General features: G+C 60.8%; 51 protein-coding genes (2 of these 51 cut by a window edge). 34 read left to right on the top strand and 17 right to left on the bottom strand.

Features of this window, described 5'->3' with window-relative positions; translation table 11 throughout:
- Window positions 1–128 carry the 5' end (the start) of a LysE family translocator gene (locus LVE68_RS00290; RefSeq protein ID WP_232942050.1) on the bottom strand. It extends 490 nt beyond the left edge of the window, so 128 of the gene's 618 nt are visible here — the first part of the coding sequence; the start codon lies at window positions 126–128; the stop codon falls past the left edge of the window.
- On the bottom strand, window positions 128–730 hold the full coding sequence (locus tag LVE68_RS00295) for a DUF924 family protein (protein ID WP_232942052.1): 603 nt from the start codon (window positions 728–730) through the stop codon (window positions 128–130). Before LVE68_RS00295 ends, LVE68_RS00290 begins: the two co-directional genes overlap by 1 nt.
- Window positions 731–847: 117 nt before the next feature.
- On the opposite strand from LVE68_RS00295, the gene LVE68_RS00300 reads away from it, so the two are divergent.
- The 4 genes from LVE68_RS00300 (at window position 848) to LVE68_RS00315 (ending at window position 3014) form a co-directional block, all read left to right on the top strand.
- The gene (locus LVE68_RS00300) at window positions 848–1111 is read left to right on the top strand and encodes a hypothetical protein (RefSeq protein WP_232942054.1); all 264 of its coding nucleotides are present in this window, start codon (window positions 848–850) and stop codon (window positions 1109–1111) included.
- A 66-nt stretch (window positions 1112–1177) separates the two neighbouring features.
- Window positions 1178–2068 (top strand): DUF6249 domain-containing protein, encoded by an 891-nt coding sequence (locus tag LVE68_RS00305; RefSeq protein ID WP_232942056.1) that lies wholly within the window; start codon window positions 1178–1180, stop codon window positions 2066–2068.
- A gap of 12 nt (window positions 2069–2080) precedes the next feature.
- On the top strand, window positions 2081–2635 hold the full coding sequence (locus LVE68_RS00310) for a sigma-70 family RNA polymerase sigma factor (RefSeq protein WP_232942058.1): 555 nt from the start codon (window positions 2081–2083) through the stop codon (window positions 2633–2635).
- Between the two features lie 43 nt (window positions 2636–2678).
- Entirely contained in the window at window positions 2679–3014 is a 336-nt protein-coding gene (locus tag LVE68_RS00315; RefSeq protein WP_232942060.1) for a hypothetical protein, read from the top strand.
- 165 nt (window positions 3015–3179) lie between these two features.
- Here LVE68_RS00315 and LVE68_RS00320 read toward each other — a convergent pair whose 3' ends face one another.
- Window positions 3180–3656, bottom strand: coding sequence for an LEA type 2 family protein (locus tag LVE68_RS00320; protein WP_232942062.1), 477 nt, complete (start codon window positions 3654–3656; stop codon window positions 3180–3182).
- Between the two features lie 101 nt (window positions 3657–3757).
- On the opposite strand from LVE68_RS00320, the gene LVE68_RS00325 reads away from it, so the two are divergent.
- Both LVE68_RS00325 and LVE68_RS00330 read left to right on the top strand, forming a co-directional pair.
- Window positions 3758–4927: a dipeptidase gene (locus LVE68_RS00325; protein WP_232942064.1), complete on the top strand. Its 1170-nt coding sequence runs from the start codon at window positions 3758–3760 to the stop codon at window positions 4925–4927.
- A gap of 138 nt (window positions 4928–5065) precedes the next feature.
- A complete protein-coding gene (locus LVE68_RS00330; RefSeq protein WP_232942066.1) occupies window positions 5066–6073 on the top strand; it encodes a mechanosensitive ion channel family protein in 1008 nt (335 codons plus the stop codon).
- Window positions 6074–6097: 24 nt separating this feature from the next.
- Here the strand turns inward: LVE68_RS00330 and LVE68_RS00335 are convergent, their stop codons facing one another.
- From LVE68_RS00335 to LVE68_RS00345, 3 genes are all read right to left on the bottom strand, one after another.
- A complete protein-coding gene (locus LVE68_RS00335) occupies window positions 6098–7201 on the bottom strand; it encodes an NADH:flavin oxidoreductase/NADH oxidase (RefSeq protein WP_232942068.1) in 1104 nt (367 codons plus the stop codon).
- A 240-nt stretch (window positions 7202–7441) separates the two neighbouring features.
- Entirely contained in the window at window positions 7442–8071 is a 630-nt protein-coding gene (gene maiA, locus LVE68_RS00340) for a maleylacetoacetate isomerase (RefSeq protein ID WP_232942070.1), read from the bottom strand.
- A gap of 323 nt (window positions 8072–8394) precedes the next feature.
- Entirely contained in the window at window positions 8395–8829 is a 435-nt protein-coding gene (locus tag LVE68_RS00345) for a hypothetical protein (RefSeq protein ID WP_232942072.1), read from the bottom strand.
- A gap of 160 nt (window positions 8830–8989) precedes the next feature.
- On the opposite strand from LVE68_RS00345, the gene LVE68_RS00350 reads away from it, so the two are divergent.
- The 8 genes from LVE68_RS00350 to LVE68_RS00385 all read left to right on the top strand — a co-directional run bounded on the left by LVE68_RS00350 (window position 8990) and on the right by LVE68_RS00385 (window position 18714).
- Window positions 8990–9484, top strand: a complete 495-nt coding sequence (locus LVE68_RS00350; RefSeq protein WP_232942074.1) for a MarR family winged helix-turn-helix transcriptional regulator — start codon at window positions 8990–8992, stop codon at window positions 9482–9484.
- A gap of 81 nt (window positions 9485–9565) precedes the next feature.
- Entirely contained in the window at window positions 9566–10756 is a 1191-nt protein-coding gene (locus tag LVE68_RS00355) for an amino acid aminotransferase (RefSeq protein WP_232942076.1), read from the top strand.
- 109 nt (window positions 10757–10865) lie between these two features.
- The gene (locus LVE68_RS00360; RefSeq protein WP_232942078.1) at window positions 10866–12257 is read left to right on the top strand and encodes a class II 3-deoxy-7-phosphoheptulonate synthase; all 1392 of its coding nucleotides are present in this window, start codon (window positions 10866–10868) and stop codon (window positions 12255–12257) included.
- A gap of 33 nt (window positions 12258–12290) precedes the next feature.
- Complete coding sequence (locus LVE68_RS00365) at window positions 12291–12980, top strand: glutathione S-transferase family protein (protein ID WP_232942080.1); 690 nt, start codon at window positions 12291–12293, stop codon at window positions 12978–12980.
- A gap of 302 nt (window positions 12981–13282) precedes the next feature.
- A complete protein-coding gene (locus tag LVE68_RS00370; protein WP_232942082.1) occupies window positions 13283–14323 on the top strand; it encodes a glycosyltransferase family protein in 1041 nt (346 codons plus the stop codon).
- Window positions 14320–15012 (top strand): YrbL family protein, encoded by a 693-nt coding sequence (locus tag LVE68_RS00375; protein ID WP_232942084.1) that lies wholly within the window; start codon window positions 14320–14322, stop codon window positions 15010–15012. Before LVE68_RS00370 ends, LVE68_RS00375 begins: the two co-directional genes overlap by 4 nt.
- Before the next feature lie 13 nt (window positions 15013–15025).
- Window positions 15026–16078, top strand: coding sequence for a glycosyltransferase (locus tag LVE68_RS00380; RefSeq protein WP_232942086.1), 1053 nt, complete (start codon window positions 15026–15028; stop codon window positions 16076–16078).
- Between the two features lie 398 nt (window positions 16079–16476).
- Window positions 16477–18714: a M3 family metallopeptidase gene (locus tag LVE68_RS00385; protein WP_232942088.1), complete on the top strand. Its 2238-nt coding sequence runs from the start codon at window positions 16477–16479 to the stop codon at window positions 18712–18714.
- Between the two features lie 233 nt (window positions 18715–18947).
- On the opposite strand, the gene LVE68_RS00390 is transcribed toward LVE68_RS00385, so the two are convergent.
- Window positions 18948–20612, bottom strand: a complete 1665-nt coding sequence (locus LVE68_RS00390; protein ID WP_232942090.1) for an amidohydrolase — start codon at window positions 20610–20612, stop codon at window positions 18948–18950.
- A 129-nt stretch (window positions 20613–20741) separates the two neighbouring features.
- Here LVE68_RS00390 and LVE68_RS00395 point away from each other — a divergent pair, with 129 nt between their 5' ends.
- Window positions 20742–20948, top strand: coding sequence for a DUF2905 domain-containing protein (locus LVE68_RS00395; protein WP_232942092.1), 207 nt, complete (start codon window positions 20742–20744; stop codon window positions 20946–20948).
- A 68-nt stretch (window positions 20949–21016) separates the two neighbouring features.
- On the opposite strand, the gene LVE68_RS00400 is transcribed toward LVE68_RS00395, so the two are convergent.
- Window positions 21017–21502 (bottom strand): Lrp/AsnC family transcriptional regulator, encoded by a 486-nt coding sequence (locus tag LVE68_RS00400; RefSeq protein WP_232942094.1) that lies wholly within the window; start codon window positions 21500–21502, stop codon window positions 21017–21019.
- Window positions 21503–21722: 220 nt separating this feature from the next.
- Between LVE68_RS00400 and LVE68_RS00405 the strand changes: the two genes are divergently transcribed.
- Window positions 21723–25271 carry an indolepyruvate ferredoxin oxidoreductase family protein gene (locus tag LVE68_RS00405; RefSeq protein WP_232942096.1) on the top strand — a complete coding sequence of 1183 codons (3549 nt, stop codon included), beginning with the start codon at window positions 21723–21725 and terminating at the stop codon, window positions 25269–25271.
- Window positions 25272–25385: 114 nt separating this feature from the next.
- Here the strand turns inward: LVE68_RS00405 and LVE68_RS00410 are convergent, their stop codons facing one another.
- Complete coding sequence (locus LVE68_RS00410; protein ID WP_232942098.1) at window positions 25386–26093, bottom strand: ChrR family anti-sigma-E factor; 708 nt, start codon at window positions 26091–26093, stop codon at window positions 25386–25388.
- Window positions 26090–26683 (bottom strand): sigma-70 family RNA polymerase sigma factor, encoded by a 594-nt coding sequence (locus tag LVE68_RS00415; RefSeq protein ID WP_232942100.1) that lies wholly within the window; start codon window positions 26681–26683, stop codon window positions 26090–26092. The genes LVE68_RS00410 and LVE68_RS00415 overlap by 4 nt, the downstream gene beginning before the upstream one ends.
- 201 nt (window positions 26684–26884) lie before the next feature.
- Here LVE68_RS00415 and LVE68_RS00420 point away from each other — a divergent pair, with 201 nt between their 5' ends.
- The 8 genes from LVE68_RS00420 to LVE68_RS00455 all read left to right on the top strand — a co-directional run bounded on the left by LVE68_RS00420 (window position 26885) and on the right by LVE68_RS00455 (window position 33510).
- Window positions 26885–27316, top strand: coding sequence for a nuclear transport factor 2 family protein (locus tag LVE68_RS00420; RefSeq protein ID WP_232942102.1), 432 nt, complete (start codon window positions 26885–26887; stop codon window positions 27314–27316).
- A 25-nt stretch (window positions 27317–27341) separates the two neighbouring features.
- On the top strand, window positions 27342–28121 hold the full coding sequence (locus LVE68_RS00425) for an SDR family NAD(P)-dependent oxidoreductase (protein WP_232942104.1): 780 nt from the start codon (window positions 27342–27344) through the stop codon (window positions 28119–28121).
- Window positions 28122–28270: 149 nt separating this feature from the next.
- A complete protein-coding gene (locus LVE68_RS00430; protein ID WP_232942106.1) occupies window positions 28271–29521 on the top strand; it encodes an NAD(P)/FAD-dependent oxidoreductase in 1251 nt (416 codons plus the stop codon).
- Window positions 29521–30321 (top strand): DUF1365 domain-containing protein, encoded by an 801-nt coding sequence (locus LVE68_RS00435; RefSeq protein ID WP_232942108.1) that lies wholly within the window; start codon window positions 29521–29523, stop codon window positions 30319–30321. Before LVE68_RS00430 ends, LVE68_RS00435 begins: the two co-directional genes overlap by 1 nt.
- Window positions 30318–31583, top strand: a complete 1266-nt coding sequence (locus LVE68_RS00440; protein ID WP_232942110.1) for an SAM-dependent methyltransferase — start codon at window positions 30318–30320, stop codon at window positions 31581–31583. The genes LVE68_RS00435 and LVE68_RS00440 overlap by 4 nt, the downstream gene beginning before the upstream one ends.
- 23 nt (window positions 31584–31606) lie before the next feature.
- Window positions 31607–32122 (top strand): DUF2878 domain-containing protein, encoded by a 516-nt coding sequence (locus tag LVE68_RS00445; RefSeq protein WP_232942112.1) that lies wholly within the window; start codon window positions 31607–31609, stop codon window positions 32120–32122.
- Window positions 32115–32819 carry a hypothetical protein gene (locus LVE68_RS00450; protein ID WP_232942114.1) on the top strand — a complete coding sequence of 235 codons (705 nt, stop codon included), beginning with the start codon at window positions 32115–32117 and terminating at the stop codon, window positions 32817–32819. The genes LVE68_RS00445 and LVE68_RS00450 overlap by 8 nt, the downstream gene beginning before the upstream one ends.
- 298 nt (window positions 32820–33117) lie before the next feature.
- Window positions 33118–33510 (top strand): glycine zipper family protein, encoded by a 393-nt coding sequence (locus tag LVE68_RS00455; protein ID WP_232942116.1) that lies wholly within the window; start codon window positions 33118–33120, stop codon window positions 33508–33510.
- A 419-nt stretch (window positions 33511–33929) separates the two neighbouring features.
- On the opposite strand, the gene putA is transcribed toward LVE68_RS00455, so the two are convergent.
- Complete coding sequence (putA, locus tag LVE68_RS00460; RefSeq protein WP_232942118.1) at window positions 33930–37076, bottom strand: bifunctional proline dehydrogenase/L-glutamate gamma-semialdehyde dehydrogenase PutA; 3147 nt, start codon at window positions 37074–37076, stop codon at window positions 33930–33932.
- A 138-nt stretch (window positions 37077–37214) separates the two neighbouring features.
- On the opposite strand from putA, the gene LVE68_RS00465 reads away from it, so the two are divergent.
- The 7 genes from LVE68_RS00465 to LVE68_RS00495 all read left to right on the top strand — a co-directional run bounded on the left by LVE68_RS00465 (window position 37215) and on the right by LVE68_RS00495 (window position 43095).
- A complete protein-coding gene (locus LVE68_RS00465) occupies window positions 37215–37730 on the top strand; it encodes an Lrp/AsnC ligand binding domain-containing protein (protein ID WP_232942120.1) in 516 nt (171 codons plus the stop codon).
- Between the two features lie 77 nt (window positions 37731–37807).
- The gene (locus tag LVE68_RS00470; RefSeq protein WP_232942122.1) at window positions 37808–38719 is read left to right on the top strand and encodes a DMT family transporter; all 912 of its coding nucleotides are present in this window, start codon (window positions 37808–37810) and stop codon (window positions 38717–38719) included.
- Between the two features lie 282 nt (window positions 38720–39001).
- Complete coding sequence (locus LVE68_RS00475; RefSeq protein ID WP_232942124.1) at window positions 39002–40159, top strand: acyl-CoA dehydrogenase family protein; 1158 nt, start codon at window positions 39002–39004, stop codon at window positions 40157–40159.
- Between the two features lie 290 nt (window positions 40160–40449).
- Window positions 40450–41052, top strand: coding sequence for a hypothetical protein (locus LVE68_RS00480; RefSeq protein ID WP_232942126.1), 603 nt, complete (start codon window positions 40450–40452; stop codon window positions 41050–41052).
- A gap of 39 nt (window positions 41053–41091) precedes the next feature.
- Window positions 41092–41253: a hypothetical protein gene (locus LVE68_RS00485; RefSeq protein ID WP_232942128.1), complete on the top strand. Its 162-nt coding sequence runs from the start codon at window positions 41092–41094 to the stop codon at window positions 41251–41253.
- 57 nt (window positions 41254–41310) lie between these two features.
- The gene (locus LVE68_RS00490) at window positions 41311–42573 is read left to right on the top strand and encodes an OmpP1/FadL family transporter (RefSeq protein ID WP_232942130.1); all 1263 of its coding nucleotides are present in this window, start codon (window positions 41311–41313) and stop codon (window positions 42571–42573) included.
- Window positions 42574–42648: 75 nt separating this feature from the next.
- Entirely contained in the window at window positions 42649–43095 is a 447-nt protein-coding gene (locus tag LVE68_RS00495; protein WP_232942132.1) for an OsmC family protein, read from the top strand.
- A gap of 69 nt (window positions 43096–43164) precedes the next feature.
- Here LVE68_RS00495 and LVE68_RS00500 read toward each other — a convergent pair whose 3' ends face one another.
- The 4 genes from LVE68_RS00500 to LVE68_RS00515 all read right to left on the bottom strand — a co-directional run bounded on the left by LVE68_RS00500 (window position 43165) and on the right by LVE68_RS00515 (window position 48562).
- Complete coding sequence (locus tag LVE68_RS00500) at window positions 43165–44799, bottom strand: phospholipase D family protein (RefSeq protein WP_232942134.1); 1635 nt, start codon at window positions 44797–44799, stop codon at window positions 43165–43167.
- A 227-nt stretch (window positions 44800–45026) separates the two neighbouring features.
- The gene (locus LVE68_RS00505; protein WP_232942136.1) at window positions 45027–45596 is read right to left on the bottom strand and encodes a hypothetical protein; all 570 of its coding nucleotides are present in this window, start codon (window positions 45594–45596) and stop codon (window positions 45027–45029) included.
- 264 nt (window positions 45597–45860) lie between these two features.
- Entirely contained in the window at window positions 45861–47372 is a 1512-nt protein-coding gene (locus LVE68_RS00510) for a flavin-containing monooxygenase (RefSeq protein WP_232942138.1), read from the bottom strand.
- A 146-nt stretch (window positions 47373–47518) separates the two neighbouring features.
- A complete protein-coding gene (locus LVE68_RS00515) occupies window positions 47519–48562 on the bottom strand; it encodes an NAD-dependent epimerase/dehydratase family protein (RefSeq protein WP_232942140.1) in 1044 nt (347 codons plus the stop codon).
- A 265-nt stretch (window positions 48563–48827) separates the two neighbouring features.
- On the opposite strand from LVE68_RS00515, the gene LVE68_RS00520 reads away from it, so the two are divergent.
- Complete coding sequence (locus LVE68_RS00520) at window positions 48828–49832, top strand: helix-turn-helix transcriptional regulator (protein WP_232942142.1); 1005 nt, start codon at window positions 48828–48830, stop codon at window positions 49830–49832.
- Window positions 49833–49874: 42 nt separating this feature from the next.
- Here the strand turns inward: LVE68_RS00520 and LVE68_RS00525 are convergent, their stop codons facing one another.
- Window positions 49875–51896, bottom strand: a complete 2022-nt coding sequence (locus LVE68_RS00525) for a tetratricopeptide repeat protein (RefSeq protein ID WP_232942144.1) — start codon at window positions 51894–51896, stop codon at window positions 49875–49877.
- A 640-nt stretch (window positions 51897–52536) separates the two neighbouring features.
- On the opposite strand from LVE68_RS00525, the gene LVE68_RS00530 reads away from it, so the two are divergent.
- Both LVE68_RS00530 and LVE68_RS00535 read left to right on the top strand, forming a co-directional pair.
- Complete coding sequence (locus LVE68_RS00530; RefSeq protein ID WP_232942146.1) at window positions 52537–53529, top strand: HAD family hydrolase; 993 nt, start codon at window positions 52537–52539, stop codon at window positions 53527–53529.
- A gap of 105 nt (window positions 53530–53634) precedes the next feature.
- Window positions 53635–55182 carry an arylsulfatase gene (locus LVE68_RS00535; RefSeq protein WP_370636703.1) on the top strand — a complete coding sequence of 516 codons (1548 nt, stop codon included), beginning with the start codon at window positions 53635–53637 and terminating at the stop codon, window positions 55180–55182.
- Between the two features lie 70 nt (window positions 55183–55252).
- On the opposite strand, the gene LVE68_RS00540 is transcribed toward LVE68_RS00535, so the two are convergent.
- Window positions 55253–56756, bottom strand: the 3' portion of a protein-coding gene (locus tag LVE68_RS00540) for a DUF3604 domain-containing protein (protein WP_232942148.1). Its footprint extends 536 nt past the window's final position; only the last 1504 of its 2040 coding nucleotides appear in the window; its start codon lies beyond the right edge, outside the window; it ends in the stop codon at window positions 55253–55255.

Consider the following 56756-nt stretch of genomic DNA (forward strand, 5'->3'; position numbering starts at 1 on the left):
AGTGCAGCGGCGATGCCGGGGCGTACGCCGGCAGCGGCGCCCCGCAGGATAATCAGCAGACTGGGACCGGGTGACATGGCCCCCAGGGCACAGATACCGGCCAGGGACAGCCAGGCGACAATATCCATCAGAAGCCACCCCCTTTTTCCAGCCAGGCCTGCTCGGCCGGTGTCGAGGCCCGGCCCAGGGCCTCATTGCGGTGTGGGTAGCGGCCGAATTCCTCGATCACCTCCCGGTGCGCCAGGGCGTACTGGTAGAAGTTCTCGGCCTGGGCCGCACCCTCGGCGCCATCGAGGTGGCTCTTGCGCAGGCGGTCGAAGAACTCGATCGAGCGCTGCTGCATCTCCAGGCTCTCGCCGTGCTCCAGGGGCATCCCCAGGAAAGCCCGCTGGTAGAGGCCCAGCAGGTTGTCGTCGCCGCGCCCTATCACCGCCATGGCCACCTCCCGCGCAAGGGGGTCCCCGGCGAAGGCCCGCGGGGTGCCGCGGTAGATATTGCGGGTGAACTGGTCACAGAGCAGCACCAGGGCCAGCTCCCCGGCCAGGCTGGTGCGCCAGTCCCCCAGTTCCCCGGCCAGGGCCGCCTCGACGGCGGGGCCAAATTCTTCCTCGATCTTCTGGTCCAGTGTCTCGTCGCGGGTAAACCAGAGCTGCCGGTGGCTGTCCGCCACCGGCGCATCCAGGTGTTCGCTGCCAAACCAGAAACGCAGTACGTCGGCGGGCTGGGTCATCGGGCTCCCCTGAATTTTTTTTGCAGCCGGTGCATCCATAGGGCCTCCCGGCGGCATCTTAAGGCTGTAAACGGAAATTATATGGAGGCTACCATGGTAACCCCTGAGACAGGATGTGTGAAAAAGGTTAAATTTTACGTCGCGCTGGTTGCATTCCTGGCAGCGGCCCCGGCCATGTCGACCCCGGTTGTGTCGGCAGAGTCGCTGGAGCTGCCCATTGCCAAGGTCCAGCAGGAACTGGCCGAGAAAGCCGAGCAGGCGGTCTCGGATAAGCTCCGCGAGTGCCGGGAGCGGGAGGCCCGGGAGGAGGAGAGAGAGGTGCGCTACCCAGTGCGTATCGCTGGCCCCTCGCTGACCGGCTCCCCGCTGGCGGCCTTCTGAGGAGTGCCACCGGCAGTTACAGCAACGCGACTTAAAAGAATACTGACAGCAAGCAGAGAGTCACTAATGAGAGCGAGAAACCTGATATCCCCACTGGTCCTGGGACTGGCGACGGTGCTGGGCACCGGCTTCGCCTGGGCCCAGGAGACACCGGCGGAACAGCCGGCTGCGGCACCGGAGGTGCGCAGTGAGCAGCCACCGGAGCCGCCCGAGCCACCCCGGGCGGACATCGAGGACTACGAGGACCGTGTCGAGAAGCAGGTGCGGATCATCCGCGGCGAGGATGGCACCCTGAAAATCAGGACCCGAGATGCCGACGGCCAGCGGTCCGAGGTCGAGGTAGACCTGGGCGAGGAGTTCGGCGGGGCCCTGTCCCGGCGAATCTACGAGAAACTGGAGAAAAAGGGCATCCTCGATGAGTCCGGCCTGGTGATCGAGGAGGCCATGGAGGGAGTGCCGGATAACATCAAGATCGGTATGTCCCGCAATATCTCCAGGGAGATATCCCGGGATATCTCCCGCGATATGGCGCGGGAGTTCGGGAATCGCGGTGACCACCACTGGGAGCACCGGAGTGGCGGTGACGACGACTCCATGGAGCTGACCATCGGGCTCATCGCGGTGCTCGGCGTTTTCGGCATGCCCATCCTGATTGTGTGGCTGGTGACCCGCAACAGCTATCGCAAGAAGCAGCTGATGATGGACAACATCAACCGCATGGTGGCCGAGGGCCGGGATATCCCGCCGGAGCTGCTGGATGCCATGCAGGGTGAGTCTCCCAGTAACCTGAAAGACCGCGGTTTCACCCTGATTGCTGTAGGCTTGGCGCTCTTTATCTGGCTTACCCTCTCCGTGGACGTGGGAGTTGGCAGCCTGGGTCTGATTCCGCTGTTCATCGGTATCGCCCGCTTTATCAACTGGAGACTGGAACACCAGGAAGGCAACCGGGCAGGCTAGGGACAGCGGTTTATGGACCTCAATGACGGGGAATTGATCCGGCGTATCGTCGAAGACGGGGACCAGCGGGCATACGCCCAGCTGGTTCGGCGCTATCAGTCACAGTTGCGTTTCTCGCTCCGCAATCTGTGCGATGGTGACCAGGCCCTGGCCGACGATATGGCGCAGGAGGCCTTTATCAAGGCCTACAAGGCGCTGCCGGCATTTCGTGGGGATGCGCGTTTCAGCACCTGGCTGTACCGGATCGCCTACAATCTCGTCATGAGTTACCGGCGCAAGAACGCGCCGGAGGTGGACCAGGAGGCGGTGGACCGGGCCCAGGCCCAGGAGACGGTCGAAGAGGCCCAGCAGCTGGGCATGGCCCGCGACCTGGATGCCGCCTTGCAGGAGCTCAGCGAGCCGCAACGACAGGCGATTCACCTGTGCATGCAACGCGGCTTTTCACACGAGGAGGCTGCGAGTATCATGAAGCTGCCCCTCGGTACGGTTAAATCCCACGTTAACCGCGCGCGGGCCAGGTTGCAGACATTGCTGCAGGCGTGGCGTGAGGAGGTGGTCAGTGGATAAGTTTGAATGGTATTCCCGCAACGGGGAACAGGGGTCTGGAACCTTGAGTGAAGCCCAGTTACGCAACAGCGACCCGGATTTCGATACCTGGCTGGGGCAGCAGCTGCAGTTCAGCGAGCCCTACCTGGACGATGACGGCTTCTGTGACGGTGTCATGGAGCGACTGCCTGCGCCCACACGGCGTTCCGATCGCCGGGTGACCCGCACCCAATATGGGGCGGTGGTGTTGGCCTCGGCCATTGTCGCCTGGCAGTTCCCCCTGGATGAGGTGCTCGCCGAAGCCGCGCGCCAGTCAATCAGCCTCTACAGCCTGCTGGGCCTCGGGGTGTTGTCCTCCGTGGCCGCCATGTTCGGCGGTATTGTCGCAGCACGTCGCTGAACAACCCTGCACCGGGGGCCATCCGGTCCCCGGCCCAGTGTCTTTTCTTTTCCTTAAATCCCTTTAGCTACCCCGCTTTCGCCCCGTGCGAGTGCTGGCCCCTGCGCGGCTGTCCGGACCGGCGTCTGCGTCCCCGGCAGGGTGCCGGCCGGGCGATGCGGAGAATCAGCGGTTCAGGCTGATCTCGCCGTCCTTGCGAACGCGGATGGAGGGCGGGAATGTGCGTTCCAGGCCCAGCTTGGCCTCCAGGGAATAGGGCACAGTGTCGCCGCGCAGGGACATCAGTTCGGCGGCGGCCATGAATGAGCCCATCAGGTTGGCGGAGGCCTCTACCGCGATATCGTTGCTGCCGTAGGCGGGGATCTGTGGCAGGTCACGGGCGGTGCCGGTCACCACCTCGTGCCCGGCCAGGTCCAGGGTGTAGTAGAGTCCCGACAGGGACAGGGCCACGGAGTTGGGGTTGTCCACCCGCAGGCGAATGCGAAATCGCAGGTCGCCGGCACGATTGGCCGGCAGCGGCTCCAGGCCGGTGACCTGGACCGACGGTTCCTCGAAGTCGGGCGTGAGTACCGTGCACCCCTGGAACAGGGCCGCGAACAATAACAAAACAACAATCCGGTTGAATGACTGCACTAACTGCACGTAAAGCTCCTCAGTAATGTCCCCGCGGGACGATGATGCCCATCCGCAATAGTGGAATAATCCGCGGACAGGAATAATAACGTGGAATGCCAGGAATCCTCATGAAGAAGTTTCTCATTATCCTGACCCCGGTGGCGCTGGTTTTGTTCACAGCGTGGAAGTGGCTGCTGCTGCCCGGGGTGGAGAAAAGGATGAACACCCGCACCGGCGAGGCGCTGCCCGCGCTGTCGGTGCGGGCGCGGGCGCTGCACGAGTCACTGGTGGTGGGCGACCTGCACGCCGACAGCTTCCTCTGGGCCAGGGATATCGGGGATCGTGCCGACTATGGCCATGTGGACCTGCCTCGCGCCCGCGACGGCAACCTGGCGATACAGGTGTTTACCGCGGTGACCAAGTCGCCGCGCGGCCAGAACTACGCCAGCAACGCCAGTGATGCGCCCGACAATATCACCCTGCTGGCAGTGGCCCAGGGCTGGCCGCCCCGCACCTGGGGCAGCCTGCTGGAGCGGGCGCTCTACCATGCCGGGCGAGTGCGGGCGCTGGCGTCCGAAGCGCCGGGACAGATGCGGGTAATCCACAGTGCCGAAGACCTGCGCCAGGCCCTGGCCTCCAGGGCGCAGGGCGGCAAGCAGTTGGCCGCCATCCTGGGAATCGAGGGCGCCCACCCGCTCGAGGGCGAACTGGCCAATATCGGCCGGCTCCATGATGCCGGCTACCGGGTAATGGGATTGCAGCACTTTTTCGATAACGAACTGGGAGGCTCACTGCACGGCCAGAGTGGGGCCGGCCTGACGGAGTTCGGTCGTGCCGCGGTACAGGAAATGGCCGAGCGCTCGATTGTCATCGATGTGGCGCATTCCTCGGAGGCGGTGGTGCGGGATGTCCTGGCCCTGGTGGAGCGGCCGCTGATTGTGTCCCACACGGGCCTCCGGGGAATGTGTGACACGCCCCGTAATATCAGTGATGGGCTGATGAAGGCAGTGGCCGCCGCTGGCGGCCTGGTGGGTATCGGCTACTGGGACGGCGCGGTCTGCGATCCCAGCCCGGAAAATATCGTGCGCACCATGCGTTATGCCATCGACCTGCTGGGGGTTGAACATGTAGCGCTGGGCTCGGATTACGACGGCACGGTGGAGGTGGCCTTCGATGTCGGGGAGCTGGGGGTGTTGACCCAGGAAATGCTGCGACAGGGATTCAGTGAATACGAGATCCGCCGGATTATGGGGGAGAACCTGCGGGATTTCTTCCTGGAACAGCTTCCTGCCTCCTGACGCCATTTGCCGCTCTCGCCGGCGGCATGGTTGAGGCGCATGCCTTTCGCTGGCACATGCCACCGGCAGGCCCCGGCACATCAAGCCTTTCAGCTATAAAAAGGGATGGTGTACTGAAACCGGAGCAGCGTGTTACCCGTGAGCGGCCTCGCATTTTTTCTCAGCCAACTACTGAACTTGCCGGCCCGGCTCCTGGTGCAGGAGGAGGGTGGGGGCAAGGAAGAGAAACCCGCCCTGCAGGAAAACCTGGAGGAAATCACGCCGGAACCGGTTTCCGAGGCGGCAGAGACCGTGGTCAGTTCGCTGGACTCGGTCTGGGGCAACTTCCTCAACCACACGCCGTTTGTAATCGCCAGTTTCATGGTGTTGTTCGTCACCTGGCTGATTGTCCTGACGGTCCGCCATTTCGGCAGTCGTATCTTCCGCCGGTTTGCCTCGAAAAAATCCCTGCAGGACCTGATGGTCCGCCTGCTCACCATTGTGATATGGATGCTGGGGTTGCTGTTTGCCGCCATGGTGCTGTTCCCCGGGCTGACCCCGGCCCGGGCGCTGGGCGCGGTCGGCCTGCTGTCGGTGGCGATTGGCCTGGCGTTCAAGGATATTTTTGAGAATTTCTTCGCAGGCATCCTGATCCTGTGGCGCTTCCCGTTCGAGGAGGGCGATGTAATCGAGTGCGAGGGCGTATGTGGTCGCGTGGAGTCGGTGGAGGTGCGCAATACGACGATTCGCAAGCTCACCGGCGAACTGGTGATCGTGCCGAACCTGTTCCTGTTCCAGAACCCCTGCGAGATCCTGACCAGCCGGGTCAAGCGGCGTGTGACTATCACTGTGGGTATCGCCTATGGCGAGGATGTGCGGGAGGGGGTGAAGGTGATTGCAGAGGCCATGAAGCCCCTGAAGACAGTGCGACAGGAAGATCCGGTGCAGGTATTTCCCGCCGGTTTCGGCGAGAGCAGTATCGATATCGAGGTCACCTGGTGGACCGGCTCTGTGCCCTTCGATATCCGCCAGTCCAAGGGTGAGGTGGTTACCGCGATCAAGCTGGCCCTGGATGAGGCAGGCATAGAGATTCCATTCCCTTACCGCACGCTGACCTTCAAGGAGCCCCTCCGCATAGACGGGGAAGGGGAGGGGAAAGAGGCCTGAGGCCCCGGGGCCGGAAAGGCCGGCTCACTCCCCGAACAGGCCCGGGTAATTGTGTGGCTGGGAGCGCAGGTACTGGTTGGGTGCCGAGACGGTGGCCCCCAGGTGTGCAGCGGCATGCCAGGGCCAGCGGGGGTTGTAGAGCATTCCCCGGGCCAGGGCGACCATATCGGCATCGCCAGTGGCGATGATCGACTCCGCATGCTCGAACTCTGTGATCAGTCCGACCGCGATGACCGGCATCGAAACCGCCTGTTTCACGCCCCGGGCCAGGGGTACCTGGTAACCGGGTCCAACAGGAATCTGCTGGGTGGGATCCAGCCCACCACTGGAGACATGTATCGCCCCGCAACCGCGCTGCTCGAGGGCCCGCGCAAAGGCGATGGTCTGTTCCAGGTCCCAGCCGTTCTCCACCCAGTCGGTACCCGACACCCGCATGGAAAGAGGGTAAGCATCCGGCACGGCATCGCGTACGGCCTCGAACACTTCCAGCGGGAAGCGCATCCGGTTCTCCAGTGAGCCACCGTATTCATCATCGCGCCGGTTGGACAGGGGGGAGAGAAACTCGTGTAACAGGTAGCCGTGGGCGGCGTGGATCTGGATGGCGTCGAGCCCCAGGCGAACCGAGCGCCGGGCCGATACCGCGAAGGCATCCCGCACCCGCTCCATGGCAGCCCGATCCATTTCCAGCGGCGCATGCTCGCCCGGGTCATATGGGAGGGGGGAGGGCGCCAGCGTCTGCCAGCCGTTGGTATCCCCGGGTGCAATCTGCCGGCCGCCCATCCACGGCAGGTCCGTGGACGCCTTGCGGCCGGCGTGGGCGAGCTGGATGGCGATGGGCATGTCGGACCATTGCCTGATCGACTCCAGGGTACGGGCCATTGCGGCCTCGGTGTTATCGTCCCACAGGCCAACATCGCCGTAACTGATCCTGCCCTCTGGCACCACAGCGGTGGCCTCAATGGTGAGCAGCCCCGCCCCGGATAACGCCAGTTGCCCCAGGTGGATCAGGTGCCAGTCGGTCATGCAGCCATCAACCGCGGAGTACTGGCACATAGGCGCAATAACAATCCGGTTGGGGAGTGTCAGCGAGCCGACAGTCAGAGGTTCAAACAGCTTGGGTGCGCCCATGGCCGGTTTCCTGTTGAATGCCCAGCAATTACCACAAAGCTTAAGGGCCGGGGGAGCATCCCGCCATAGTGAAACCTGCAGGGCAGTTGCCTGAAGCTGTCGTATTTCGCCGGGGAGGGGCCGATGGTATACCAGCTGGTGCCAGGTACCGGGCAAGACCATGACGGCCCACGACCGGCTCCGGATGCACGCGGTGGCGCGCTTCCGGGGTGCCGGCCGATCAGGGAAAAGTCCGGGGTGTCAGAGGGTGCTGTCCGGCTGGTTCTCCGGGCGGGCCTCGATAAAGGCGGGGATCTCGTTACAAGCCAGCGTAATCCGGTGGATGGCCGGGTACTCGGCAATATCCAGCCCGAACCTTTCGGCGCTGTACACCTGTGGCAACAGGCAGCACTCGAACATCCCCGGTGTCTCGCCAGCGGCGAAGGGCGCAGGCTTGAGCTGCTGTTCCAGGGCGCTGAATCCCTCGTGAATCCAGTGGCGGATCCAGCCGGTTTTCTGTTCATCCGACAGACCGTACTGTCCCTGCAGGTAGCGCAGCACGCGCAGGTTGTGCAGTGGCTGGATATCGCTGGCACTGGTATGGCAGAGCGCGCGTATATGGGCGCGCTGCACCGGGTCCGAGGGCAGCAGTGGAGGTTCCGGGTGCGTCTCCTCGAGCCACTCCAGGATTGCCAGTGACTGGGTGAGTACCGTGTCACCATCCACCAGTGCCGGGACCAGGCCCTGGGGGTTCAGTTTCCGGTATTCCTCTTCGCCTTGTTCACTTTTCAGCAGGTTCACCGGGTGGTAATCGTACGGTAGGCCCTTGAGGTTGAGGCCAATACGCACGCGATAGCTGGCAGACGAACGAAAGTAACCGTGTAATTCCATAAGATACCTTTTTCTTTGCATCCCCACCCGCCGGGCCGGGGCAGATTTGTCGAGGCTATTTCAACATCTGTCGCCGCAGGGTGCCAGTGTCGGGAAGGACGGGCCCAACGCGGGCATCGTGCGAATCCCCCGGGTATCTTTCCGGCTCCAGCACGCCGCGGCGAATCTGGTCGAGCTCGATGGGTTCGAGCAGGGCCTGGAAATTTCCCTCGCCCGGTGCTCCCGCAGGAATTCCTCGGCCGGTGATTTTTCATCGGCCGATTCATAGATGGGAATGCGGATCCTGCCCCAGTGACTGGTCATCGCCCGGCTGGAGAGCCCGGTCATTTTGCCTTCGATATCGAAATAGGGGATTTCCCGGAAATTGAAGATGCTCGCTTAAAAGCCCGCCCACTGGTCCATGTTGCCGCGGTGGACAGAGCCCCGGCAAATGATCCGGGTTCTGCATTAATGATAAAGTTGGCGTCACCCTGGCGGTGCAGGGTGATATCGCGGTTGCGATGCAGGGATTCGCGGGTGAACCCGAGCTGGCTGAAAAGTGTGCGCAGCGGCTCCAGGTCAGGAGCGGCATGCCCTACAAATTCGAAGCCATCGGTGCCGAGTGGGTTGTGCGGATATTCACAGGCCATTGCCGGGACCTCCATGTCTGTCCGGGTCTGCAATGTTTGATGGGCGGTGGCACGAAATCCCTGTGTGCGGTCACACGATACCCAATAAAAATGACATGGATTTATAATGCTGCGCGATTTTTGCAGCACAACAGTGCCGATTTGGCGAGGGGCAGGGGGTGTTGGCGCCCATTGAGCTGGCGGTAGCCGGCGCTGGTGCCGCTACCTGATTCCGGCCAAAGCGGTTACAATTGAAACCAATTTTAGTTACATTTGTAACATCCATGGCAACTGCAGGTGGAAAAGCCGTATGACAATCGAGAAGACCGAGGCGGAAAAACCGGTGCGTGACGACCTGCACCTGGAGAGGTTCCTGCCGTATCGCCTGTCGGTGCTCTCCAACCGCGTGAGTAATGCCATTGCCCAGGCTTATGGCAGCCGCTTTGACCTGACCATCCCGGCCTGGCGCGTCATGGCTATACTGGGCCGTTTCCCGGACCTCTCTGCCGCGGAACTGGTGGAGCAGACCGCCATGGACAAGGTTGCCATCAGTCGCGCGGTATCGGTCCTGATGCGCAACGATTACATCACCCGCAGCGAGGATCCCGCCGATCGCCGCCGGCAGGTGCTGAACCTGTCCGAGCTGGGGCGGGATGTCTATGAGCGCATTGTTCCGCTGGCCCAGCAGTACGAGGACGACCTGATGTCCTCGCTCTCTCCCGATGAGCGGGCCCAGCTGGAAAGCATTATCGACAAGCTGATGGACCGCGCCCAGGCCTGGGCCGAGCGCGGCCTGATCGACTGAACCTGTACCTACCACGCCCCCGGACAGCTGGGCTTCCGGGGTGCCTGTATCCGAGACATTAAGTACCCGAGGAGTACCCGCATGTTTGAACACCTGAGCAGCCTGCCGCCGGACCCTATCCTGGGCCTGCTGGCCAGTTACCGCGCCGACGAGAACCCGGACAAGATCGACCTGGGCGTCGGCGTGTACAAGGATGAGGCGGGCCACACTGCCATCCTGCAGGCTGTGAAGGAGGCGGAGACACGCCTGCTGCAGTCTGAGGAGACAAAAGCCTATATCGGCCCGGCGGGTACCCCGGGATTCAATGCCGCCATGCAGGAGCTGGTCCTTGGTGCCAACCACCCGGCGCTGGTTGCCAACCGTGTGCGCTCTGCCCAGACTCCCGGTGGCTGCGGTGCCCTGCGGGTGCTGGCAGAGCTGGTCGATCGCGCAAAGCCCGGTGCGACCGTCTGGGTGAGTGACCCCACCTGGGCCAACCACGTGCCGCTGCTGGGCAATGCCGGGCTGCAGATCAAGAGCTACCCCTATTACGATCGCAGCAGCGGTAGCCTGCAGTTCGATGCCATGGTGGAAACACTGAAGGATGTAGGGGAGGGCGACGTGGTGCTGCTGCACGCATGCTGCCACAACCCCTGTGGCGCCGACCTGAGCCGTGAGCAGTGGCAGGTGCTGGTGGAGATGGCGCAGAAGCAGGGTTTCACCCCGTTTATCGATATGGCCTACCAGGGCTTTGGCGATGGCCTGGACGACGATGCCTGGGGCCTGCGCCTGATGGCAGAATCGGTACCGGAGCTGCTGGTGGCGGCATCCTGTTCCAAGAACTTCGGGCTGTACCGGGAGCGCGTCGGCCTGGCCATGGTGATTTACAATGACAGTGCGGCCGCTGATACCGGCCAGACCCAGATGCTGAGTGCAGTGCGTGGCAACTACTCGATGCCGCCGTCGCACGGTGCCGCGATCGTGGAGTCGATCCTCACCGATGCCAGCCTGCGCGCCAACTGGGAGGCGGAACTGACCGAGATGCGCGAGCGCATTAACGGCCTGCGTGCGGGCGTAGTCGAGAGCCTGGCCGCAGCCGGTGCCGCGGGTGACTTCAGCTTTATCCGCGAACAGAAGGGCATGTTCTCCTTCCTGGGAATTAACCCGGAGCAGGTGGCAAGGCTGCAAAAGGAGTATTCCATTTACATGGTGGATTCCAGCCGCATGAGTATTGCCGGCCTGAGCCAGTCCAACATGGAATACTTCTGCAAAGCGGTCGCCAGCGTGTTGTAATATCCGCTGTCGGGCCGTGTCATCAGGGTACGGCCCGGTGGACTGCTGCGGCGCTGGCGGGCCCGGGGCTGCAACAGAGTCTGAAAGCCGTATTTGGAAGAGGTTGGCAATGGAAGTGGAGGTAAAGTCGAAAGTGTCACAGTCAGCAGGTAAAGAATGGAATCCCGAGAGCTGGCGCAACTTTACCGCCCACCAGCAACCCTCCTACCAATCTGCCGCTGAGCTCGGCGAGGTAACCGGCCAGCTGTCCGCATACCCGCCGCTGGTATTTGCCGAAGAAGCGCGGGAGCTGCGTCGCCAGCTGGCCCAGGTGGCCGAGGGCAAGGCGTTCCTGCTGCAGGGTGGTGACTGCGCCGAGTCCTTTGCCGACTTCAATGCCAACCGTATCCGCGACACCTTCAAGGTGTTGTTGCAGATGGCTGTGGTGCTGACCTTCGCCGGCAACATGCCGGTAGTAAAGGTGGCGCGTATGGCGGGGCAGTATGCCAAACCGCGCTCATCGGATACCGAGGTGGTGGGCGGCGTTGAGCTGCCCAGCTACCGCGGCGATATCATCAACGGCATCGACTTCACCGAGACCGCGCGGCGGCCCGATCCGCAGCGCATGCTCACGGCCTATAACCAGTCGGCGGCAACCCTCAACCTGCTGCGTGCCTTCGCCCAGGGTGGGCTGGCAGACCTGCACCAGGTGCACGGCTGGAACCTGAGTTTCCTTGAGAACAATCCCCAGCGGGAAAACTACGCCCAGCTAGCCGAGCGCCTGCAGGATGCCCTGGAGTTTATGGCTGTCTGTGGCGTGACCTCGGAGAATACCCCGGCGATCCGGGAGACCGTGTTGTACACCTCCCACGAGGCCCTGTTGCTGGAGTACGAGCAGGCGCTGACCCGCACCGACAGCCTGACCGGCAAATGGTATGACTGCTCGGCGCATATGCTTTGGATCGGCGAACGTACCCGCCAGCTGGACGGTGCCCACGTGGAATTCCTGTCGGGCGTCTGGAACCCTATCGGCGTCAAGGTGGGGCCGGGCATGCAGCCGGATGAGCTGCTGCGCCTGATCGACCGTCTCAATCCCGCCAATGAGGCCGGGCGCCTGACCCTGATTACTCGTATGGGGGCCGATACCCTGGGTGAAAAGCTACCGGCCCTGGTACAGGCAGTGCAGCGCGAAGGGCACAAAGTGGTCTGGAGTACCGATCCCATGCACGGCAACACCGTGAAGGCCAGCAGTGGTTACAAGACCCGGGATTTCGACAAAATCCTGCGTGAGATCCGCGACTTCTTCGCCGTACATCGCGCCGAGGGCAGTCATCCCGGTGGTATCCACCTGGAGATGACCGGCCAGCATGTCACCGAATGTACTGGGGGTGCCTGGAAAATATCCGAGGATGACCTGGCTACTTGCTATGAAACACAGTGCGATCCGCGCCTGAACGCCGACCAGGTGCTGGAGCTGGCCTTCCGTGTTTCCGACTGGCTGCGCAGCGGGCGGGCTTCCTGAATCCTTACAACTGAAACCAGAGGGGGAGGGCGTATGTACAGGCTTTTTATCGGTAACAAGAACTACTCGTCGTGGTCGCTGCGGCCCTGGGTCCTTTTGCGCCAGCTGGACATTCCCTTTGATGAGCAGCTGGTGCCTTTCGATGAGGGCGGCAGCTGGGAGAAGTTTCGCCACTTTGCCCCCAATGGCCTGGTGCCCTGCCTGGAAGATGGGGAGGTCACCGTATGGGACTCGCTGGCGATTGTGGAATACATCGCCGAACAGTACCCGCAGGTCTGGCCCGAAAATGCCGTGGCCCGGGCGTGGGCCCGTTGCGCCACCGCCGAGATGCATTCCGGCTTTGCCGCCCTGCGTGAGCAGTGCCCGATGAACTGTGGTGTCACTGTCTCGCTCGATACCCTGAGTGCCGGGCTGCAGAAAGACCTGGGCCGTATTGCAGAGCTCTGGGAAGAGGGGCTGCAGCGCTTTGGTGGGCCCTTCCTGGCTGGGGACCGGTTTACGGCGGTCGATGCCTTCTTCGCCCCTGTTGCATTCCGGGTCAAGGGGTTCGGCCTGTCATTGCCCGATGCCGCCGCAGCCTATGCCCGCCACCTGCTCACTCTCCCCGCCATGGGCGAATGGGAGGCCGAGGCGCTGCGCGAGCCCTGGCGCGAAACTGACCACGAAGAGGAGATGCTGCAGTCCGGCACCCTGGTGGAGGACCGGCGCGTCCAGCCCGCCTGAACCTGATTCCTGCCGGTGCCCGCCCCGGGCACCGGGTTATGCGCAGTAACTTCGCCAGCGCCGGTTGAAATTGTTATTCCTGGCCGCGCTGGTGAGGCATCCCTTTTTTATTATCCATGCAATAAGTCGTTATCAATCAGCGCCGGTATTCCTGTTTACCTTTACGTGGATTTAGCCGCCAGAGGGCGGGTGTCACCAGGGGCAGGGGCAAGTGAAGTGAGACGCTTAGTGGCATTTGGCGAAAAAATCCGGTTAAATCAGATGTCAGGACTGCGTTTTCCACCGTACAGGGACCACGGTTTATGCGCGTACTCCACATCGCGTACCAACAGCTTCGCCGATATGGCAAGACCCGGGTCAGCTGGGCCCAGAAGCTGACCAACGGGCTGATCAAGAACGATCATTTCGTCCACACCTTCAGTGATCGCGACGTCGCCGCCTTCGAGGCCCCTCTGGGAATTCGCGACCTGGGCCGGGGCAGGGCGAACCGTAAGCTCCTGGAAACCGTGGAGGCGGTCGACCCGGACCTGGTGATCGCCGGGCACTGCGACATCATCAGCAACGAAACGCTGGCAGAGATTCGCAAGCGCAATCCCTCCGTGGCCATCGCCCACTGCAACAACGATCCGCTGTTTGTCCCCAGCAATGTGGAGCGTATCAAGCATCGCGCCCGCGTTGCCGACGCCGTATTTGTGTCTACCGGCCGCCCGGAGCTGACCCGGTTTGAAGGGCTCGGGGCGAGGATCTACCACATGCCCAACCCAGTGGACCCGGCCCAGGAAGGTATGAACAATGCCGCCCGGACTGACCTGGAAACCGACCTTCTTTTCTGCAGTAACAGCACCAACCTCACCAGGCGCCTGGAGCTGGTGAAATGGCTCCGCGACTCCCTGCAGGGCGAGCTGAATTTCAGGACTTATGGCAGTTTCGGGGAGCCGCCTGTATGGGGGCGCGACTATGATCGGGCGCTGGCCAACACCCGTATGGGCCTGAACCTGAATCGACAGGAAGGGCATTACTGGTACTCCTCCGCCCGTATGGCACAATTGGCCGGTAACGGCATTCTCCAGTTTTCCCACAGTAGCCCACGCTTTGATGAGTTGTTACCTGCGGAATCCATTGTGTATTTTGACGATCAGGACGATCTGCTGCACAAGGTCCGCGAGTTCCACAACGACGATGCAAAGCGTCGCAGCTGGGCTGCCCGGGCGCGGGATTTCTTCCATGCAGAGATGAATTCCCGCCTGTACGCCCAATATATTGTCGAGGCATCCCTGGCCCGCCCGTTCTCCCACGATTATGTTTGGGCCCGTGACGTCTTGCAGGGCGGGGCCCACTCATGACGATCCTGCTTGCTCCAGAAAAGCCTTTCGCCCGGGGAGGCAATCGACTCTGTTTTGTGCACCCGGATGACGACTCGCTCTGTATCAAGGTGCGGCGCCCGGATTTCACGCTGGCAGACCGGCGCCGCAAGAAAGGCTTTCCCAAGAACCTGAAGCCACTTTCCGCATTCGATGACAACCGTGAAGAGTGGAGGGTGATGGCTTCGCTCCAGAAGCGATACGGTGATCTCGTCTTCCATCACGTCAGTCGCTGTTTCGGGTTTGTCGATACCGACATGGGACGGGGATTGGTGTCGGAGTTGATCAGGGATGGCAGCGGGGCTATTTCCCAGACCCTCAAGAAGGTGATCTGGGACGAGGCGTTTACGGATGAGTGCCGCACGGCAGTAGAGGAGTTGAGCCGTTTCTGGGAGGGCAACCTGGTCCCCTCAAGGCATCTCCTTTTGCACAATATTGTCGTCCAGCGTGACATACAGGGCTGCATAGAGCGGCTGGTAGTCATAGATGGGCTGGGTAGCGCGGGGCTGCTTCCCATGAGCATATTCCCGCGAGTGTTTCAGCGGAACAAGATTAAAAAGAAAATTGCCGTCATGCATGGACGCATCGAGACATTGCTCGGCCAGCGGCACCAGGCCAGTTTCCCCGGGTACCACGGGCTCCTGATGCACGACGGTTTGTCTTCCCCATGATATGGATATCACCATGGCAGCTAACACGGAATCATTACGCATCGCCCAGGCCCTGGCAGGGGCGCAGCAAGGTGGAGCTGAGAACTTTTTTGCCCGCCTGGCGACTGGCCTCCAGCAGACGGGTGCTATTACCCAGAAAGCTTTTATCCGGGGGCATGATCATCGCCTGCGGTCATTGAGAAATGGTGGTGTGACTGCGGAGGGGTTCCGCTTTGGTGGCCCGCTCCACCAGATTGACCGCTTTCGGTTCAGGCGCGCCCTGCGTGCCTTCCGGCCGGATATCGTGCTCACCTGGATGAGCCGTGCCAGCAAGCTGACGCCGAAGGGGGATTACACGCTGGTCAGTCGCCTCGGGCATTACTACAACCTCAAATATTACCGGCACTCCGACTACTGGCTGGGTATTTCCCGGGGGATTTGTGATCACCTGGTCCGCGGGGGGATGCCGGCCGAGCGTGTGTTCCTTATTCCCAATTTTGCCGATGAGGCAGAGGTCGAGCCCCTGCCTCGCGACAGCTTCGATACGCCTACTGACCGTCCGTTACTGCTCGCCGCTGGGCGCCTGCATACCAACAAGGGCTTTGACACCCTGCTGCAGGCACTTGAAAAGGTGCCCGATGCCATCCTCTGGCTCGCCGGCACCGGTCCGGAAGAGGAATCCCTGAAGGCAATGTGCCGGGAGCTGGGCCTGGATGAGCGTGTCCGTTTCCTGGGCTGGCGCGAAGACGTGACCGCCCTGATGCGTACCGCTGATATGTTCATTTGCCCTTCGCGCCACGAGGGACTGGGTTCCGTGATCATGGAAGCCTGGGCCCACGGCTGCCCGGTGGTTGCGACGGACTCCCAGGGACCGGGTGAGTTGATCGAGTCGGGAGTCACCGGCGTTGTCACGCCGGTGGATCAACCGGGGCCGCTGGCCGACGCCATTGCCGGCCTGGTATCAGATGAGGCCGGGCGCAGGCAGCTGTCGGAAGCGGGCCGGTCCCACTACTGGAGTAGATTCAGCCGGGCAGTGGTTGTCGGCCAGTACCTGGAGTTCTTCAGCGGGCTGAAAAGCGGGACCTGAGCCCCGGGCAGCAGGCTGCACCTGGAGTCCGGGCGTGGCGTAACCTGATTATGCGGACCGGTACCCCGGATTGGGTCAATGCTTGTTGCCAGCACCGCGGTCTTCACTCTGGAAAAGTTGTCTTGTGGCGCCCGGCCCAGGCCGGCGGGCCGGGTGACTTTTACTCCCTGTTTTGGTTAATAACCACTTGTTAAGTCGTTATCAAATAGCACAAATAGATCCAAAACAACCCTCCTGCGCAATTGTTTGCCAGCTGTGGGGGGATCATCCTGAAAAACTGTCGTTTTACCCCGTGGGGGAGGCGGCTGGGCACCCGTGAATGGCGGTTGGCGCAAAAATACGGTTAAACTCGGGGGTTTACATGTGACGGTATTCTAACAAGAGAGAGGATTTAGCCGATGCGCCAATCACTGATCGCGCTTTCCGTAGCCGCAGCCATCGCCGCTGCCGCGGGCTGTAGCAAGGAGGCCCAACAGGCCGCGTCTGTCGACGGAAACGCCCAGGCCCAGGCGAGCGCTGCCGCTGATGCCAAAAGCTCCGTGGTCGAAAGCAATCCACTGCTGGCCGAGTGGACCGGCCCTTACGGCGGTGTACCGGCATTCGATAAGATGCGCGTCGAGGACCTGAAGCCGGCGATGGAGTTCGCCATGGCTGAAAACCTGCGCGAGATCGATGCCATTGCCGCCAATCCCGAGCCGGCTACCTTCGCCAACACTATTGCCGAGCTGGAGCGCAGCGGTGCCGAGCTGGATCGCCTGTTCTCCTACTACGGTATCTGGGCCGCCAACATGTCCTCTCCGGAATTCCGCGAGGTTCAGGGCGAGCTGGCACCCAAGCTGGCCTCTTTCCAGTCCAAGATTATCCAGAACGACGCGCTCTTCCAGCGGGTCAAGGCCGTCTATGACGCCCGCAATGACTCCGACCTGGATGGCGAGCAAAAGCGTGTGGTCGAGCTGATCTACAACCAGTTCGCCAACAACGGTGCGACCCTGGAGGGCGAGGCCAAGGAGCGCTATGCCGAGATCAACAAGCGCCTGGCCGAGCTGCACACCAAGTTTGCCAACAATGTGCTGGCGGACGAGGAGGGTTACACCCTGTTCCTGCGCAGCGACCAGCTGGCCGGCCTGCCGGAATCATTCGTGAATGCAGCCGCGGCGCTGGCGGAAGAGAAGGGCCAGAAGGGCAACTACGCCATCACCAATACGCGCTCTTCCATGGATCCGTTCCTGACCTATTCCGATAACCGCGAGCTGCGCGAGAAGGTCTGGCGCAACTACTACAGCCGCGGCGACAACGGTGGTGAACACGACAATAACGCAATTATTGCCGAGATCCTGAAGCTTCGCGATGAACGCGTTGAACTGCTGGGCTTCGAGAATTACGCCCAGTGGCGTCTGCAGGACCGCATGGCCAAGACCCCCGAGCGCGCCATGGAGCTGATGGAGGCTGTATGGCCTGCCGCAGTGGCCCGTGTTGAGGAAGAAGTGGCTGATATGCAGGCCCTGGCAGACGAGGAAGGTGCGGATATCACCATCAAGCCATGGGATTACCGTTATTACGCCGAGAAAGTACGCAAGGCCAAGTACGACCTGAACTCTGACGAGGTGAAACAGTACCTGCAGCTGGACAAGCTGCGTGAAGCGATGTTCTTCGTTGCCGGTGAGCTGTTCAACTTCGAGTTCAGCCCGGTAAAAGAGGGCAGCGTGCCGGTCTTCCACGAGGACGTAAAAGTCTGGGAAGTCACCGACAAGACTTCCGGCGAGCATATCGGCCTGTGGTACCTGGATCCGTTTGCCCGCGCCGGCAAGCGTTCCGGCGCCTGGGCGACCATGTACCGCGACCACACCACCTTTGATGGAAAGACCAATGTACTGTCTTCCAACAACTCCAACTTCATCAAGGGTGCCCCGGGCGAGCCGGTGCTGGTGAGCTGGGACGATGCCTCCACCTTCTTCCATGAGTTTGGCCATGCACTGCACTTCCTGGCCTCTGACGTCACCTACCCGACCCTGAACGGCGGTGTGCGTGACTACACTGAGTTCCAGTCACAGCTGCTGGAGCGCTGGTTGTCCACCGACGAGGTGATCGACAACTACCTGGTGCATTACAAGACTGGAGAGCCGATTCCTGAGGAGCTGGTTGCCAAGATCAAGAAGGCTTCCAAGTTCAACCAGGGCTTCGCCACTACCGAGTACCTGGCATCGGCCCTGGTGGACATGAAGTTCCATACTGCCGACCCGGAAGGTATCGACCCGGACAAGTTCGAGCGCGAGACCCTGGAAGAGCTGGGCATGCCGGATGAACTGGTAATGCGTCACCGCACGCCGCACTTTGGCCATATCTTTTCCGGTGAGGGTTACTCTGCCGGTTACTATGGCTACATGTGGGCCGACGTACTGACTTCGGATGCGGCGGAGGCCTTCGCCGAAGCCGAGGGTGGTTTCTATGACCCGGAAGTTGCGGACAAGCTGGTCAAGCACCTGTTTGCACCGCGTAATTCGGTCGATCCGGCGGAAGCCTACCGCGCTTTCCGCGGCCGCGATGCCGAGATTGGCGCACTGATGCGTGATCGTGGCTTCCCGGTACCGGGCGATAAGTCCGAAAAGGAAAATACCACTATCGCAGTGAAAGACTGACGGTAGGTATTTAACCTGTAAAAAAGCCGCGGTGTGAAAGCACCGCGGCTTTTTTGTTTTTGGCATAACCCTTTGTAACAACGACCCGTGGCTGCGATCTGGAGGGGGTTGGGCCCGGAGTTAATCGCGGCCAGCGGCCGCTCCTACGCCACTCCTGGGGTAACAGGGTTTATTGTAGGAGCCCTCCGTGGCCGCGATCTGGTGACCACCGACAGTCGATGGGTGTCTCGTGATTACTGCTCACGGCGATAAACACGCTCGCCTTCCACCCAGGTTTCCGCCACTTTCACCTGCCAGATATCCTGCGGGTCGATTCGGAATATATCCTGTTCCAGCAGAACAAAATCAGCGAACTTACCCGGTTCCAGGGAGCCGGTAACCTGCTCCTGGTGGCTCGCGTATGCCGCATCCAGGGTGAAAGACCGCAGGGCCTCTTCGAGGCTCATTGCCTCCTCCATGCGCCAGCCTTTTGCGGGCATACCCTGGCGGTCCCGGCGGGTCACTGCTGCGTGAATACCGTAGAGCGGATTGACGGGCTCAACCGGGAAGTCGGAGCCGGAGGCAATTCGGGTCCCCTGGTCCAGGAATTTCTGCCAGGCGTAGGCTCCCTCGAGACGCTCTTCACCCAGGCGATCGCCGGCCATATTCTTGTCGCTGGTGGCATGGATCGGCTGCATGGAGGCCACCAGGTTCAATGCCGGAAACCGGGCAATATCCTCCACCTTCAGTACCTGGGCGTGCTCCACGCGATGGCGGAAGGGCTTCTGGTTGTGCTCTTGGTGCAGTGTCTGCAGGTGGTCGAGCACGATATGGTTGGCGCGGTCACCGATGGCGTGCACGTTTACCTGGAAATCATTGTCCGTGGCCAGCTTGAGCAGAGACAGGATTTCTTCCTCGGGGTAAAGCAGCAGGCCCCTTTCCCCCGGGCGGTCGTGGTATGGCTCAATCAGGGCGGCCCCGCGACTGCCCAGCGCGCCGTCCGCTGATAACTTGATGCTGCGCACGTACAGTCGGTCCTGAGGCTTACCGATATGGCCCGCTGCCAGTAGTTCGCGCAGGTTGTCGCTCTCTACCGAGATCATCGGATACATGCGCAGGGGGATCGCCTTCTCTTCTGCCAGCTGGCGATAGGCCGTCAGTGTTTCCCGGTCGATCCCCGCATCGTGGACGCCAGTCAGGCCCAGCGATAGAGACAGGTCGAAGGCCTTGGCGAGAGCGGCTTTTTTGTCCTGCAGCGAGGGTGCCGGGATCACTTTCTCCAGCAGGGCCATGGCATTGTCCACCAGTACGCCGCTGGGTTCGCCGTTATCGAGGCGATGGATTTCGCCACCCTCGGGCGCCCGGGTGTCACTGTCGATACCCGCCTTCTCCAGGGCGGCACTGTTGGCCCAGCCGGCGTGGCCGTCAATACGACGCAGCCAGATGGGGTTGTCAATCTCCAGCGCATCCAGCTGTGCGCGGGTGGGGAAGGCCTTGCCGGGCCACAGTACCTGGTTCCAGCCGCGCCCGACCAGCCACTCGCCCGGTTCCAGTTGCCCTGCAAACTTTTCAATGGCGTCCAGGGTTTCCTGTAAGCCCAGGTCACGAAGCTCCAGCCGCTGCTGCAGCAGCCCCTGTCCCAGCACGTGCCCATGCGCATCGATCAGGCCGGGCAGCAGGGTCTTTCCCTGGCCGTCGATTTTTTCCGCGTCGGGATACTGCTTCGCCAGTGCCGGGTAATCCCCGGTCGCCAGTACCTTGCCCTTGTCAAACGCGAGCGCCTGGAAGCGCTCGAGCTTATCCTCGGTGGCCTGGTAGCCGCTGACATTATGAATAAGGGTTGTAGCGAAACCGCTGCTGGAAACTGTGGTGAGTGCTATTGCCGCAACCAGGGCGGTGATGGGGCGGGGTAGGTGCATGGTTGTTAGCCTTGTTTTTGACCTGTGACGGGGTGTGACCGATAGTAGCAATGGGTCTTTTTGCTTGGCAATTGCAGGGCGCAGGCGGGAGACCGCAGTGATATTCGGGATATGGGGAAAGGAGGGGTTATGTCGCGCTGGTTTATGCTCGCCGGGGCCGTCCTGCTGGCCATCGGGGTGCTGATGCATTTCGCTCCCTGGCTGTTCAACTGGTTTGGGCGGCTGCCCGGTGATATCCGTCTCGAGTCGGGGCGCAGCCGGGTCTTTATTCCCATCACCTCGATGATTGTGATCAGCGTGGTATTGAGCCTGTTGCTGAACCTTTTCCGTCGCTGAGCCTGGGGCGGCCAGGCCGGCAGGGGCGTAATCCGGCCACCCCGGTGGGGGATGGCCGGGCGGGATTGTTATTCCTGCTCCAGCAGCTGTTCCAGCGGCAGCTCTGTGCGGTAACGGACCTGCTTGAGGGAGAAGCTGCTCTTGATATGGTCGATACCCGGCAATTCAGTCAGTTTCTTGTCGAGGAACTCCTGGTAAGCCTGCAGGTTGGGTACCACCACCCTCAGCAGGTAGTCGAAATCGCCGGTCATCAGGTAACACTCCATGACTTCCGGCCACTGCTCAATTACCGACTCGAAATCCTGTAGCTCCTTCTTGACCTGGTGGTTGAGCGTAACCTGGATAAATACGCTGACAGGAAGTCCCACCATCTGGGGCTCTAACAGGGTGACGGCTCGCTTGATAAAGCCCTGTTCATGCAGGTTCTTGACCCGGCGGGAACAGGGGGAGGGGGACAGGCACACCTTTTCCGCCAGTTCGATATTGGGGATGGTGGCGTCTTCCTGCAGTATCTCCAGGATCTTCTTGTCGATGGCGTCCAGAACGTAGGCCATAGCGTTGCAGCTTCTCTCTTAGGGCGGCGCTCCCGGTTGATTATCCTGCCGTCGTATGTGTCCGCAGGGAGCCCTGATTTGATGAATTGTTGCAGGTAGTCGGCAGTCTTTGGTGACTTGTGGCTGTATTATGCCGTATTCCCGCTCAATTTGGTATGACCTGCTTATGGAGGCGGTGGTAGTTTTGTCCGCATAGATATAATCATAAGCAGGTGTACCCATGGCAATGGTAGAGAGCGACCAGGAGCTGGGCTTCGATCGCGAGTATTCCCTCAAGGCCGCGTTTACCCGCGACGAGGGGCGAGTCTTTCTCACCGGCATCGACGCACTGGTGCGGCTGCCGATCATGCAGAAGCAGCTGGATGAAAGTGCCGGCCACAATACCGCCGGCTATATCTCCGGCTACCGGGGCTCGCCGCTCGGGGGCTACGACCAGGCCCTGTGGCGCCACAAGGCATTGCTGGCAAAGCGCGATATTCATTTCGAGCCCGGCATCAATGAAGACCTGGGCGCCACCAACATCTGGGGTACCCAGCTGCTGGATCACTATCGCCAGCAGGCTACCCGCGACGGGGTCTTCTCTATCTGGTACGGCAAGGGGCACGGCGTGGATCGCAGTGCCGATGTCTTCCGCCAGGCCAATGTACAGGGCACTTCCCGCCTGGGCGGGGTGCTGGCGCTGTGCGGCGACGACCACACGGCGGAATCCTCCATGTTCTCCCACAACACCGACCAGATCTTCGAGTCGGTGATGATGCCGCTGCTGTTCCCGGCAACCATAGACGAATACCTGACCCTCGGCCTGGCCGGTATCGCGTTGTCGCGTTTTTCCGGACTGTGGGTAGGCTTCAAGACCATTACCGAAACCGTTGAAAGTGGCGCCTCCCTGGTTGTGCCGGAGCTGCCCCGGTTTGTGCTGCCGGAGGATTTCACTGTTCCTCCCCACGGCCTCAATTACGACCCGCACCTGAACTGGCCGGCGGAGCGGCTCGAGTACGAGCGCCGCATGCTGGAGGAGCGACTGCCGGCAGCGCAGGCGTTTGCCTATGCCAACCGGCTCGACAAGACCGTCCTTGAGGCGCCGCGCAAGCGCTTTGGTATCGTCACTGTAGGCAAGGCCCACGGCGACCTGCTGGAGGCATTGCAGCTGCTAAATCTTTCCGAGGCGGACCTGCAGCGGGCCGGTATCTCCATCTACAAGGTGGCCATGAGCTGGCCGCTGGAGCCGCGCGGCATGCGCGAGTTCGCCGCCGGCATGGAACGCCTGCTGGTGGTGGAAGAGAAGCGGCCGCTGGTGGAAGACCAGCTCAAGAACCTGATGTACGGCTGGCCCGATGGCGAGCGTCCCAAAGTGGTGGGCAAGAAAGACCTGGCGGGGAACGACCTGTTGCCGGCGATCTGGGGCTTTGGCCCGGACCAGGTGGCCAGGGCCATCGCCCGCTGGCTGGGAGACACCGAGCTGGCCGCGAAGCTGCTGCCGGTGGCGCAGAAGCTGGGCGCCGATACCCCGGCCAAAGCCACCGGGCTGCTGGCGCGTGAGCCGATTTTCTGTGCCGGCTGCCCCCACAATACCTCCACCAAACTGCCGGAGGGTAGCCTGGGCAGTGCCGGTATCGGCTGCCATATAATGGCGCTGGGCAAGGGGCTGCGCACGGATACCTACTCCCATATGGGCGGCGAGGGTGCCCAGTGGGTGGGCCTGCACCGCTTCTCCAGCGCCGATCATATTTTCCAGAATATGGGCGACGGCACCTATAACCATTCCGGCCTGCTGGCCATCCGCCAGGCGGTGGCCAGCAAGGTCAATATCACCTACAAGATCCTGCTCAACGACGCAGTGGCCATGACCGGCGGCCAACCGGCTGATGGAGAGGTCACCGCGCCCACGCTGGCCGCGCAACTGCTGGCGGAAGGTGTCGGGGAAGTGGTGCTGGTCACCGAGCATGAGGACCACTGGCGCGAGCACCGGAGTGAGTTGCCGGGTGCATTGCAGGTCGTGCCCCGGGCGGACCTGGACGCGGTCCAGCGTCGCCTGCGCGAAGTAGCGGGCGTTACCGCCATCATTTACGAGCAGGTGTGTGCGGCGGAGAAGCGTCGCCGGCGCAAGAAAAAGCAGATGCCGGACCCGGCGACCCGCCTGTTGATCAACCACCGGGTATGCGAGGGCTGTGGTGATTGCAGTGAGCAGTCCAGCTGTATTGCGGTGGAGCCCCTGGAGACAGCCTATGGACGCAAGCGCCAGGTGAACCAGTCCAGCTGCAACAAGGATATGCGCTGCGCCGACGGGTTCTGCCCCAGCTTTGTCAGTGTCGAGGGCGGCGAGCTAAAAAAGCCACCGGTGCAGTCGCTGGCGGAATCCCTGGATGCGGAAATCGCGCGCCTGCCGCTGGCCCCGCAACCGCAGGTGGAGAAGCCCCTCAGCATCCTGGTCGCCGGTATAGGCGGCAGTGGCGTACTGACGGTAGCGGCCCTGCTGGGGATGGCGGCACACCTGGAAGAGAAGGGCAGCACCACCCTGTATTTCACCGGCCTGTCGCAGAAGAACGGTGCCGTAGTGGCGCACGTGAAGGTGGCGGCGCGGCCGGAGGACATTACCACCGCGCGCATTCGCGATGGCGCAGCAGAACTGGTCCTGGGCTGCGACATGGTCACGGCAGCCGCCCAGCGGACCAAAATGGCTGCCGGCAAGGTCCGGGCACTGGTAAACACTGCAGAAGTGCCGGTGGCGGCATTTGTGCGGGACAACGAGCTGGCATTCCCGGCAGATGCCACCCAGGAGAGTATTGAGTCCCTGTGTGCCGAGTACTTCGCTTTTGATGCCAACCGTTATGCTCAGGCGCTGTTCGGCGATACCGTCTCCAGTAACCTGATGCTGATGGGTTACGCCTGCCAGCGGGGCCTGCTGCCCATCAGCGATGCGGCACTGGAACGGGCCATCGAACTGAACGGCGTGGCGGTGGAAAACAACCTGCGCGCGTTTCGTGCCGGCCGCCTGCTGGCGGCCGACCCGGCAGCGGTGGATCGACTGCTGGTGCCCGAGCAGCAGGTGCGGATCCAGGAGCCGGAAGAGGGCCTCGATGCCATGCTGGCCCGCCTGAAAGGCGAACTTACCGAGTACCAGAGCAGCTCCTACGCCGGGGTCTTCGCGCGTACTGTGGAGCAGCTGCGCCGCGCCGAGCAGGCGGTACCGCATGGTGGAGGGCGCCTGGCCCGTGCCGCGGCCCTCAGCCTGTTCAAGGCCATGGCCTACAAGGATGAGTACGAAGTGGCCCGGCTGTACAGCGGCGAGGATTTCCAGCGCCAGCTGCGGGAGACTTTCACCGGTGATTACAAGCTGCGTTTCCATATGGCGCCGCCCCTGCTGGCACGGCCAGACAGTTCCGGCCGTATCCGCAAGATGGTATTCGGTCCCTGGGTGGGCAAGCTGATGCCGTTGCTCGCCAGGGGGCGGGTACTGCGGGGTACCGTGTTCGATATTTTCGGCTATACCCGTGAGCGTCGGGAAGAGCGCCGCTGGGCTCGCCAGGTGGCGGGGGCAGTCAGGTCAGTGGCGCGGGGACTGCGCGCGGACAACTACGATGCCGCGCTGGAGCTCCTGTCGCTGCCACAGCAGGTGCGTGGCTACGGCCATGTGCGCGAGCGCAAGCACGCGGCCGTGCACGATCGCTGGGAGCAACTGCTGCAGCAGTTTACCTCCGGCGACTTCCAGCCCCGTGGCGGGGCGACGGTGATGACCCGTTCACCGGCAGAGGCTGAGAAGGCACCGTAACCCGGGGGTTGTACAGAGGCACAAAAAAAGGCAGCCCGCACAATACGGGCTGCCTTTTTTATTGCTCAGTTTTGCTGTCTGGGGGCTGCTGCTCCAGCACAACCGGATGGCCTGTTACGCCGGCCTGAAAGACAGCAACGGGTTTACCAGCCAGCCAAGTGGACCTTTCACATGGACGGGGGCCTCGACCACGGACAGGCACAGGCATTCCTGGTCCTGGGTGGCAATCGGCTGGTGCACCTCGCCGGGCTCCCGCAGGAGGAAATCGCCCGGGGTGTAAACACCGTCGGCATCGGAAAAGCTACCGTACAACACCAGTGTTACTTCGCGCCCGCGGTGGTCGTGCTCGACCACCTTGCCGCCGCTGCAGATGCGCTGGAACGCAACCTCGTACCTGTCCTGGCCCGCAGCCAGCCGCGATGTTTTCAGCGATGGTGACACACGGCGCCACTTCAGCGGGCGGTTGCTGCCCACCAGCTTGCGGATGACGCGCGGCAGGCGTGCCAGGGCCGGGTCGCGGTCGTCCCTGGTGCTGCGGGAACGCCTGCTGGGCGGTGCGGGCGCGGCGCACTGTTCCGGTTCGGCTGGTGCCGTCTCCTCGTGGTCGATGCGCTGCATCAGGCGATCCAGGGCTCCGTCGCAGGTTTCCTGGGGTTCGCAGTCATCCAACAGGCCGCCACCAATATGGTTCAGGCGCTCGCTCTCCCTCCGGCACTGCGGGCACAGTTGCAGGTGCGCTGACACTGCCAGGCTCATGGCCCAGGGCAGGCTGCCGGAGGCGTACTCAACCAGCAGGTTGTTGTCGGGATGGTGTCGAATCATGATGCACCCTGTTTACTCAAAATCGCTTCCAGCTTCTTTAAAGCCAGTCTTACACGGGACTTGACCGTACCCAGCGGTAGTCCCAGTTCATTGGAAATTTCACTGTGAGACTTGCCCTCCATATAGGCCTTCTCCAGTACATGGCTCTGTTCGGCCGGCAGGCTGCGCAGGCCCGCCGCGATGTCCCGCTGGCTGCGCTTGTGCTGCAGCACCAGCAACGGCTGGCTCTCAGGGGAGTCATCCCAGATATCATCCACTTCCACATCACCACCGTCGGCATCCTGGCGCCGGCTGTTCCGCCGCAGCATGTCGATGCGGCAGTTACGCATGATGGTGTAGATCCAGGTATTGGCCGAGGCCCTGGTGGGATCGAAGCTGGCAGCCTTGCGCCAGACCCGGAACATGACTTCCTGTACCAGCTCATCCGCCGCCTCGGCGGAGAACGCCTGGGCGCTGCGGCTGTAATGAAAGCCCTTGATCAGGGGGGCGTAATGGTGGAACAGGCGCTCGAAGGCCGCCCGGTCCTGGCGGGAGCCCACCAGTACGAGCAATTTGCTCCAGTCATCATCGCGACTCTGGGTCTGCTGCAAAGTGTTTCCGTTTGGGTCTGTCCGTGTTGCTAAAGCCATCTTATCGGTCTTTCCACGTTTGTCGACCTCGGGTTACGTGGTCGAGCGGCGGGTGGATCACCATCTATATGGGAATTTCCATGTAAATGGGCTATCAGTTCGGGGATGATCCGATAAGTGGCCATCGGCGTAATATTCCGCAAATCTTAACAGGGTGACAGCATGAGTGGCCTGATTGGGGAGTTGCAGTCGTTTTACCGGGACTTTCTCCAGGCGGATACCGACCGCCTGGGTCGTATCTATGACCCATCCGTCATTTTCTGCGACCCGATTCACCGGGTTGAGGGCCTGGACGCCCTGGGAGCCTACTTCGAAGGGATGAGCCGGGGCCTGGAGAGCTGCCGGTTCGAGTTCGGCGAGGCGGTCGAGGGAAGTGGCAGTGCCTGCCTGCCGTGGGTAATGCACTACGCCCATCGATCCCTGAAAGGGGGCCGGCCGCTTGAGCTGCGCGGTTGCAGTCTGCTCCGGTTCGCTGAGCGTATTCATTACCACGAGGACTTTTACGATGTTGGCGCCATGGTCTATGAGCATGTGCCGTTGATGGGCGCCCTGGTGCGCGGCATCAAGGGCCGTATGGCCAGGACGGCGGACTGATGCCCACAGGACAGGAGGGATTTTCTTGAGCGCAATCGAAGGCAAAACCATCTGGATTACCGGCGCCAGTTCCGGGATAGGGGAAGCCCTGGCCCGGCGCCTGGCAGAGCACAACAACTTCGTCATTATCAGCAGTCGGGGCAGGGAATCATTGCTGGATGTGCAGAAGGTGGCACCCACACGTATTCGCGTGCTGCCCTGTGATGTCAGTGATGACGCGGGCATGGACCGTGCTGGCCGGGAGCTGGCTGAACTTACCGACCACCTGGATATGGTGGTGGCCTGTGCCGGTACCTGTGAGTACGACGACGGCCTGAAACTGGACAGCGCCAGTTACCGGCGGGTGTTTGATGCCAACTTCTTTGGGGCTATTAACACCCTGCGCCAGGCCCTACCGCTGCTGTCGCAGAGCAAGGCGCCGGTATTTGCCGGGGTCGGGAGTCTTTCGTCGGTGGTTGGTTTTCCCCGTGCTGAGGCCTACGGTGCTTCCAAGGCGGCACTGGGGTACTTCCTGGATGCCTTACGGGCGGACGTGTCCCGTACCTGCCTGAAGGTGGTGCACATCCGGCCGGGCTTTATCGATACGCCGCTCACCGAGCGCAATGATTTTGATATGCCATTCCTGATGACGCCGGAGGAGGCGGCCGCCTGTATCGAGAAGGGGCTGTTGCAGGGGAAAAGCACAATTGATTTTCCCCGGCGGCTCAGCTGGCCGCTGCGCTTTTTCGGGTTTTTCCGCTGGCTGTGGTTTCGCTTTTCCGCACCCCGGATGACGCGGATACAGTCCCTGTCGGCCCGGCAGTAAACGGGCGAAGCGGCGGAAGAGGGATCGGTTCCGTCGCCAGCAGGCCGGCGCGGGTCGATAGCCGGCACGTGCAACTGCAACAGTATTGGAAGTGAGGCCAGCACAGCGGGAACAGCTGTGGTGGTTATTCGAAGAATAAGGAAACCTGGATGCGCATTGCGATTGTCGGTAGCGGCATTTCCGGCCTGACTGCGGCCTACCTGTTAAACAAGAAACACGATATCACCCTGTTCGAGGCGGCCGATCGGCTGGGAGGGCACACCGCCACTGTGGATGTGGAGGAGGGGGATCGCCGGCTGGCAATCGACACCGGCTTCATTGTGTTCAATGACTGGACATATCCCAACTTTATCAAGCTGATGCAACAGCTGGGTGTGGATTCCCAGCCCACGGACATGGGCTTCAGTGTCTGCTCCGATCGGGAGTCGTTCGAGTACGCAGGAAACAACCTGGACAGCCTGTTCGCCCAGCGGCGCAACCTGCTCAGCCCTGGGCATTGGCGCATGCTGCGGGATATCGTGCGGTTCAATCGCGCGGCAGTTCGCGACTGGCGTAGCGGTAAGCTCGATGATGCACTCTCCCTGGGCCAGTACCTGAGGGATAACGGATACTCTGAAGAATTCACCAATCGCTACCTGGTGCCAATGGGCTCGGCCATCTGGTCAGCCAGCATGTCGCAGATGCTGGACTTCTCGGTGAATTTTTTTGTGCGTTTCTTTTTCAACCACGGACTGCTGAATATCTTCAACCGGCCCCAGTGGCGGGTGATCAAGGGCGGTTCGCGGGAATATATCGGCCCGATGGTGAAAGACTTTGCCGGCCGCATCCGGCTCTCCACGCCGGTGACCAGCGTGATACGCGGCTCCGACGGTGTCACCCTGCAGACAGGGGCTGGCGAGGCGTTGGATTTTGATGCGGTAGTGCTGGCCTGCCACTCCGACCAGGCGCTGGCCTGCCTGGACGCGCCGACAACTGCGGAGCGGGAACTGCTGGGAGCCATTCCCTACGCGGCCAATTCGGTGGTACTGCATACCGATACCCGGCTGCTACCGGAGCGTCGCCGCAGCTGGGCCAGCTGGAATTATCGCCTGCAGGGTGACAGTGACCGTTTGCCGGTACTGACCTACAACATGAATATCCTGCAGCGACTGGACTCGGAGCAGACCTATTGTGTGACGCTGAATGCGGACGATATGATCGATCCGGACAAGGTTATCCGGCGCTTCGAATACGCTCACCCACAGTTTTCCGTGGCGGGCATGCAGGCGCAAAAGCAATGGGAGGCGGTCAATGGCCAGAACTATACCTGGTTCTGCGGTGCCTACTGGCATAACGGCTTTCACGAGGATGGCGTGAACAGCGCGCTGCGTGTGGCCCAGGCATTCGGGGTGACGCTCTGATGGAGAGCGCCATCTACAGCGGTTGGGTCCAGCACCGCCGTTTCGCGCCACGGGAGCACCGATTTCGCTACCGGGTGTTCATGATGTACCTGGACCTGGGGGAGCTGGACCAGGTGCTTGCCATGAGCCCACTGTGGTCCCGCAGCCGCTGGGCCCCGGCAAGCTTCCGGCGGGAGGATTTCTTCGGGGATCCGGTACTGGGTGTCGGTGAGGCTGTACGCCGGCGCGTAGAGGAGGCGTGCGGCGAGCGGCCGGATGGCCCGGTGCGGGTATTGGCCAACTGGCGCTATTTTGGATATAACATGAACCCGATCAGTACCTATTACTGTTTCGATCGGGATGGCCGCGACGTTCGCTGGGTAATGCTCGATGTGCATAACACGCCGTGGAACGAGCGTCACAGTTATGTGCTGGACTGTCGCGACGCGGCATCGGACGAAACACCGGAAAGAATATCGAGAGTGCAGAGAAGCAGTTTCGACAAGGCATTTCACGTTTCCCCCTTTATGCCGATGCGGCAGGCATACCGCTGGCGCAGTATCACTCCCGCGGATCGCCTGTCCATATTCCTGCAGAACCTGCAGGACGGTAAAGCTGTCTTCGACGCCACCCTCAGCCTGAAACGCGAGGAAATCTCCCCGCGTTCGTTGAATCTTGCGCTAATCCGATACCCCCTGATGACCGTAAAAGTCATTACTGCCATCTACTGGCAGGCATTGAGGTTGTGGCTCAAGCGCGTGCCGTTGTTTACCCATCCGAATCGCAGCGTTCGGGCCGATGCAGGAGAAGAACACGAATGAAGACTGTTGAAGCAGGCCAGGCCAGTCGAGTCGAAGACTCGAGTCAGTCGACCTGGATTACCCAGCTTGCCCGGCGCCTGGTGCTGGGAAAACTGGCGGGAATAAAGCATGGCCACCTGGTGGTGGAAGAGGGCGGTGAAGTGCATCGCTTCGGCGAGCCGGAACAGCAGGCTGAGGTGTCTGCGCGGATCTGCGTCCAGGATGAGTCAACTTATACCCATGTGCTCTTCAACGGCACCATTGGGTCCGGGGAGGCCTATATGCAGGGCGCCTGGACATCACCCAGCCTGGTCAATGTGATCCGGTTAATGGTCAACAATATGGCCCTGCTGGAAAATATGGATTCCCGCTGGAGCTTCCTGCAGAAATTCGCATTGCGTATCCTGCATCGTTTCAATGCCAATACCCGCTCCGGTTCGCGCAAAAACATCTCCGCCCATTACGACCTGGGCAATGACTTTTTCAAGCTGTTTCTCGACCCCACCATGCTGTACTCATCGGCCGTATTCCCTTCAGCGAGTGCCAGCCTTGAGGACGCCTCCCTGAACAAGCTGGAGCGTATCTGCCAGAAGCTCGATCTCAATGAACACGACCACCTGCTCGAGATCGGCACTGGCTGGGGCGGAATGGCGGTATACGCTGCCAGGCATTATGGTTGCCAGGTGACCACGACCACGATTTCCCGGGAGCAATATGAGCACGCCCGGGCCTGGGTGGAGCGCGAGGGACTGCAGGACCGTGTGACACTGCTGCTGAAAGACTATCGCGACCTGGATGGCGAATACGACAAGCTGGTGTCTATCGAGATGATCGAGGCTGTGGGGCACAAGTACTACAAGGACTTCTTTTCCCGCTGTAGCCGGCTGTTGAAGGAAGATGGCCTGATGGTGATGCAGGCCATCACCATCCAGGACCAGCGCTATGATCGCTACCGCAAGCAGGTGGACTTTATCCAGCGGTATATTTTTCCCGGCGGCTGCCTGCCGTCCAACCAGGTAGTAGCCGACCATATTGCAGACAACACCGATATGCAGATTGTGGGCCTGGAAGACATCACCTTCCACTATGCCCGAACCCTGGCCGCCTGGCGGGATGCGTTCTTTGAGCGCCTGGATGAAGTGCGACGCCAAGGCTTTGACAACCGTTTTATCCGTATGTGGGATTTCTATCTGTGCTATTGCGAGGGCGGATTTCTCGAGCGGGTGATCAGCACCGCACAGTTTGTTTTTGCCAAGCCGCGTTGCAAGGCGCTGCCAGCCTGACGGGCCGGTAAAGGGGCGGGGTCATGTGGCGGATTGTCGTAAACGCTGTCCTTTTCGATATTGCCTGGCCCCTCTGTGTGCTGGTGGATAGCGTATGGATTATCATCGCGTTCACCGCAGCCAACCTGTTTGTGCACCTGCGAATCGTTGCCGACAAGGCCAATGAATGGCTGTGGATCGCGGTGGTGTGGCTCCTTGGCTTCAGCATCGATACCGCAGTATTCTCCAGTGGCTTGTTGGTCAATGACGATGGTTCACCGTTCCCGCCGGCCTGGTTGTTGCTGCTGTGGGTCAATTTTGCCATGGCGCTCCGCTATAGCATGTTCTTCCTGCAGAAGAGCGCTATCCTTGCCGCATTGCTGGGGGGTATCTTCGGGCCGTTCAGTTACTGGACTGGTGCCTGGCTCAACGGCACTGTGGAATTCAGCCAGCCAGTGATCGTCCCGGTGATTGTGCTCGTATGTATCTGGGCATTGTTCCTGCCGTTTACCACCTGGCTGTCGCGCCGACGGATTTTCACCGGGGTTGAATATGCTTAGTCTCCTTGCCGCCGTGGCACTGAACGCCGCCGCGCACTGTGGTTACCAGGGTGAGGTGCAGGCCCTGGGCCTGGCGCGGGATCCCCGCAATAACAACCTGGCCTACTGTGAGTACTACCTGCCCACCCGCGACAACCGCACGCGGGTCCTCTACTACAACCCCCAGGGCCACCGTATTGCCGAGAAAACCCTGATCACCCCGTCCGGCCAAAAGCCGCGCAATGCACCGCGCCCGGAGGTAGTGCAGCAGGATTACCGCCATGGCGAGGAACGCATCGTGCGGCGACGGGGCGACCAGTGGGAAATGCGCTACCGGGAGAGTGATACGGCTGGGTGGGAGATCGACGTCATTGATGCCGGTGAACTCGATGTGATCGATGCCGGCTTTGACCCGTTTGTGCGCAATAACTGGGACCGCTTGTCAGCCGGTGACGCGGTGGAATTCAACTTCGCCTCCCCGCTGCATGGTCGTGCGGTAAAACTGCGCGCGCGCAAGGTGGATTGCCGGGGAGAGGAACAGGGCAATCTCTGCCTGCGGGTAGACCTGGCGCAGGCACTGTTGCGCATGTTCGCCGGCGATCTCTACCTGGTATACGGGACGGAACAGCGCCAGCTCAGGCAATTCGAGGGGATCGTGAATCTGCTCGATGACCAGGGGGAGAGCCAGAAACTGCGTATCGACTATTTCTACCGGTAGCCAGCAGTAGCCAGTAGCAACACCAGGCCTGGCTATCTTGGATAGCCAGGACCAGGCGGCTGGCTTTTCTATCCATGTCCAGCCCCATGCCCTGCACGCCCCGTCCCCCGGGGGATTTCCGCTTGCGGGGAAATAACTGGTACCTCCCGGTCAAAAAAATTTTCGGCGCCGACTGGCGCACACTTCGACTTGCAGCTAAACCTAAGTGGAAAGAGGCGACATGTTTGCGCTGGCCGCGCCGCGCGGGATAAACCGTGCGCACGGTGGCAGGCGTCAACTCTTCAACCGAGGTAACGCGATGAAGTCTGCATTTCTCTCTGTCGTAGGGCTCAGCGCCATTCTGGCTGCCGGCTGTGTCACCCAGGAGCAGGTTCCGGGGGCCGGTGGCGTGGTAATCGATACTTATGGCGTCAATATGCGCCAGTACCAGCTCGACCTGGCGGACTGTCGCTCGAAAGCCTATTACGCCCGGGCCGATGCCGGTCGCCGCGGGGTAACCCGCGCTGCCGGTGGCGCGCTGCTGGGCGGCGCGCTGGGTGCAATCGTCGGCGACTCCAGTAGTGCGGCTGCGGCCGGAGCCGGTGCCGGTGCACTGCTGGGCGGCGTTTCCGGAGTGGGTAGTTCCTATAGCGAAGAAGGTCGCATCGTCAGGAATTGTCTGCGCGGTCGCGGATATCGTGTATTGAATTGATCTTTTTTTGATCTTTCTGCCGCACTGGCGGTCAAAGAATCAACACAGCCTGTTGATATTCGGCAATCTCACAGGACTTGGCTTGAGCCGGGCAGTCGCCCGGCTCTTTTTTTGGCTGCTGGAAAAGCTATCTGCATCACCCGATCCATCGCGGCCGTGGGCTGCTCCTACAGGAATACGGTGGGATTACCCTGAAGATTGTAGGAGGGTGCAAATAGGCGCCAGCCGTGGGGCGGCCCATGGCGGTGAATACAAAGGGGGCGGGGTTATTACGATTGCGGCCAACTGCCGCTCCCGCGGGCGAGGCCTGGATCCAGAAATGAACCCTCCACGCCGTGACAGAAGCGGCCGCTGGTCGCGATCGGGAACGAATTCCCGGGAGCACCGCAGGCCGCGGTTTCCCCGGAATCCGATTGGCCTTACTGGGCCAGGGAGAACAACTGCGTGTTGCCGCCGGTAGCCACGGTATTGATGGTCTTGGTCTTCTCGTCGGCAAAGCGGAACAGGTAGTGCGGGCCGCCGGCCTTGGGGCCGGTGCCGGACAGTCCCTGGCCACCGAACGGGTTGACCCCGACCACGGCGCCGACCATGTCGCGGTTGACGTAGGTGTTGCCCACATTCACGCGCTTGAATACCGCGCCCGCACGTCCCTCGATGCGGGAGTGCAGGCCGAAAGTCAGTCCGTAGCCGGTGGCATTGATGCGACGGATCACATCTTCGAGTTCACCTGCCTTGAAGCGCACAACGTGCAGGAAGGGACCAAACACCTCACGCTCGAGCACGGAGAAATCCTCGATCTCGACCACCTGCGGGCCGAAGAAAGTGCCTTTCGCCGGCACCTTGTCACGGTCAAAGGCGAACAGCGGCTTGGCTTCGCCGGCCATGCGCTCCCGATGCTTCTCCAGCATACCCAGGGCTTTTTCGTCGATTACCGGGCCGATGTCGGTGGACAGCTGTGACGGATCGCCCAGGGTCAGCTCTTCACAGGCGCCCTTGAGCATCTTCAGCAGGTTGTCCGCAATCACGTCCTGGACGCACAGGATACGCAGGGCGGAGCAGCGCTGGCCGGCACTGAGGAAGGCAGACTGGATAACATCGTCCACTACCTGCTCGGGCAGCGCGGTGGAGTCCACGATCATCACGTTCTGGCCGCCGGTTTCCGCGATCAGCGGGATAATCGGGCCCTCTTTGTTGGCCAGTTGCTTGTTGATCAGGCGTGCGGTTTCGGTGGAACCGGTAAAAGCCACACCGGACAGGCGCGGGTCTTCGATCAGTGATGCGCCCACCGCGGCACCGGTGCCGGTGATCAGGTGCAGCACTTCCTTCGGCACGCCGGCCTCGTGCATCAGCTCGATGGCGCGGGCAGCGATCAGCGGGGTCTGTTCGGCGGGCTTGGCCAGGACAGCATTACCTGCTGCCAGTGCCGCCACCACCTGGCCGGTGAAAATCGCCAGCGGGAAGTTCCACGGGCTGATGGCCACAAACACGCCGCGGCCGGTCAGGTACAGCTCGTTGCTCTCGCCGGTGGGGCCGGGCAGTTCCTGCGGCTCGCTGAAGTGGCGGCGGGCACCGTTGCCGTAGTAACGGCAGAAGTCCACCGCCTCACGCACCTCGGAAATACCATCATTCAGGGTGCGGCCCGCCTCCAGGCAGATCAGCGCGGTAAGGTCGTTGAGGTGCTCCTCGTACAGGTCGGCGATGCGGTCGAGGATTTTCGCGCGCTCGTTGCCGCCCAGGCGATCCCAGGCAATCTGTGCCTCGGTGGCTGCCTGGTAGGCCGCGTCGATCTGGTGCTTGTCCGCGTTGGCGGTATGGCCGATTACCTCGCCGGTAGCGGGGTTGTGGACCGGCTCATCGGCCTTGCCCATCTTGCCACTGATAATCGGGCCGCCCTTGAACTGCTTGCCCTTGAGTTTCTCGACGCTGTGCAGCAACGGCTCTACCGCCACCGGGTCGGTCAGTTCGATGCCGTGGGAGTTCTTGCGGGGCAACGGTTCGCCGCCCAGGTAAATGTCTTCCGGTACCGGGATCTGCGGGTGGCGGAAGGGTTTGGCGTTTTCACTCTGTTCGATGGTGTCCTGCACAAGTTCCTCGATTGGTGTTTTCTCGTCCATAAAGCGGTTTACGAAGGAGCTGTTGGCGCCGTTTTCCAGCAGGCGACGGACCAGGTAGGGCAGCAGGTCCTTGTGGGCGCCCACGGGAGCGTAGACGCGTACCGGGACGCGCTTGCCATGTACTTTTTCCACCTGTGCGAACAGCAGGTGCCCCATGCCGTGCAGGCGCTGGAACTCGTAGTTGTTGGCGTCGCCGGCCAGCTCCAGGATCAGGCCCACGGTGTAGGCGTTGTGGGTCGCGAACTGCGGGTAGACCGCATCGCGGTTATCCAGCAGCTTCTTGGCGCAGACCTGGTAGGACAGGTCGGTGTGAGATTTGCGGGTGTATACCGGGTAGTCGGTGAGGCCCATCTGCTGGGCGTGCTTGATCTCGGTGTCCCAGTAGGCCCCTTTCACCAGCCGTACCATGATCTTGCGGCCAGTGTCGCGGCCCAGTGCAATCAGCCAGTCGGCCACATGGGGAGCGCGCTTCTGGTAGGCCTGCAGTACAAAGCCCAGGCCCTGCCAGTTGCCCAGCTCCGGCGCGCGGGCAAGTTCCTCGAAGATATCCAGGGAAACGTCCAGGCGCTCGGCTTCCTCGGCGTCGATGTTCAGGCCCATATCGTATTTGGCGGCAGCGACGCACAGCTCTTTTACCCGGGGCAACAGCTCGGTCATCACGCGCTCGCGCTGCAGTACGCTGTAGCGGGGGTGGAGGGCGGACAGCTTGATGGAGATGCCGTTGGCCTCCACCACGTCGCGCTTGTCATTGTTCTTGCCGATGGCCTCGATGGCCATCATGTAGGCGTCAAAGTAGCGTTTGGCGTCGGCCATGGTACGGGCACCTTCGCCCAGCATGTCGAAGGAGAAGCGGGTACCGGGCTGGTTTTCCGCCGGGCCGCGCTTCAGTGCCTCCTCGATGGTGCGGCCCAGTACATACTGGCCACCCATGATCTTCATGGCCTGCATCATGGAGGTACGCACCATGGGCTCGCCCATACGGCTGACCAGGCGCTTCATCCAGTGAGAGGGCTGCTCGGTGATATCCGGGTCCAGCTCGACGATATTGCCGGTCAGCATCAGGCCCCAGGTGGAGGCGTTCACGAACAGGGAGTCAGATTGGCCACGGTGGCTGGCCCAATTGCCGGAATGCACTTTCTCGGCGATCAGTTTGTCGGCAGTATCCGCATCCGGAACCCGCAGCAGGGACTCGGCCAGGCACATCAGCGCCACGCCCTCTTTATTCGAGAGGCCGAATTGCTGCAGGAAGGCATCCAGGGTGCCGCGCTTGCTGCGCTCTTTGCGGGACTCCACCACCAGTTCACGGCTGGTGGCGAGGATTTTCTGCCGCAGTGTGTCGCTGGGGCGCGGTGCTGCCAGCAGCTCGCTCACACACTGGTTTTCGTCGGCATGCAGGTACTGGCGGGACTTTTCGCGCGCGCTGTGCAGGTCTCCGGCGAATTGTGTTGGCATGATGACTCCAAAGCTCTAAATTGGACCAGAAGAAAAGTCGGATTATGTGCGATTTTCCTCAGAATTAATCGCCATTTTGCAAACAGTTGTGGTTAAATGTAGCGCCTATTTGCACGATCACCAGTAGGGTATGTTGCTATGTCTCGTCAGATGGAAGACCTTGACCGTATCGACCGCCAGATTCTGCGCATCCTGCAGCGCGAAGGTCGCCTGCCCAATGTGGAGCTGGCCCGGCGGGTAAATCTCAGCCCCACCCCCTGCCTGGAGCGGGTCAAGCGCCTGGAGCGTGAGGGCTTTATCCGCGACTACGTGGCGCTGCTGGACCCGCTCAAGGTCCATGCCGGCCTGGTGGTCTATGTCCAGGTGACCCTGACCGATACAGCCACCGAGGCCCTGGAAGCCTTCAACAGCCATGTCTCCAGCCTGGAAGAGGTGCAGGAGTGCCACATGGTGGCCGGCGGCTTCGACTACCTGATCAAGATCCGTATCAAGGATATGCTTGGCTATCGCCGCTTCCTGGGCGAGAAGCTGGCCTCGGTCCCCGGGGTCCGCGAGACCCACACCTATGTAGTTATAGAGGAAGTGAAGACCGATACCGCCGTGGCGGTGCCGGATCCCGAGCCGAAAAAGGCCAAATCCTCCGCCAAGCGCTAGGGCGGGATCGCCCGCCGATGGCGGGCCCGCCACCTGCACCTGTCACTCCCGCCACACCCCGGAACAAAGTAGTCTGAATGACCGATTCGTCATCCCCGGATAACCGTCGCGCTGTCCTGCTCGCCCTGGCCGCCGTCCTGTGCTGGTCTACGGTGGCCAGCGCCTTCAAGATTTCCCTGAAGTTCGTGTCACCGCTGCAACTGGTAAGCATCGCTGCGGTGGTGTCCACGCTGGTGATGGGCGCAGTGGTCACGAAAGAAGGGCGCTGGGGCGAGCTGCGACTGGCGTGGCGCCAGAACTGGCGCTGGTACCTGGGGCTGGGATTCTGTAATCCCTTCCTTTATTACCTGGTGCTGTTCACGGCCTACGACCTGCTGCCGGCCCAGCAGGTTTTGCCACTCAATTACACCTGGGGGGTATTGCTGGCCCTGTTGTCGGTGCCGGTGCTCAAGCAGCAATTGCGGACCCAGGACCTGGTGGCGGCACTGGTGTGCTACAGCGGGGTAGTGGTGATTGCCACCGGCGGGGATCTCCTGGCCCTGGATTTTGCCGACCCGCTGGGTGTGGGGCTGGCGCTGTTCAGCACCCTGATCTGGTGCTGTTTCTGGCTGCTGAATACCCGCATCGGCGGCAGCGCGCCGGTAAACCTGCTGCTCAGCTTCCTGTGTGGACTGCCCTGGCTGGCCGTGGCACTGGTATGGCAGGGCGGCTGGCAGTGGCCGCCCCTGGCCGGCTGGCTGGGTGCGATCTACGTGGGCCTGTTCGAGATGGGGATCGCCTTCCTGCTCTGGCAGGCGGCATTGATGGCCTGTGACAACACGGCGCGCATCAGTAACCTGATTTATCTTTCGCCGCCACTTTCGTTGGTATTTATTGCGCTACTGGTGGGCGAAACGATCCAGATGGCAACCATTGTTGGCCTGGTTTTGATTATGCTCGGGGTCGCCGTGCAGCAGGGTATCCTGCGCCGGGCGCTTCTGAAGCGTTGATGATTCCGGTTTGTAAATCCCGCAGGAGCGGCCGCCGATCGCGATACTGGCCCGGTCATACGTGGCCCGGTCGCGGCCAGTGGCCGCTCCTGCAATATTGACCTGGCGCCCCTGAAATACTGGCAAAGATGCGCGGATCTTCTTGTATTTCAGGGGCTTGCTCCGAGCTACGCTCGGCGGCTGCACATCCATGTGCAGCATTAACCCGGCAATATGTAATTGGCGGGTTAATAATAACGATTGAGAGAAACTGAAAAGCGATAAAGATAAGCAGGTACCCCCATGGATTTTTCCCTCACTGAAGAACAGCAGATGATCCAGGACGCCGCCCGCCAGTTCGCCGACAGCGAGCTGAAGCCGGTCGCGGCAGAGCTGGATGCCACCGGCAATCGCGAGCTGTTACTGGACAAGCTGAAGCAGCTGGCCGAACTGGGTTTTATGGGCATTAATATTGACCCGGATTTTGGCGGCACCGGTGCCGGTACCGTGGCTTTCAGCCTCGCGATCACCGAGCTCGCCCGCGGCTGCGCTTCCACCGCTACCACTACCTCTGTAACCAATATGGTGGCAGAGGTGATCCAGGCGGTGGGCAGTGAGGAGCAGCGGGCAAAGTACCTGCCGAAGATCTGCAGCGGTGAATATCCTGCCGGTTCCTTTTGCCTGACCGAACCCAGCTCCGGTTCCGACGCCGCCGCCATGCGTACCCGTGCGGTGAAGGACGGTGATGAGTACGTGCTGAATGGCAGCAAGCTCTATATCTCCAGCGCCGAATTCGCCGGTGTATTTGTGGTCTGGGCGGTGACCGATCCGGAAGCGCCAAAAGGGAAGGGGATTTCCTGTTTCCTGGTGGAGGCGGGCACGCCGGGCCTGGTGATCGGCAAGGCCGAGGAAAAGATGGGCCAGAAAGCCTCGGTCACCAATGAGGTTTCCTTCGATGACTGCCGCATCCCGGCCGCCAACCTGATGGGCGAGGAGAACCGTGGTTTCCGTATTGCCGCCGGTGAGCTGGCCGGCGGCAGGATCGGCATCGGCTCCCTGGGCCTGGGTATCGGCCTGGAGGCGCTGGACTGCGCACGCGCATTTATCCAGGAGCGCGAGCAGTTCGGGCAGCCGCTGGCGAAGTTCCAGGGCCTGCAATGGCAGCTGGCCGACAAATATACTGAGATGGAAGCCGCGCGACTGCTGCTGTTACAGGCAGCCTGGCAGAAAGACGCGGGTATGGACTTCGGTCCGGCCGCTTCCATGGCCAAGCTGTATGCGACGGAAAAAGCCAACGAGGCTTGCTACACGGCACTGCAAATGCACGGCGGTGCCGGTTATACCCGCGACTACCCGCTGGAGCGGATGGCGCGCGACGTGCGTATCACCACCATCTACGAGGGCACCAGCGAGATCCAGCGGCTGATCATTGCCCGTCACCTGCTGACCGGGATGCGTTAAGCGCCTCTAGCAACTTCCCTGCGCAGGTCTCCCGCTGCGGAGACCTGCGTTCCTGCACCTGCTTCCTCCTGATCCCCTATTCGCCGGATTCCTTTCAGGGTTCCTTATCCCACCGCATTTGCCTGGTAGCAAGGATTCAGTTCCGGTTGCCGGCGGGCAGCAGGTGCCAGTGATGACACATAATTCGCTCCCGGCACTGCGTTGACTCTAGTAAGAGGTTACGGCGGCTAACCTTAAAAGGTATGTGACACCGGGGCCAGGTGGGAGGAAGTACCGTGCCACGGCCAGGCTTGTCCGAAACTTTCATATTTTTCTTTTTCGCACTGCTGGGCGCTGGCCAGTTGGTGGCACAGGACGAGAAGGACCTGGCAAAGCAACTGGCCAACCCGGTATCGAGCCTGGTCAGTGTCCCGTTCCAGGGCAACTTTGATCACAAGGTCGGGCCCTTTGACCAGGGGCACCGCTTCAGCCTGAATGTGCAGCCGGTCATCCCGGTCAGCCTCAACGAAGACTGGAACCTGGTCAGTCGCACCATTTTCCCGATTATCCGCCAGGACGACGTGCTCCCGGGGACGCCCAGGAAGACTGGCACCGGGGACACTGTGCAGAGCGTGTTCTTTTCCCCTGCGGAACCCACTGAAGGTGGCATTACCTGGGGTCTCGGTCCGGTATTCCTGGTGCCCACCGCGTCTGAACCGCAATTGGGCAGTGAGAAGTGGGGTGCCGGGCCTACCGGTGTGGTACTGAAACAGTCGGGGCCCTGGACCATTAGTGCGCTGGTAAACCATATCTGGTCCTTTGCCGGCGATGATAACCGCGATGACATGGACAGCACGTTTATCCAGCCGTTCTTCGCTTACACCACGCTCGATGCGTGGACGATCACCGTCTAGGCGGAAACTACCTACGACTGGGAATCCGAGCAGTGGAATGTGCCGGTCGGGCTGCTGGCGGCCAAGGTAATCCCGGTAGGTAGCCAGACTTACCAGATCCAGGCAGGGCCAAGGTATTACGCCGACAGCCCGGATGCCGGTGCCGAGGGGCTGGGCTTCAGGCTCAATTTTATTCTGCTGTTCCCCAAGGGGGGGCAGTGATTCGTCAGGCAGAGGGAGCTGGAAATGCGACAGCCAGGAAGTGACAGAAGTGCAGTTATGCCCCTGATGCTCTACCTCGGCACTATGGGGCTTGCCTCGCCGGCCAGCGCAGGCGGGCTGATGGTGTGGGAGATTGGGACCCCCACACTGGGAACCGCCGGTGCCGGTTGGGCTGCTATGCCGGAGGATGCCTCTACCGCGTATACGAATCCGGCGGGAACGGTCTGGCGCGACGGCACACAGTTGATGGCATCGGGGCAGCTTCTGTACGGCAACCTGGAATTCAGTAATGGCGGCCAGAGTAATGTGCCGGGTGATGACGGTGGAAACGCCATCGAGTGGTTTCCCGGTGGCGGTTTCTTTGCCGCGGGGCGGCTCAATGAGCGCTTCGGTTGGGGGTTTGCGCTTGCCGGTAACCTCGGCGGTAGCCTGGACTATGACAACGACTGGTATGGGCGCCGCTTTGTTACCGAGACTGACCTGATCGGCATGAGCGTGATGCCGTCTATCAGCTGGAAAGCAAGCGATTGCCTGTCGCTGGGGGCAGGGTTGAACCTGATGACCGGATACTACCGGTTTGAGTCCCGTCCCCGGGCGGGCCTGGTTGGCGGTGATGCCCGGTTGAAATATGACGATACCGATGTGGCGCCAGGTGGTAATTTTGGCGTCATCTATCGGCCCGGAGAGGCAACAATACTGGGATTGGACCTGACTACCGAGGTGGACTGGGAATTCTCCTATAATCTACGCTTGGCCGGTTTTGGCCCACTTTTTGATGGCGTTTTCGGTCGCTTGAATGACAGGCGCCTGCAGATTGACATGGATGTTCCGCAGACCGCTACCGCCAGTTTGCAGCAACAACTGGCCGCGGATACCACGTTGTACGCTAACCTGAACTGGCAGAACTGGTCCGAGTTCGGACTGGTGGGCATCCAGATAGACAATCCCAACCAGACCAGTGCGACCGTCAATCGTAATTATGAAGACACCTGGCATGGATCACTGGGGCTTAGACACCAGTTTCGTTCTGGGATCCTGGGCGGGTGGGCACTCTCTGCCGGGCTGGGTTATGACAGCAGCATGGTCGAGAACCAGTTTCGCACCGCTGATGTCGTTGTAGACGAACAGTGGCGCCTGGGGCTGGGGGGCCGTAAGGAGCTGTGTCCTGGCCTGCGGCTGGATTTTGGTTACACACTTGTATGGATGGGAGATGTGCCAATAGACCAGCAAGGGCGGCCGCCTTTCAGCCCACGCTTGCAGGGTAGTTTTGATGACTACTCGCTGAACTTTTTTGGGGGCTCGATACAGTTTGAGCTTTAAGGGCTGGTCTGGTCTTCTGCATCACGAATTCATACACTCACTACTTGAATAGGCCATAGTGATGAGACAGCTGTCATGAGCGGACCGACGCCGACCGTAGTTACCGTGGAAGAGAGTGGCGACGGCAAGTTTACGCAGTCTATGCATTCCGGGCCGCACCGGCTTGTCGCCGACGAGCCCGAGGAGTTCGGAGGTGAGAACCTGGGACCCGGTCCCTATGAGTATGTTTTGATGGGGCTGGGTGCCTGCACCAGCATGACTGTACGTATGTACGCGGACCGTAAGAAGATTCCGCTCGATCGTATCCGGGTGATACTCTCGCACCGCAAAGTGCATGCGGAGGACTGCCAGGATTGTGAGACAAAAGAGGGCAAGATCGATGAGATCGTGCGTGAGATTACACTGGAGGGCCAGCTGACCGGTGAGCAACGCGAAAAATTACTCGATATCGCCAACCGTTGCCCGGTACATCGCACCCTGACATCGGAGATTGTGGTTCGCTCACGCCTGTCTTCTGCCTGATACTAACAGCACAATGCCCCAGGCCAGCCAGCAATTCCCGAACGGGAGGTGCTGTTGGCCGCGATGCTCTCACACCTGCGATTCAATTGGCAGGAAGGTCAGCAGCCAGACCACGAAGCGGTCCCAGGCCGAGGTATCGGGATCTTTTTCGTAAGTGACTGTTTTGCCATCTTCCTCGGCGGTCCAACGCAGTCCATCCCCTTCACCTTCTTCACCGAGTGAAAGCTTCCAGGCGGAATCCGGGGTCACCCAGCTGTCAAACAACTGGCGCAGCTCAGAGTTGATGGCGGTGTTTTCGATCAAAACACCGATTTCCGTATTCTGGCGCAGCGAGCGGCTGTCCATATTGATCGAGCCGATAAAGCTGCGATTGTTATCGATCACGAATGTCTTGGCATGTAGCGCTGCACTGGCACTGCCCTGGAACAAGTGCCGCCGCTGCTCCTGGTCCGCCCCGGGCCGCAGTTCCCACAGCTTCACTCCGCCCTGCATCAGGCGCACGCGGTCCGGTGCATAGCCGGCGTGAACCGCCGCCACGTCGGTGCTGCTCAGGCTATTGGTCAGGATCCCGACGTCGACGCCGTTTCGTGCAAGCCCGGTAAAGAGTTCTACTCCCGGGTCCCCGGGCACGAAATAGGCCGAGCTGATGCGGATAAGTGACTCGGTATCGGCAAGTGCCTCCTTCAGGTGGTAACCGGGGAGCTCGTGCTCGGGGAGGTTTTTGTCCAGCGCCTTTTCCGGGGGATCCGAGTAAAGTGTCGCCGGGCCCCAGTGGAATTGCAGCCGGCCCTCCGTCAGCCGCTCGCTGAATTCTGATTTCTCCAGTGCCTCCCGAAATTCACTCCTGGCGTGTTCCCGCAGGAACTTCCGGATCTGGGCACGGATTTCCTCCAGTGTCCTGGAGTCGTCATCGTCCAGCATCAATTGCGAGACAGGCACTGACACTGGGTGGTTCCAGTACTCGTCGAATGTGGCCGCGGCCCTGGGGAGTAGGTGACCGATGACGAGGATGTCGGCGTCAAGGAACTTCACGCTGGTGGAGGAGAAGTACTCGTCGGCGATATTCCTGCCCCCGGTGATCATGGCCAGGCTGTCGGCGACCAGCAGCTTGTTGTGCATACGATGATTGATACGTCCCAGGTTCCGTACCTGCTCCAGTGCCTTCTTGAAGCCACTGCGCCCCGCCACCGGGTTGAATACGCGGATTTCCATATTGGGGTGTTTGGACAGGGTGAGGATATCCGGGTTGTCGATACGTGTGGCCACATCGTCGACCAGCAATCTTACGCGTACGCCGCGGTCGGCGGCTTCCAGCAGTTTGCTGGCGAGCAGGTTGCCGGCAGTGTCATCCTTGAACTCATAGTACTGCACGTCCAGGGACACCCGTGCTTCGTGAATCAGGGCTACCCTCGCCACAAAGGCCGACAGCCCCTCGGGCAGCAGCAGGAAGCCGGAATGCTCGCCGGGATGCTGTTCCGCATGCTTGTTAATAGCCTGCGCCATGGGGGATTCGGTCGCCGGGGGCAGGGCATAGGAGGCCGTGCGTGAATTGGGGTCGTACTCCTGGTCGTTGCTGTTACATGCCTGCAGGCTCAAAACGCTGGAAAGTATCATCATGGGTAATGGCAGCGTTGCCGGTCGGGAGCTGTAATTGGCGTTCATTGGGTTGGCGCACATACTGTCTTCAAAGGCTTGGATGATCACCTGGGCACCCGCAGCGGCCGAACTGCACCGGGCAATGTAAGCGGGTGCCGGTTACTTATAGTAGCCCTGATAGGTATGTCGCGGTGCCCTGGGTATGGCTCCGCTGCGGGTTCTCCCCGGGAGCTTACTGTTGGGACGATGTTCTTATGCCGGCAAAGGGCGGGGCTTTTTACGTGAAGCCACAGCCTGACCCCAGGAACTCACGACCACCATGTTCGGTCAGCTAGTCAATCGGTTGGTGCGTGGCCGCCTACCACTTTTGTTTCTGGCTGTTCTTTAACGTCTTCCAGCATGTGCTGGCCCACGGTTTCCTCAGGGGCGACTCTCAGGAAAATGCCCAGGCACACCAGGAGTAGGGCTGCGGAGAGAATGATAAGCGCCGGGTACAACAGGAGCTGGGGTTGTCCGGTCTGGCCAAACTTGATGACAAAAATCAGCCCCTCCAGGGCAAGCGCCACACAGACCACCACGATAAAACGTGGCGTGGATCGACGCAGTACATGGGTTACTTCACCAATGGCCGGCTTACGTAATTCATGGGACAGGGCGCGTTGAAGCTCATAGATTGCAAGAGCGACGATCAGGTTACTGATGGCGTTGGTGATAAGTTCGGGGATCTGGTTGTCTTTGTAGATAAAGCCCTCAGTAATGATGAAGGCTGCGACGCTGACTGCACTCGATATCAGTATGAGTGCGGTGAGCACCATTAGGAACATTGAAAATACCCCAAGGAAAATGAGGGTATTGGATCGTTTATTTCTTAACTTTTTGAAGAGGACTGAGATGTCTCTAGCCATAAATCGCCGGGTGCTCTTGCAGGGAGGGAAGTAATTACCAGGAAGTTCTAGGTTTTACGCTCCCGCTTCAGGGGGTACCCATTGCGGTCGCTATGTCCAACTCGCTTCCGGCAGTGTAGTAAAGTGTGGCGTGGCGGGAAGTAGTGATGGCCGGGCAGGGCGGCTGAGGTAGGAGGGGCCGACCGATCATCGTCTCGGGGCAAGCCCGCCAGGGGGCAGGCTGTTCACTTTTCAATTAAGGGGGCGTGTGGTCTTTACCATTTGTCAGTCAGTAACGCCTTCCGCTTCGCTCGCGGCTTCCTGTGCGATTGGCATTCGTTTCTTCGGGCGGGGATAGAAGTTGAGAATCCCGTCGTCAATCGGGGATTCCAGCAATATCTTCCGGTCGCGCTCGTAATCGTTCATCAGCCGCCATGGATACCGGGTGCCCTGGCGGGGCAGCAGGTGGTCGGCGCGCTGGACATAGCCCGATTTCAGGGCAGCCATGACGGACTCATCCTCCTTGCAGCCTTCACGATCCACCGGCATAAACACCGCCTGTTGCTCACGCCGCATATGGTTGAGCAGGCGGCACAGGTAATCCGCGGACAGGTCCGCCTTCAGGGTCCAGGCGGCGTTGGTATAGCCGAATACCCAGCCCATATTGGGCACCCCCTCCATCAGGACGCCCTTGTAGGTCAGCCGGCGGTTGATCTCCACCGCCTGGTTATCCACCTTGAGCGTCATTCCCCCCAGTACCTGTACCTTGAGGCCGGTGGCGGTGACCACGATGTCGGCGGGCAGCTCTTTGCCGGACTTGAGGCGGATGCCATCCTCGGTGAAGGTCTCAATTTCGTCGGTTTCCACAGATGCCGTGCCGGCGCGGATGGCATCAAACAGGTCGCCGTCCGGTACTGCGCACAGTCGCTGGTCCCAGGGCTGGTAGTCGGGGGAGAAGTGGCGCATGTCGGCGCCATTGCCCAGTGCCTTACGCACGCCCCGCAGCATCATGCGGCGGACGAAACCGGGCCAGCGCCTGGCGGCCTTGAAAATCCAGCGATGCAGTTTGATATTGCGCTTGCGCGCCATGCGGTAAACCAGGCCCTCGGGCAGGAATTTCTTCAAGACTGCAGAAATCTTGTCCTGTGCCGGCACCGACAGAACGTATGTGGGGGAGCGCTGCAGCATGGTGACATGCGCGGCTTTCTCTGCCAGGGCGGGAACCAGGGTCACTGCGGTGGCTCCACTGCCGATCACCACAATGCGCTTGCCGCTGTAGTCCAGGTCCTCAGGCCACTGCTGTGGGTGGATGGTCTGGCCGCCGAATTGGTCGATGCCCGGGAATTCCGGCAGGTAGCCCTGGTGGTAGTCGTAGTAGCCGGTGCAGGAAATCAGTACATCGCAGCTGTAGCGCACCGGGCGCCCGTCCTGCTCACCACGTAATTCCCAGCACTGGCGCTGGCTGTCCCAGTTTGCCTGCTGGAGGTCAATACCGAACTGTATCCGCTCGGATACACCATACTCTGCGGCGGTATCGCTGATGTACTGGCGGATCGACTCCCCGTCTGCCAGGACCTTGAACCCATTCCAGGGACGGAAGTTGAAACCGAAGCTGAACATGTCGGAATCCGAGCGAATTCCCGGATACCGGAACAGGTCCCAGGTCCCACCGATGCGGTTGCGGCGCTCGAGGATGGCGAAGTGCTTATCCGGGCAGTCCCGGCTCAGGTGGCAGGCGGTGCCTATACCGGACAGGCCGGCGCCAATGATCAGTACATCGTAATGCTGCTGCGACATAGGGATTCCCGCATCATTATTGTTCTATCTGTTTCCGGTGCCCCGGACGCACCAACGATAGCGGATTTCCGGGGCGCGTAACAGGAATGCGGGAGGGATTTTGGCCTGTGGGTTTGGCCTTGAATTCAGCCGCTCCCCCGGAAGCGCTAGCTGGCAGTAGGCTTTTGCCGGGAGCGTTGCCCGCCCGCGGGCAGGGAAGGCGGGGGATTGCGAAAGAGCCTGGCCATATCCTGCATGGCATTCTCAAAAGTAGTGACAGGCCGGTAACCCAGCAGGCGTTCGGCCCTGGCAGGCACCAGTTGGTTGGGGCCGCCCATCAGGCGGTATGTTTGCTGGTTGAGCCATGGCCGCTGTGGCCTGTGCCGGGCCGGGTCGTTGCAGGCGCGCAGGATGGCCAGGACCCGGGCGACCGGCCGGGGAATGCTGCGGGGCGCACGGGTACCGACCGCTCTGGCCAGTGCTCGCAGGAATTGCTCCCAGGTCACCCCGAAACCGTCGCCGGCAACGAAAAGTTGCCCGTCCTTGAGTGGGGACCGGGCGGCTGCAATCAACAGGGCTACCAGGTTATCCATATGCACCAGGCCGGCATCCCAGTTGCCCCTGCCGATCAGGCAGGGCTGGCGCGCCTGGAGACGCGAGATCAATTGACCCACCCAGGGAATCTCCCCGCTCCCGTAAACGTTGCCGGGCCGGATAATTGTGGCTTTGAGGCCAATCTTTGCCACGGCCTCGCGGATCATGGCTTCTTCCTGCTGGCGTATGCTGGCGTAACTTGAGCCCGGTGCCCCGGTCGGGGTTCGTTCTTCCAGGATTCCCTTGCCCAGTGCGGTGCCGTAGCAGCGGATACTTGTGGTAGCGACCAGGTGCGCATCCCACATCAGCGCCAGGTTGATGCTCTGCCGTGTGGTGGTAAGGATCCTGTCAGTGTGTGCAGTTTTTTCCGGTCCTTCAGCTACGCTGTTCCCGATCTGGAACACCGTATCAACCGGCCCGTGGTTCTCGGCCAGGTCGGTAATCGGGCGGGCAGCGACGCGGATGATGGTGACGCGCCCGGCCCATGCCGTGGGTATGGATCGCCCCGGGTGGACAGCTGCCACTACGCGAACCTTCTCGGCCAGCAGCTGGTTTACCAGCCGGCGACCAATAATGCTGTCGGCCCCGGTGACCAGGGCTGAGGTAAGTTGTTGCATCTCTGTTTTCCGTCGGCCTCCGGGAGTCTCGCGGAGGCCCATGGCAGGGGGCAAAGCTCTCGGGTCAATCAAGGTGAGAGTCGCCAGGCGTATCTGGCCTCATCCTGCTTCAGTGCAGTGCCATGGTTAATTTTTAACCGCGCGCTCGAGGACAACCACGCAGTTTATGGCCATGCGTATTCCGCAAACTTGACCTTTGGCGACTAAACTTTGACCAATTGCGACGGTTGTGAGTTGGCGGCACAGATCGCGAGCGGGAGGCGGCATGTTCCTGGTGCGCACAGGCGCTATCGAGGGTTTCGGCGAGCTTGTCAGGCACCTGGGAGGGAACCCGGCGGCCATGTTAAGGAAGAGCGGCCTCAGCGGTGCGCAGCTACGTGATCCGGACACTTACGTGTCTTATCTGCGGGTAGCGGACCTGCTCGACCTTGCCGCGGAAAGCTGCGATGAGCCCCTGTTCGGGCTCCGCCTGGCTGAGCGGCACACCATACAGGTATTGGGGGAAGTGGCTCTCTGGATCAACCAGCAGGAGACACTTGGCCAGGCCCTGGAGCACGCCAACCGGCATTTAAGCCTGCACGCTTATGGCGTCCATGCCCGACTGGTGCCTACCCCTGAGCGGCTGGAATTACGCCTGAACTTTGATTTCACCAACGCGACCGGCCTGCGGCAACTGATGCAGGTTAGTGCTGGCCAGGCGTTTATCGCGGTATCGGAAATGGCCGGTGAGTCCGCTACCCAACCGAGGTTGCACCTTGAGCAGGAACGACCCCGGGCATGCCAGTGGCGCCCGGGCCGGTTCCTGCGGGAACCGGTTTTCGCCAGTCATTTCTGTGGGGTCAGCTTTCCCCTGGGCTGGCAGGACCGTAAGCCAAATTACAGTGAGCAGAGGCTACGGGAATATTTTGGCCGGCGGATAGAGGAACTGAAATCCCTTTACCCCGAAAAGCTGCCGGTGCAGGTGCGCCACCTGATCAGCGGCCTGTTGGCCAGTGGTGAGTGCAACCTGGAGGGGGTTGCCGCAGCCCTCGACCTGCATCCACGGGTGCTGCAGAGAAGGCTTGGCAGTGAGGGCACCAGCTTTAGTCAGTTGTTGCAGCAAAGCCGCCAGGAAATAGCCCAGCGACAGCTACAACACGGCCAGCTGAGTATTACCGAGCTGGCACTGAACCTGGGGTATGCCGATGTTGCGGTGTTCAGTCGCAACTTCCGCAGCTGGACGGGGCTATCTCCACGGCAGTGGCGGGACCGCCACCGTGCCCGGGTATGAGCCTGGATGCCGGCCACGATGCGGATACCGGGCGGGAATCATTTACTGCCCGGCCCGTTCTCCCGATCCCCGGTTAATGGATGCCAGTGCGCTGGAAATCTGTGGGTCCCGGGGAAATTTTTGCAGGCCCTGCTCGAGCGCGGCAATGGCTGCCCGGGTATCACCGGCAGAATTGAGGGCAACGCCGTATACGTAGATATAGCGGGGGATGGTTTCCGTGCTCTCTGCGGCGCGACGCAAGTGCTCCATGGCATCCCTTGTTTTCTTTTGCCGGATAAGGGAAAGCCCCAGTGCGTGATGAAGCGGCGCGGCCCGGTCGTTTGTCTCCAGCGCCTTCCTCAGGACCCGCTCCGCCTGATCTTCGCGCCCCAACAGCCGGTACAGCTCGGAAAGGTTGACATGGGCAGGGAGGTAATAGGGGGCGAGCTCGATCGCATCGCGGTAGAGTGCCTCCGCCCTGGCTGCCTGCTGTTGTTGCGCATGCAGGTTTGCCAGGTTGGCCAGGGACTCGGGGCGATCGGCATTGTAAGTCTCGGATTGCAGGTACTGGTTCAGGGCCAGGGCGAACTGCTGCTGCACCGACTGGGGGAACCGATCCAGCGGCATGCCGGCCAGCGCATTGGCTGCCAGGCCCCGTGTTACCCGCTGTTGGCTGTAAAGTAACGGGATGCCCAGGGCCGGGCGCACCTGTTCCGGCACGGTTTCCAGTGCCCGGGCCAGGCCCAGCTCCAGCAGCGGGTCGTCCTGCTGGGCAATCACCTGCAGTAGCTGTGCGGTGTCCCGGTTCAGGTAGCGGGGCAGCAGGGATACCGCAGTGGCCCTGGCGATGGAGGGCTGCGACTCGTCGAGGGCGAGTTTGGCCAGCGCATCGGCGGCGCCCGGTAACCCCTGGCGCCCGGCATGGATGGCTTCACCGTAATGACCGCCATCCGGTTTCCCGAACTTCTCTTCCAGCACCGCGGTGGCCCAGCTATTGTCGCGCTCCGTATGGCAGCCAGTGCATGCATTGGGCGTGTCGAGCCGATCCGACAGGTCCGGGCGCGGGATACGGAAGCTGTGGTCGCGGCGTGCATCCACCACCATGAAATTCTTCGCCGGCATATGGCAGTTGGCACACTGCGCCCCGGGACTGCCAGCGGGATGGAAGTGATGTTCCGCGGTATCAAACCTGTCCGGCATATGGCACTGCGCGCACACGGCATTGCCCTTGGCGCGGAGTTCCAGGCTGTGGGGCTCGTGGCAGTTACTGCAGGTCACGCCGGCGGCGTGCATCCTGCTCTGCAGGAAGGAGCCGTAGACAAAGACCTCATCATCCACCTGGCCGTCGGCGTGGTACAGGCCCTCATCCAGCAGTGACAGGTTGTAGTGGTCCAGTGGCGAGTCGCCGGGCCTGGCGTCGGGATGGGCGGTGGAGCGGCGGGAGTGGCATTGTGCGCAGGTCTTGAGTTCTCCCTGGCCCCGTCCGGCCAGCTTCGCCCGGGCAATACCGGATTCCGGATCCATTTCCCAGGCCACCTGCTTCCGCTGGGCGAAGCTGGCCACCAGGCCTTTATCGGCAATATTGCTGTCGGGGTTGGCCGCCCATTCCATATGCCTGGCGCCGGGGCCGTGACACGCCTCGCAGCCCACATCGATTTCGGACCACTCGGTGCTGAATGTTCCGCTGGCCGGGTCGTAGTTTTTCTGCAGGTTGGTGGAGTGGCAGTCCGCACACATGAAGTTCCAGTTCTGGTTGATACCGGTCCAGTGCAGGGGATCCCCGGGTGTTATCTCCTCATCCGGGTAGAGGTGAAACCAGCGCTGGCCGCCCTCGGCCTTATCGCGGCTGTCCCAGGCGAACGGGAGTGCCTGCAGCCTGCCCCCGGGGAGTTCCACCAGGTATTGCTGCAGGGGAAAGGCCCCGAAGGTATAGGCAATGGGATAGTCCTGTCGCTTACCTTCCGGACCAGCAGTCTGGACGAGGAACCGACCATCTTTCCTGTAGAAGCGGGTCACGCTGCCGAAATAATTGAATTCTGAACCGTCAAATTGCCCGAGCACAGCCCCACCGGCGGCTTCCTGCATGGAAAGGTCATGATGGGACCCCTGCCAGGCCTTGAGCTGTTTCCGGTGACAGTTGCCACAGCTCCCGGAGCCGACAAACTGTCCCGGGCCTTCAGGAATGAAAGCTGCGTTCGTTGTTGCCCGATCCACCGATGGTGCGGACGCTGACCCGGCCGGACCAGTGGAGGTATCCGCAGACCTGCCCTGTAGGGAGTCATTCCCGCCTGCAGACCCTGCGTTTCGGTCGCAGCCTGAAATCAATGACATCAGGACCAACAACGTGAAGCCGAAGGGGTACAGTTTAACTGGCATTGAATTCCCCGGAATTATTTCCCTGTCGTTATTTTCCTGTTTATGGCTGTAGCGACGGCAGGCCGGCCCATCGGCAAAGGGTGACCGCAACAATTTAGTATAGTCGGGACAGGCGCAGAATTAGCCGAAGATGCGTTATCGCCGAATCAAATAGCTCCCCTGCAGGCATCCGCAGGCTTCTGCAATCCGTGGGGGAGTGTCATCCAGGATGAGCGCAGGCTGTTCCGGGACAGGTGTCACTGGCTTCATCCTCTAGGCACAATCCCCTGCCAGCAGCTAAGGTGTAATGGGGCGCATTTTGCAAACTACGCGTTCCAGTTAGCCTGAGGTACCCATGATGTCGAGATGCATGGCACGCATTTGGGGCGGCATACTGCTCATTCCTGTTTACCTGCTTGCCACGTTGCCGGCTCTGGCAGCCGACCCCCTGCGGTCCTGGACAGACGGTCCGACCAAGGATGCCATTATGGAGTTTGTGGCGAATGTCACCAAGGAGGGTGGGCCCGAGTATATCCCTCCCGAAGAACGCATCGCGGTCTTCGACAATGATGGCACCCTGTGGGCAGAGAAGCCTCTCTACTTCCAGCTGATTTATGCAATGGACATGGTCAGGGATATGGCACCTGATCACCCGGACTGGGAAAAGCAGGAACCATTTGCCTCAATACTGGACGGAGATCCGCGCAAGGCGCTGGAGGGCGGCAAGCCCGCCCTGATGAAATTGATGGCCGCCACGCACAGCGGTATGACCGGCAATGAGTTTCAGGAAAGCGTCAGTAAGTGGCTCGCCACTGCCCGCCACCCGAAATACAAGGAGCCGTATACCGAAATGGTTTACCAGCCAATGCTGGAACTTCTCCGGCATCTCCGCGCCAACGGCTTCAAGACCTTTATCGTCTCAGGCGGCGGGGTTGATTTTATCCGTGCTTTCGCCAGGGAGGTGTATGGAATCCCGCCGGATCAGGTAGTGGGTAGCAGCCTGAAGGCAGAATACCAGGTGAAGGATGGCAAGCCATCCCTGGTCAAGCTGCCGGAAATCAACCTGATCGATGACAAGGAAGGCAAGCCGGTGGGGATATACCAGTACATCGGCCGTCGGCCAATTTTCGCCGTGGGCAACTCCGATGGCGACCTGCAGATGCTGGAATATACCACGGATGGTGAGGGGCCCCGTTTTGGACTGCTGCTGCACCATACGGACTCCCGCAGGGAGTGGGCGTACGATCGCGATTCCGAAGTCGGTCGTCTCGACAAGGCCTTGAAGTTGGCGCCGGAGAAAGGCTGGACCGTGATAGATATGCAGGACGACTGGAGAATGGTTTTCCCCTTCGAGAAGCAGTGACCGGCTATTGGTAAGGCTGCGCTAAGGTGACTTTCGGGCCGACAGGAAGCCGGATAGCTTGTGATTGATGAATCTGGATAGTTTGTTAGGAGCAAGGAGATGTTTATGTGCTCATTGCGGTGGCTGCTGGCTATTCCGGTGGTCATGCTGCTTGGCTTTCACAGTAATGTCCAGGCGCAGGGTAAACCGAATATCCTGGTGATCTGGGGCGATGACATTGGTATCACCAATATCAGCTTCAATAGCCGCGGCCTGATGGGCTACGAGACGCCGAATATCGACCGCATCGCCAAAGAGGGACTCTCATTTACCGATTATTACGGCCAGCAGTCATGCACCGCGGGTCGCGCCGCATTCCTCGGTGGCAACGTACCGGTCAGGACAGGTATGACGAAAGTCGGGCTGCCCGGTGCCAAGGAGGGCTGGCAGGAATCCGATGTCACAATCGCAACCGTGATGAAGAGCCTGGGTTATGTCACCGGGCAATTTGGCAAGAACCACCAGGGCGATCGGGATGAGCACCTGCCCACGAATCACGGCTTCGATGAATTTTTCGGCAACCTGTATCACCTGAATGCAGAGGAAGAACCGGAAAACCGGGACTACCCGAAAAACCCGGAATTCCGCAAGAAATTTGGCCCGCGCGGCGTTATCCGTGCAAAAGCGGGCGGGCCGATCGAGGATACCGGTCCCCTGACGAAAAAGCGGATGGAGACTGTTGATGATGAAACGGTGAATGCCGCAATCGATTTTATCGAGCGCGCTCACGACGCCGGAAAACCGTTCTTTGTCTGGTGGAACGCCACCAGGATGCACTTCAGGACCCATGTCAAAGAGGAACACAAGAACCTGGGTGGGCCAGATAGCAACGAGTATATTGATGGGATGGTGGAGCACGACCAGCATGTGGGCAAGCTCCTCGACCTGCTGGATAAGCTCGGGATAGCCGAGAATACGATTGTTTTCTATTCCACCGACAATGGTCCCCACTTCAATACCTGGCCCGATGCGGGTATCACGCCATTCCGCAGCGAGAAGAACTCAAACTGGGAGGGCGCCTACCGGGTTCCGGCTTTCGTGCGCTGGCCCGGGAAATTCCCCGCCGGGAAAACGCTGAATGGTATTGTCTCCCATGAGGACTGGCTGCCAACCCTGGCAGCGGCTGGTGGTAACACCGATATCAAGGAGCAATTGCTGAATGGCGTGCGCCTGGAGGGGCGCAAGTACCGCAACTATATCGATGGCTACAACATGCTGGATTACTTTACCGGCAAGACTGAAGAGTCGCCGCGTAACGAGTTTATCTATGTCAATGACGACGGCCAGATCGTGGCAATGCGCTACCAGCCATGGAAAGCGGTATTTCTGGAGAATCGCGGCAAGGCATTCGGGGTATGGATGGAGCCCTTCACCGAGCTGCGGGTGCCATTGATATTCAACCTGCGCCGGGATCCGTTCGAGCGGGCCCAGCATAACGCGAATACTTACTATGACTGGTTGCTGGAGCGGGCCTTCGTATTGGTTCCGTTGCAACAGATGGCTGCAGAGTTCCTGAAAACCATGGAAGAGTATCCTCCCAGCCAGACACCGGGTGCGTTCAACCTGAAGAAAATCGAGGAACAGCTGAAGTCAGGTGCAGCGGGGAGTAATTGATATTCCTGCAGGGGGCGGTGGAGGCTGCCGTGATTTCAGCACGGCAGCCTTCATCACTCTTTCCGGGCCTTCAGGGCGTATACCAGATCGGGCTGGAAAAGGCGCGTTCCTGGTGGACCATGGGGACTTTCTTGTCCATATCGATATCGAAGCGAACCTTGTCGTACAGCGTCCAGCGCGGGGTAGGGATCTCCAGGACACGAACGTAGTAAACCGCCTTGTGTAAGGGGTTGAATTCCTGGTCCTCAAAATAGCCGATCAGTTGCTCGGCGCCGATGTCATTTTTGTACCCGGCGGTCTTCAGCTCAACGCTGTTACCGACATGCTGGATCCTTCCCCTGCCATCCTTGCTGCGCTCGCCGGACCACTTGACGTTGTATATTTTTTCGTGGGTTTCGCCGTTGCCGTCCACCCAACCCTTGATGATCTGGATTCGGTCAAGGTTGGCGCCCTCGGGATCCTTCATCGCTGCCACCAGGAAAGTCATGGGCTGGCCGCGCTCCGCGCCCTTGAGTTTGCCACCCATGGGGACGCCCTTTTTATAGCCGATGGCTACAACGTCATCCCCGGCATCCTCCCTGTTGAAGTCGTGGCTGGCGAAAAAGCGTACCTTCATCCGGGGGCCGGTGGTGGCAAAAGTCTCCTTGCGCATCATGGCGTCCCAGATGGCCTCCCGGGTGTTCTCTTTCGCCCATACACCCATAATGCCGGAGGCTGCCTGTTCCCAGCCGTAGAAATCCCCGCTCTTGCCCTCGAGGAGGGGAAAGTTCCAGCGCTGCTTGTTGGAGGGCTCCAGTGTCTTGAATTTGCCGAAAAAGTTGTCTTCCTCAGTCGTGGATAGGCCGGTGTGGGTGTCACTGGCGCCATTAGCGCCATACTGGAAGGGATTGGTACCCAGTTCCGCCTGCAGCCGGAGGCCGGATTTCAGTGCCTCACGCCAGTATTCGGTCTTGAATGCACCCTTGGGCTTGGGGACCAGTATCAGGTTGCCGCGATCCCAGAGGTCCCAGTTGGCGAATTCGTCTTCCGGTGACAGGGAGGGGTGGGATTCACTCTGGCCCTTGATCTGGGTGACTTCAAATAAGGGCTCATACTTGGCCCGCATCTGTGCCCATTCTCTGGTCATCGGCGAGCCATCGAACTGCTGTTCCTCAAACATGCGACCGTTGGACAGGTTACCATTGTGGGGAATGGCGAGGACGCGGCCGCCACTTTTCTGTTCGTAGGCCTGCATCCACTCCCACAGTTTCATCGGATCCTGGGTCTCAAAAGTGGTGAGCGGCAGGATGTCGCGGGTCCGGTCGGCACCATCGCGGAATATGACATTTCGGTGCAGGTTGTTGCCTCCATCGGCATTCACGGTCCACTCATAGGCGATGAAGGTAGTGAACTCTCCCGGCCGGTAATACTTTTCTGCCGCATCGACGGTCTTTTGCCAGGCAGACTTCATCCATTTGGGATCCATCAACACCTTCGGCAGCCGCTCTTCAGACTGCATGGTGATCAGCTCACTCTTGGCCTTACTGGCCTGGTCCGGATCCCCTGAATTGAGCGCCTCGCTCCACTTCTTGATG

The organism is Microbulbifer sp. YPW16, from assembly GCF_021290385.1.
Taxonomy (GTDB): domain Bacteria; phylum Pseudomonadota; class Gammaproteobacteria; order Pseudomonadales; family Cellvibrionaceae; genus Microbulbifer; species Microbulbifer zhoushanensis.

What these genes read in the sequence shown, in the direction of transcription:
- LVE68_RS00390 (WP_232942090.1), bottom strand. Translation starts at nt 20,612, where the DNA reads ATGCACCTACCCCGCCCCATCACCGCCCTGGTTGCGGCAATAGCACTC.
- LVE68_RS00365 (WP_232942080.1), top strand. Translation starts at nt 12,291, where the DNA reads ATGTACAGGCTTTTTATCGGTAACAAGAACTACTCGTCGTGGTCGCTG.
- LVE68_RS00380 (WP_232942086.1), top strand. Translation starts at nt 15,026, where the DNA reads ATGGCAGCTAACACGGAATCATTACGCATCGCCCAGGCCCTGGCAGGG.
- LVE68_RS00435 (WP_232942108.1), top strand. Translation starts at nt 29,521, where the DNA reads ATGGAGAGCGCCATCTACAGCGGTTGGGTCCAGCACCGCCGTTTCGCG.
- LVE68_RS00525 (WP_232942144.1), bottom strand. Translation starts at nt 51,896, where the DNA reads ATGCAGGAAGCCGCCGGTGGGGCTGTGCTCGGGCAATTTGACGGTTCA.
- LVE68_RS00440 (WP_232942110.1), top strand. Translation starts at nt 30,318, where the DNA reads ATGAAGACTGTTGAAGCAGGCCAGGCCAGTCGAGTCGAAGACTCGAGT.
- LVE68_RS00490 (WP_232942130.1), top strand. Translation starts at nt 41,311, where the DNA reads ATGCCCCTGATGCTCTACCTCGGCACTATGGGGCTTGCCTCGCCGGCC.
- LVE68_RS00470 (WP_232942122.1), top strand. Translation starts at nt 37,808, where the DNA reads ATGACCGATTCGTCATCCCCGGATAACCGTCGCGCTGTCCTGCTCGCC.
- LVE68_RS00305 (WP_232942056.1), top strand. Translation starts at nt 1,178, where the DNA reads ATGAGAGCGAGAAACCTGATATCCCCACTGGTCCTGGGACTGGCGACG.
- LVE68_RS00325 (WP_232942064.1), top strand. Translation starts at nt 3,758, where the DNA reads ATGAAGAAGTTTCTCATTATCCTGACCCCGGTGGCGCTGGTTTTGTTC.
- LVE68_RS00505 (WP_232942136.1), bottom strand. Translation starts at nt 45,596, where the DNA reads ATGGCTAGAGACATCTCAGTCCTCTTCAAAAAGTTAAGAAATAAACGA.
- LVE68_RS00515 (WP_232942140.1), bottom strand. Translation starts at nt 48,562, where the DNA reads ATGCAACAACTTACCTCAGCCCTGGTCACCGGGGCCGACAGCATTATT.
- LVE68_RS00395 (WP_232942092.1), top strand. Translation starts at nt 20,742, where the DNA reads ATGTCGCGCTGGTTTATGCTCGCCGGGGCCGTCCTGCTGGCCATCGGG.
- LVE68_RS00405 (WP_232942096.1), top strand. Translation starts at nt 21,723, where the DNA reads ATGGCAATGGTAGAGAGCGACCAGGAGCTGGGCTTCGATCGCGAGTAT.
- LVE68_RS00355 (WP_232942076.1), top strand. Translation starts at nt 9,566, where the DNA reads ATGTTTGAACACCTGAGCAGCCTGCCGCCGGACCCTATCCTGGGCCTG.
- putA (WP_232942118.1), bottom strand. Translation starts at nt 37,076, where the DNA reads ATGCCAACACAATTCGCCGGAGACCTGCACAGCGCGCGCGAAAAGTCC.
- LVE68_RS00295 (WP_232942052.1), bottom strand. Translation starts at nt 730, where the DNA reads ATGACCCAGCCCGCCGACGTACTGCGTTTCTGGTTTGGCAGCGAACAC.
- LVE68_RS00430 (WP_232942106.1), top strand. Translation starts at nt 28,271, where the DNA reads ATGCGCATTGCGATTGTCGGTAGCGGCATTTCCGGCCTGACTGCGGCC.
- LVE68_RS00520 (WP_232942142.1), top strand. Translation starts at nt 48,828, where the DNA reads ATGTTCCTGGTGCGCACAGGCGCTATCGAGGGTTTCGGCGAGCTTGTC.
- LVE68_RS00420 (WP_232942102.1), top strand. Translation starts at nt 26,885, where the DNA reads ATGAGTGGCCTGATTGGGGAGTTGCAGTCGTTTTACCGGGACTTTCTC.
- LVE68_RS00510 (WP_232942138.1), bottom strand. Translation starts at nt 47,372, where the DNA reads ATGTCGCAGCAGCATTACGATGTACTGATCATTGGCGCCGGCCTGTCC.
- LVE68_RS00360 (WP_232942078.1), top strand. Translation starts at nt 10,866, where the DNA reads ATGGAAGTGGAGGTAAAGTCGAAAGTGTCACAGTCAGCAGGTAAAGAA.
- LVE68_RS00375 (WP_232942084.1), top strand. Translation starts at nt 14,320, where the DNA reads ATGACGATCCTGCTTGCTCCAGAAAAGCCTTTCGCCCGGGGAGGCAAT.
- LVE68_RS00450 (WP_232942114.1), top strand. Translation starts at nt 32,115, where the DNA reads ATGCTTAGTCTCCTTGCCGCCGTGGCACTGAACGCCGCCGCGCACTGT.
- LVE68_RS00475 (WP_232942124.1), top strand. Translation starts at nt 39,002, where the DNA reads ATGGATTTTTCCCTCACTGAAGAACAGCAGATGATCCAGGACGCCGCC.
- LVE68_RS00370 (WP_232942082.1), top strand. Translation starts at nt 13,283, where the DNA reads ATGCGCGTACTCCACATCGCGTACCAACAGCTTCGCCGATATGGCAAG.
- LVE68_RS00530 (WP_232942146.1), top strand. Translation starts at nt 52,537, where the DNA reads ATGGCACGCATTTGGGGCGGCATACTGCTCATTCCTGTTTACCTGCTT.
- LVE68_RS00535 (WP_370636703.1), top strand. Translation starts at nt 53,635, where the DNA reads ATGTGCTCATTGCGGTGGCTGCTGGCTATTCCGGTGGTCATGCTGCTT.
- maiA (WP_232942070.1), bottom strand. Translation starts at nt 8,071, where the DNA reads ATGGAATTACACGGTTACTTTCGTTCGTCTGCCAGCTATCGCGTGCGT.
- LVE68_RS00400 (WP_232942094.1), bottom strand. Translation starts at nt 21,502, where the DNA reads ATGGCCTACGTTCTGGACGCCATCGACAAGAAGATCCTGGAGATACTG.
- LVE68_RS00445 (WP_232942112.1), top strand. Translation starts at nt 31,607, where the DNA reads ATGTGGCGGATTGTCGTAAACGCTGTCCTTTTCGATATTGCCTGGCCC.
- LVE68_RS00385 (WP_232942088.1), top strand. Translation starts at nt 16,477, where the DNA reads ATGCGCCAATCACTGATCGCGCTTTCCGTAGCCGCAGCCATCGCCGCT.
- LVE68_RS00465 (WP_232942120.1), top strand. Translation starts at nt 37,215, where the DNA reads ATGTCTCGTCAGATGGAAGACCTTGACCGTATCGACCGCCAGATTCTG.
- LVE68_RS00495 (WP_232942132.1), top strand. Translation starts at nt 42,649, where the DNA reads ATGAGCGGACCGACGCCGACCGTAGTTACCGTGGAAGAGAGTGGCGAC.
- LVE68_RS00335 (WP_232942068.1), bottom strand. Translation starts at nt 7,201, where the DNA reads ATGGGCGCACCCAAGCTGTTTGAACCTCTGACTGTCGGCTCGCTGACA.
- LVE68_RS00350 (WP_232942074.1), top strand. Translation starts at nt 8,990, where the DNA reads ATGACAATCGAGAAGACCGAGGCGGAAAAACCGGTGCGTGACGACCTG.
- LVE68_RS00455 (WP_232942116.1), top strand. Translation starts at nt 33,118, where the DNA reads ATGAAGTCTGCATTTCTCTCTGTCGTAGGGCTCAGCGCCATTCTGGCT.
- LVE68_RS00410 (WP_232942098.1), bottom strand. Translation starts at nt 26,093, where the DNA reads ATGATTCGACACCATCCCGACAACAACCTGCTGGTTGAGTACGCCTCC.
- LVE68_RS00310 (WP_232942058.1), top strand. Translation starts at nt 2,081, where the DNA reads ATGGACCTCAATGACGGGGAATTGATCCGGCGTATCGTCGAAGACGGG.